Consider the following 46,617-nt stretch of genomic DNA (forward strand, 5'->3'; position numbering starts at 1 on the left):
GCTTTGTTAGCGATTTTCGATTTAGAGCCACTAGATCTTCAAATCACTGCCGCGCCTAGAAGCCAAGTAATTCTCGCTGAACACGCATCTTGAGGTTACTTGAGTATAACATTGTTTTCTTGAGCCATTAATAGAGGCGATCTGACTCATTGTCGACTTCTTTTTCTGTGTCAGCATCACTTAAATAGGGATCGTAGCAGCAGTCACCAATATCGTTTCTGGGACACACGTGTTCGGTGTTTCTTTCGATCATAGGGGTGTTACACATAGGGCAGGTCCGATCCATAATCTATCTCCTAGTTTCAACTGACGTGACGTATCAAAGAGCGTGCGTTGCCGTTGCATGTTGAGAGCGACAATGCCTAAAACCGGCTTTTTCCGGCTTTTTCAAGCGAATGATATTGGTATAGATAGCAATGTAGAACATTTCAATGGCAGTTTTGTGAATGCCCGGAAGAGTATGAATGTTTGCTTACAAACATAGGAGGACCGTCTCTGTTTGAGATTAGGGTAGTAATCTGAATATACGGGATATTTGTTGGTTTTTAGTTGAAAAACCTCAGAGACAGCGTTTATCCCGTAGACATACTTTCTTACAGATATTCACCTTAACTTCGAATTCATTCGTCGGGTTTATTGGTTTTGGAATCCACGTAAGGCCAATAGTGATGTCCTACACGAATCAGTAAGGTTGCTGCCGCAAGGATAAACGCCGCAACGGACAGCCAAACGACAGGTACAGCATCCAGTTCTTTCATGCCCAATGTGATGTAACGAGCGATGGCCATCATGGCGATGTAGATCGGGTACCGCACGGGGATCTTACCGTTCATGACAAATTGCTGAACCATAGCCAGTACTTCCAAATATATGAACATCAGAAGAATGTCAGTCAGTTGTACACGTCCTTCTGTAAACACGTGCATAAACTCTGCGAGCATAGCGAATAAAGTCGCAAGTGTGATGGCAACGAGCAATACGGCTTCGAGGATATGAAAGACTTTTAAAAAAGGTCTACTGAATGATTTTGGTAAATGAGAAGGCATGATTATTTGTAATTAATTGTGAATCCTATGCTTACCTTAGCATATACTCAAGTGACCTCAAGATAAAGGACTCAGAGCTTCATCAAGGTGTTCAGTTCAAGGAAAATAGTTGAAGGAATGGCTATTCCCTTTCGAAGCTATTTGACGCAGAAATGAGCACCTTGATGAGCTCCCAAAGGGCGAGTTTACTTGGCTTCTATGCTTTGTTAGCGATTTTCGATTTAGAGCCACTAGATCTTCAAATCACTGCCGCGCCTAGAAGCCAAGTAATTCTCGCTGAACAAGCATCTTGAGGTTACTTGAGTATACATCGATTGAACGTGCGCCTTCCTAACGTTCAGAATTACAAAGTAAAAAAGCCCGCCTTTTACAGCGGACTTGACCTACGATCAAAAACGGAGTCGTATAATCTTTATCTTAGAATTTGTTTCTCTGCGGTAGCTAGTGCGTCCTGTACGGTTTGTCGACCATTTAATGCATTTTCGATAGCCGCACCTTCAGAAATCCAGTAAGTCATCATTTGTGGAATAGCAGGCATGATTTCGCCATTTTCAGCGTTAACCATTGTCGACTTAATACGGGAGTCCGACTCAAGAGAGTTCTGGAACGTCTTCAATGTGACGGCGCCCAGAGGTTTGTCGTTGTTGATGGTTTCTAAGGCTTCGTCAGTAAACAGGTAGTTCTCGATAAACTCCACCGCCAGGTCTTCATTGGGGCTGGCAGAACTGATGCCCGCGCTCAGAATACCGACAAATGGGTTAGACTTCTCTCCGTTTAAGGTAGGGAAGGTGGCAACACCATAATTGAGACCTGCCTTGTCAAGGTTACCCCAAGACCAAGGGCCGTTGATGGTCATGGCGACATCACCTTTAGCAAATGCGGATTCTGCGTTTGCGTAATCCATCCCCGGATCGACAATTCCTTTGTTTTTCATATCTAACAAGAAGGCGAGGTTTTGTTGTGCGCGTTGGTTATTGATGCCAAGGTCAGTGGCATCGTGACCATCGTCAGTCTTTTTGAACGAGTAACTCCCTGCAGAGACAATAGGCCAGGTAAAGTAAGCGTTTTTCACATCCCACATGATTGTTTGTTTACCCTGAGCCGCCATTCTAGCCTGAATCGCTGGTAACTCTTCCCACGATTTTGGTGGTTCTGGTAACAGATCTTTGTTGTAAATCAGAGAGATGGCTTCAATAGCCAATGGGTAACCTATTAGTTTGCCCTGATAGTTTACCGCATCCCAACTGAAGCCAACCAATTTGTCCTGGAATTCTTTGCTTGGTTTCACTTCACGCAGCAGACCGGCTTCTGCGTAGCCACCAAAGCGGTCGTGTGCCCAAAAGATGATATCCGGGCCATCACCCGTTGCTGCGACCTGTTGAAAACGTGATTCAAGCGATTCTGGGAACTGAACACTGACTTTCACGCCGGTGTCTTGCTCGAATTGACGACCGACTTCTGCCAGACCTTCGTAACCTTTGTCACTATTGATCCAGATTAGAAGTTCCCCTTCTGTCACTGCGAGTGCGGGCGTAGCGGTTAACGTTGCAAGTGCTAAAGCCGTTAAGGATGATTTTAGTTTTTTCATTGTTACTATCCTGACTATTTGGAATGGACCCAGAATAAACCGCCCAGCGCAAGACGAAAAATAGACAATTTCGATTCTGCTATAGGTTTAATCTATTTCATATGGTCTTGATGTGATGTTGGTAGGTGCAAAATGACAAAGCCTCAGCGCAAAGGCTGAGGCCACTTGATGTTTTATCGGGATAGCTGAATTTAGCGCTGCGGCGCGACTTCAAAAATATGTGATGCGAGAGGTTTTAGCTGACAATCAATACTTCCCATTCCGGCTTCAATGATAAGGCTGACTTTGTATGCACTGTCTAAGGCATCGGTAATAAGGTAATGACCGTCCTTTAAGCCCATTACCTGAATAATGTCGGTAGTTAGTCGAATCGGTGAATGAGAGCTTTGGACGGTATCAAAGTTTACCAGTACCAGAACATTGTGTGCCTGATAGTGACGCAGGTACCCGTACAACTTACTTTGCAATTCACCTTGAGTGTGATCATTTTCCAGTCCCAGAGAGTGCATGCTGCCCTTCAGGGCAGGGCTTGTGAGTGAGTAGGTCATTAGCCTCTGATAGAAATTTCGCAGCTGTTGTTCGCTTTCTGTTGATTGGCCACCATCGAATGCACCATCGTTCATCCAGCGCTGGTGGCTTGGTACGCCAATATAATCAAAGATAGAGGTGCGTGTTGGCTGACCAAAACCTGCAATTTCAGCGCCCGCTTCACCGACTTCCTGGCCAAAGTACAGCATGGTTGGAGCGGAACTGATTGTTGCTGAAACAACCATCGCTGGAATAGCATGTTCAGCCCGACCAGCGAAATCTGGGCAAGGAATGCGCTGCTCGTCGTGGTTATCAAGGAAATGAAGCATATGTGATTCAATGTCGGCTAACTCCGACTGGATTCGGGTGATATTTTTAGTGTGTCCATGCCCACGAATGATGTCCTTAAGTGAGTCATACAAGTCAACTTTATCGTACAGTGCATCCATCTTTCCTAACTGTATATAATCCCGGTACAAATGTGGTTGATAGACTTCGGCAACTAAAAAAGCATCAGCATTTGTTCTTTTAATTGAAGTGTTTAAGAAGCTCCAGAATTCGACCGGTACCATTTCTGCCATGTCGTACCGGAAGCCGTCTACCCCCTGAGCGATCCAGTAAAGGGCGATATCACGGAATTTTATCCAGGAACTGGGTACCTCTTTGTCAGACCAGAAATCAAAGTGTGCGTCACAGTCTTTTTCTCGATAATGTTCTGGCAGTTCAGGGAAGTCTTTGCTGCCATCCGGGCGAACGCCATAATTCACTTTTACCGTTTCATACCAGTCGTCAGCATTGGGTTTGGCCTGCCTCGAGCCATTCCCCGTCCATTTGGCCGGAAATTCCCTGTACGGTTTGGCCAGTTGAGGGTGATTTTCACCCCCTAGTGGTGTAAGGCTGGCGGGGATGTCGGGTAGCTCAAAGGCCTCACCGGGAATGTAGTAAAAGTTATTCTCACGGGAGTACTCAACGCTGACATCATCGCTTGCTCCAAAATCAGACACACCATCAGGGTTGTTTAATCCTTCATATTGTCTTGCGACGTGATTGGGCACGATGTCAATAATGACTTTTAGCCCCGCATTATGCGTTCGCTCAATCAGTGCGTTGAACTCTTGGTTTCGTTTTGCTGGATCGTCAGCGAGATCCGGGTTAACAGAGTAGTAGTCTTTAACTGCGTAGGGTGAACCTGCCCTGCCTTTGACAACGGAAGGGTGGTCATTGCTAATGCCGAACTGGGTGTAATCTCTTACTAATGCATGATGAGGGATGCCGGTATACCAGATATGTGTCATGCCAAGTTCGCGTATCGATTGGAGTGCTTTATCTGTGATGTCGCTGAACTTTCCGACACCATTCTGTTCGATAGTGCCCCAAGGTTGGTTACGGCGGTTTTTGTTGCCATAGAGGCGAGTAAAAATTTGATACAGATGGATTCTTTGGTGGCGACTTATTGTTGGATTAATGTGCATAGTTGTCTCACGAAACTAATATGTAGGATATAGAAAAAATCTATCGTATGACTGCAGTGTAGATGAAGGGACAATGAAAAAACTCATCCTTTTAACCCAGAATTGGGGGCGTAGATGACACATAGATAACACATGCAGTACCAAGGGTGGGGGCTGCATGTGTATACTCAAGTGACCTCAAGATGCAGGACTCAGAGCTTCATCAAGGTGTTCAGTTTAGGGAAAATAGTTGAAGGAATGGCTATTTCCTTTCGAAGCTATTTGACGCAGAAATGGGCACCTTGATGAGCTCCCAAAGGGCGAGTTTACTTGGCTTATATGCTTTGTTAGCGATTTTCGATTTAGAGCCACTAGATCTTCAAATCACTGCCGCGCCTAGAAGCCAAGTAATTCTCGCTGAACAAGCATCTTGAGGTTACTTGAGTATATTCTAGTATTTTTGGGCTATTTGAGATACTTTACGTGAGCTTCCATTTCCTCACCGATTTGTTTACGCATGTTCATCAGCTTGATGGCGGAGTCACGAAGCTGAATATCTTCTGATGTCTCAGGAATCCACTCCGGCACCGTTGTGGGCTTGCCTTCCTCATCGACCGCCACCATGATGACGATACAGTGCGTGGTCAGTCGGTTCTTGAGTTCTTTCGGATCACTGGCTTGTACATCGATGGCAATATGCATCGAAGAGCGGCCGGTGTATATGACCTTGGCGCTGACCTCAACCAGATTTCCAACATGAATGGGTTGAACAAACCGGATTCCACCGGCGTATGCAGTGATGCAGTACTTGCCGCTCCAGGCAGCGGAACAAGCATAAGCGGCCAGATCGATCCATTTCATGACTGCGCCACCATGAACTTTTCCGCCAAAATTGACATCACCAGGTTCAGCAAGAAAACGGAGGGTAATATCTCTTTTGCCACTACTCATTGTAAACATCCTTTTATCATTCTTTGGGCACAAGCGAGTATGACAAAATTGTTAACAATGTGCTATCACCAAGATAATCATGTCATTCATAAACTGCGATGAGGGATTTAAGGCCTACTGTTTGTCAATGGTCAGATTCCGGTCCACCGGACGGATTGGTGTCTGACGGTTTCGAGTCTTAATTTGAGACAGAATAACACCGGAAATCACCATGAGCCCGCCAATGAAATGGTACTGAGTAATGGTTTCCCCCAGTAAGACTGCGGCTAACGCAACGGCAATAACAGGGAGGAGGTTCATAAACATAGCGCTATTGTCTGCCCCGATCACATCGATTGCCTTTACCCAACATAACGGAGCGATGAGCGAGGCAAGAAGCCCGGCATAGGCAATTAAAGGCAACGACGCCGAAGTCGGCAGTACCGCGTTGCTGGACAGTAATAGAGGGAATAACATGATGACCGCCAACATCCCCTGAGAATATATCAACATCCAGCTCGACAACTGCATCTTCCAACGTTTTAAAAGCACACAGTAAGTCGCATAGACAACTGCAGCGAGCACCATTAACGCGTCTCCCTGAGTGACATCCTGATGGAGGAAGAACAGTGCGTCACCCTGACCCAGCATAAATGCCAGTCCCGCCAGCGAAATGACGCCACCAGCAATGCTGAGCATCGAAATACGTTTGCCTAACAGTGGAACTGACAAAAAGACACTAATCAGAGGGACAAGTGACGTAATCAGTGCCATGTTCGAGGCTGAGGTCGTTAACGCAGCATAGTAGCCAAGGGATTGGTTGAGTACCATGCCAAGTAGTGCTAGAAATGCGAGCTTTGCACTGTTTCTTTTAATTTCGGGCCAGTATTTTTTGAGCTTCGGCAGGCAGAATGGTGTCATGACGGCCATTGCCAGAGCCCAGCGATAAAAACTCATCGCACTGGGTTCAATGGCATCGGCTGCGAGCTTATTCACAATAGAATTTCCGCCCCAGATAAGTACGGTCAGGAAGGGAAGTAAGTAAACCATTGTGAGCCTCGTCTCGATTTGTAAGAATATACCCAAGTGACCCCAACATACTGATACAGCGAGATTTTCTTGGCTTGCAGACACGGCGGCGGCTTGAATGCATAGTGGGCCTATGCAGAAAGTAGCCAACAAAGGCTGTGAGCAAAGCAAACTCGCCTGAAGGGAGCACTAGGCAGGGCATATCTCGGCGTCAAATGCCCTTGAAATGGACTGCCATTCCTACGGACATTTTCCTTGATATAAACCCTGTCTAGTGCTCTGAATCTGCATCTTGGGGTCACTTGGGTATACATAGTGTGACAGGTCGTTATAATTACAAATATCTCCATTAAGACATTGCGCGCGATAGGAAGACAATTTGAAAAAAAGTACTCGAAACCTCCATCCTTCTCTTTCTATTGATAAAATGCCGTCAGACGTTTTTATGAACTTCGACGCCTTTCTTTCAAATACCGAAACACGAGTTCACTGCCACCCATGGGGACAGGTACAGCTTATCAGTGGTGGAATTCTGGAAATGGAAGCGCAGGACACACGTTTTCTTGCACCGCCTCATCTGGCTATTTGGGTACCCGCTGGCGTGATGCACTGCAGTTTTAACCGCAAACCCCTGGAATACTGTTCACTTAATATTGCTCATGAATTGACGTCGACATTTCCAAAGAAAACCAGCCTTATTAAAGTGACACCGATTGTATCGTCGATTATCGAGGATTTTCGTCACCGTAGTATCAACGTAGCGGGATCAGAAAAGGACAAACGTCTGGTTCAAGTGCTCCTAGACCAACTCAGCGATCAGCAAGAGCAACATCATTTCTTACCTTCAAGCAACAATAAATACCTGGCACCGATACTTGCGGCGATTGAGGAAGAACCCACTAACGATATCAGCCTTAATGACTGGGCGAGCAAAGTGCATACTACAGAGCGTACATTAGCTCGTTATTGCCAGAGTGAGTTGGGGATGAGTTTCACCGAGTGGCGCTTGCGCGTCAGGTACCTCTACTCAATGGATTTACTAAGGGCGGGCCACTCAGTTAAAGAGGTTGCATTCACGCTTGGCTATAATCAAGCAAGCCCGTTTATTGCGATGTTTAAAAAGTACTCAGGGCAGACACCTGAGCAATATAAGAACAAGTTATTGCAAAACTAGCGTCGATTCGTCACGGACTCGCGAGTCACCAGGCGACCGGTAATAAGAGGCTTGTGGCTGGTGGGTCTGTCATCAAGAATGGCGTCAAGCTGTTCCATGGCAAAATCAACGATCTGCTGAGATGGATAGCTGATGCAGGTCAAAGGAGGATTTAACTGGCTGGCAAGTTGTGAGTCTTCTAAAGATACGATGGATACCTCTTGTGGGGTGGCCAAGTTGAAGTCGCGGAACAGGTTCATCGCAACTGCAGCCTGGCTATCGCGCATCACGACCAGTGCGGTAAACGGGTGGTAACTGTTCAGCAGCGACATGATCGCCTGTTCGCTGTTGCCGTTTGCAGTGACAATCAGTTGGCGATTCACAGGCATTGCTAAGTTTTGCAATGACGTTTTGTACCCCTCCAGCACCTGATTGGAAGCGTAGCTTTCATCATCAACAACAATCGCAATGCTAGTATGACCTTTGCTCGAAAGGAAACGACAGGCACTTTCAGCGGCAAATTTATAGTCGTAGCCGATGGCATGTTCGGCACTGGCTAAGCCGTCGATAGCGATGATGTTGTCGTTTTTAAGGGCTTCTGTCGTGCCGCCGAGCGAGATAATCGCATCACAATGCCTTTGGTTGAGCTCTTCAACCATTCGTATCTGTTCTTCTGGTGTTTCGGCAAACTGAACCAACATATGTTTGCCTTTTGCTTTTAGCGATTTAGCCAGAAGGGGAAGGTAGGTAGAGACCTGACCTGCATCGGTCGAAGAAAGAATCACGCCAATGTAATCTGAGCGCTGGTTAGCGAGTGTTTGCGCGGCAGCATTTGGTCGGTAATTTAATTCTTCAGCAGCTCTGAGTACGGCTTCACGGCTTTCTGGTTTTACACCACGGCTGCCACTCATTACCCGCGATACCGTGGCTTTAGACACGTTGGCCAATAATGAGACGTCAGTAATAGTAGCCATGAAAACAACCTTAATTCATTCAGAGAGTTTCTGCATATGGGAAACCGTTTCCCACAATTTCCGATATTGTACTCTTTTAGAGGTAGTGAGCCAAGTCGTCACAACAAGTGAATGAGGAAAATAGCAGCTCCGGAAGGAAGGGAGCACGGTAGAGCTGCTTCGACCAATAATCAAAAGGTGATCCTATGTAACACCTTTTCCCTGACTCGCTCCGTGTGGTCGATAAGTATGAAAAAAGTAATTAGCGTCGTGTCTGGATTACTTCGCGATACGTTTGTGAAGTTCTATCATCTCTGCAACTAGCTCTTTGGCGAGCATTGAAGTCATTAGGTGGTCTTGTGCGTGAACCATAACTAACGTCATTTTCATCTTGCCCGTCCCTTCGTCTGCCTCAATCAGTTGGGTTTGGACCAAGTGAGCCTGGTTAGCGAACTCTTGTGCTTCTTTCATCAGACCTTCTGCTTCTTCAAACTCGCCATTTTTGGCGTGGCGAAGTGCTTCATAACACAAGCTGCGTGACTGGCCTGCGTTAATGATGATGCCCATTACTTGTTCTTCTAGATCCGTATTATCCATTTTCGTGCCTCTTAAATATTGTGTACCCAAAGGTAGGAAGTGTCGCCCCGTGCTTACCCCAATTAAGACTAAGGGGCGACTTTTTAGTTATTTCTGGCGTTAGGTTGCAAGCTTCTGGCGATTACGCTGTGGCTGGCTGACCCATTGCTTCTTGTTGTTTTTTCTCGTCCGCAGCTTCTTGCTCAAGCAGTTGCTTCTCATAAGCTTTTAGGAACGGTAGGTACATCATTGCTGACATCGCCATGCAGATGAAGCACATGATGACAGGACTGAATGCCCAGTTCGCGGCCCAGGATGCACCGATAGGTCCTGGTGTTGTCCAAGGCGTGAGAGATACCACACGCTCAACCAGACCCCAGTCAAGAGCAAACCAGCCCAGAGTTGCATTCACCATAGGAACTAGAATGAATGGTAGGAAGAACACAGGGTTCATTATGATTGGTGCGCCGAATAGGATAGGTTCGTTGATGTTAAACAGACCCGGTACGGTACCCATCTTACCGATAGTGCGTAGGTGAGCCGCTTTGCTACGAAGCAGCAGGAATGCAAGTGGCAGTGTGGAACCTACGCCACCAATCAGTAGGTAGTGATCCCAAAAGCCTTGAACAAAGATGTGCGGAATGGCTTCACCAGCAGCAATAGCGGCTTGGTTTACAGAAAGGTTTGCCATCCAGAATGGGTTCATAATACCAGTAACGATCAGTGCACCGTGGATACCTGCAAACCAAAGGATTTGACAAACGAGAACCGCAAGCAGTACTGCTGGAAGTGTATCAGATGCTGAAACCAGTGGCTGTACCAGTGCCATAATCGCTTGTGGGATGATCATGCCAGTCTGAGCTTCAATGAACAGGTTCAGTGGGTGCAATGTCAGGATGATCGCGAGTACCGGAATAAGAATTTCGAATGAACGTGCAACACCGGTTGGTACTTCTGGTGGAAGCTTGATGGTAATGTTGTTACGTTTCAGAAATGCGTACACTTCGGTTGAATAAATAGCAGTAATAATTGCAGTAAAGATCCCTTGGCCAGAGAAGTACTGCATCGAAAGCATACCATCTTGAACGGGCGCTGCCACAAGCAAGAAGCTCATAAGCGACAGCAGTCCCGTCGTTACCGGGTCAAGATCATGGTGGCGAGCCAGGCTTGATGCGATCCCCACTGATATAAAGATCGTCATGATCCCCATGCTAAGGTTGAAGGGTAGTATCAATTGTTCGCGGTAAGTGTCAGAAAAGTCTAGCCATGCTCGTGCAAATCCCCATGTTGTCTCCGCTGAAAACGGGGGGAAGATAAACACCAGCATGAATGAACCAACAATCATAAAAGGGAGTGCGGCAATAAATCCGTCACGTATAGAAGTAATGTATTTTTGTTGGCCAATCTTACCGGCAATAGGGGTCACCTTTTGCTCGATAACATTGACCATTTTGTCGTACATAGCACCCATGTCGTTACTCTCGTTTGGATATTAAATTAAAAAGAACGCTCGGAGTCGAAATAGAAATAAGGGAGGATCACCGAGCGAAAGTCAGTTAGCCGATTAGCTCAATTGCAAAATCAAGCACCTTGTCACCTTTTTGCATGCCGTAATCCATCATGTTGATCGGCTCTACTTTGATGCCGTGTGCATCGGCTTTCTTTTGGAAGTCAGCTTGCATGTACTTAACTTGGGGGCCAAGTAGTACGACTTCGTAGTTCCCCACCTGAGCATCGAACTCGCTAGCACCAAAGGCTTTTATTTCAGCTTCGATACCACGCTCTTGCGCAGATGCTTCCATTTTTCTAACCAGTAGTGAGGTGGACATGCCGGCTGAGCAGCAAAGCATAATTTTTTTCATTTTTTCTTCTCCAGAACCTTGAATGTGTCTGTACTATGCCTTTGTGGAAATAATTTGGAAACCGGTTTCCAAATTATTTCCATTTAAGTGTGAAAGTGATCACTTGAAAATGATATTGAGGTCAATTTTCCGTGACGGAGTTAACGATGCTATTTCTGAATGGAAACTGAGTGGTGAAGACGTAAAAGTAACAAGAGGAGGGGTGGTTATTATATTTAATGCTGGTTTGTTGGGGATGGTCGGGGCTGTCATTCACTAAAATTAGCTGAAAAGTGTGGGGAAAGCATCAGATTTGGATGCGGCGTTTCCGTGCTGTTGATTAATCGGTTATTCTGACGCAGATCCAGACAATCGGTAGCCCAAATGAATCACTCTATTATGAGACTGTGTGCCAATCAGGTAGAGCAGTTCATGAATCCTATTGCAAAATTGTTGATGCGTAGCCAGCATTTGATGGCGATGCGAGATGGTTTCCAATTGGCGATGCCGTTTATCTTTGTAGGCTGTATGTTTGTGCCTGTCATTTTCCCACCCTTTGCTGATGCGCAGTCATGGATGTCAGTGGCTTGGCTGGATATGTCTTACGCTCTGAGGCCTATTTTGCTTCCGACCTATCAACTCACTTTGGGTGTTGTCGGACTTATTGTGTCGTTTGGTGTGTCTGCAAGTTTGGCCAAGAGTTATCAACTGCCGGAGAGATTGTCTGGATTGACGGGATGTATGGCATTCCTCATGTTGGCTGGTTTTTACCTAAACGGTCAGGAGGATGTTCGTTATCTGGGGGGAGCAGGGCTATTTACCGCACTGATTGCCAGCATCTACTCTATTGAGGTTGTTCGTGTATTCATACGGCAGGGGTGGTACATCAAAATGCCAGAAGACGTGCCCATTCTCACTATACAGAGCTTTAAGCTCATCATTCCCATATTTGTTGTGCTGATAACCATTTCTTCGTTCAACGTGTTCCTAGAAGCGCAGTTTGGTGTACATTTTCCCCAACTTATTGAGGCGATTTTTCGTCCCTTAGTCCTGGCATCAGACAGTCTGGTCGCGGTGTTGGTCTCAATACTTATTTGTCAGTTGCTCTGGTTTATGGGAATTCATGGTGCATTAATTATTACTGGGATCATGAACCCATTCTGGATGTCGAATCTGTTAGAAAACCAAACAGCGTTAGAAGCCGGAGAAGCGGTATTGCCACACATCTATCTACCGGGATTTTGGGACTTCTTTTTACTTATTGGTGGGGTCGGTTCCACCCTGCCACTGGTATACCTGGCAATAAGGAGCCGTTCGAATCAATTAAAGTCGGTTGGCAAGGTTGGAGCAATCCCTGCGATATTTAATATCAACGAACCGATTTTATTTGGCTTTCCAATCATCATGAATCCGCTGTTTCTCATACCGTTTGTGATGGTGCCCATGCTTAATGCAACATTAGCCTGGTTTCTGACGTCAGCTGAGATTTTAGACCGAGTCGTGTTGATGATTCCATGGTCCGTGCCTGCTCCAATTGGTGCGGCATGGGCGGCAAATGGTAGCTACATGAACGCCTTTATGGTGGGCTTTGCAATGATCAACTCTTATTTCATTTATCTGCCGTTTTTCAAAGCACATGAGAAGATACTGGTTGAACAGGAAGCTGAGAGAGCCGAGCGCATGCAGGGTAGAGAAATGGGTGTATCGTGAACTAAGCGGGATTGTCTCCTTCTCACCCAGATAGACGAGCTTTGGGCTTAGTTAATATGTGTGCAATTTCTCACAAGATAAGACTGGTGACTTCGTTATATTGAGTTGTGATAAAGAAACTGACACTTCTTGAGTGTTATGATTTTCTCTCTATTATTTCCGGTATTTATACATATATGGTCACCAGACGGACTTGGCAAAACCTATCACTGATTTTTCTGTACACACTACTGATAGGGTGCGTTTATCAAATGCTAACGTTTCGAGAGGAATTAAGCTCGGACGCCGAAACGATCATGCGTCGAATAGATGCGCAACTTTCAATAATCGAAGCTGACCTTCGCTCTCTTCCTATACCTGAAATCTGCAACGTACAAGAACAGACTGCGCTTGCCCATCACGTGTTCAAAAGCGTCGGAATACGGGGTTTGGTTATTGCAGACACAGCCAGTAGTGATCCTAAGTATTGCAGTAATTTCGGAACGCAAGAGCGCCTGATTGATGAAGCATTTTGGCAAGCGAAACAGGTTGAAGATGTCGTCTTTGCCAGGCTCCAAGTCACTGAGCATCGACGTGATCTCTCTTTTGCGTTGGCCGTTTATCGGGGGGACAAACTTGTCATCGGAACCATTAATCCAAGGGTAGTCTTGGGCTGGTGGATTGAACCTTATGACAATGATGCAAGAGTGACGATGTCTTTCCCTGACTCAGATATGCCTTTGCTTGATCGAAATCAAAGTGAATTCGCTGGTAAAGAGTTGTCGACTTCGTTGATGTCTTCTCGGTATCCAATTGAAATCAAAGTAACTAAAACCATGGGCCTGTTGACCGCTCGTATCGAAACCTTCTTTGTCAGGCTCTCAATTCTAGGTCTATTGGTTTTTGGGCTGGTCTTTGTCATTGATGTTTATACCAGATTAAACTCAGAGGAAGAATCTTATGAGCGCCTCTAAGTTGTCGTATGGGAAATGGCTACTAGCCTTGTTGTTGAGTCTATTTTTGAGTGCTTCCATTGCCTATCAGCATATATCCGGAGAAATACAGCGCAGTGCAAGCGGGTCGATACTGAAAATTGACAAGCGCATTGATGAAATCGTGACAGCCATTCGACAGTTTCCCTATGACGCCAGCTGCCCGGAATCTCTTATGGATGAATACGCCAATCTGGCGTACGAAAATGAACGTATTCGAGCGGTTGGGTTCATTAGTCCGAATGCCGATATATCTGAGGTCTGTAGCATGTTTGGTATCACTCAGTTAAGTGAACCCTACTGGGAGGGGAATTCGCGTTCCAATATATTTATCGGCTGGTCATTGCTTACCAACTACTTTCCTGAAACCTCATTGGTTGTGGCAGTCGATGACAAAGAAAAACGCCTGTTTGCTTATGTGAACCCGAGAAGGTTGGTGGGGTACTGGTTAGAGCCTGCTCTGGATTATGCCAATTACGCATTCTTTCTAACTGGTAAAGAGAGCCCTGTTTACAGGCGTGCTGATCCAGTTGGTTCAGACTATGTACTTGCAGCAGAGCATCACTCTGTGTCCTATCCGTATTCGATTTCCGTGACAGCAGATATGATGACGTTATTGACTCGAACGCTTGTCTACTGGCTTCGCGCATTGGTTGCCATGTCTATTCTCGGTTCGTCAGTCTGGTTGCTCAATCAGTCATTTAGGGATAATCGATTAAAGTCGGCACATGACGATACCAACTAACTTCTCGAGAGCAAAGGGAAACGAAGTCGTTTCCCAAATGCATTGATCAGCGCGCCTGCGACGATTAATGTCCCTCCTAAATATGTCCAAATTGATGGCATTTCTTGGAACAGAACCAATCCAAGAATGATAGAAAAGACAATTTGGATATAGGAGTACGCCGAGGCTTTGCCCGCCGCTTGAGTCTGCATTGCCTTGGTGAGACCCAGTTGACCAACCTGAGTAAATATCCCGATCAGCACGAGCACACCAGTAAGATAAAGATCCGGCATCACGAAATCATTGCTCATGAGGAGAATTGATAGCGGCAAAGCTACCAATGGGAAATAGAAAATGATGACTGAACTGTCTTCTGTTTGACTCAGTTTACGCACTACGACGTAGGAGACAGAGCTTCCAAATGCCCCCAGAAGCGCAATACCCACACTAAACAACGGCAATGTGTCTATGCCATGTGAACTGAGTGTTGGTGCAACCATAATGTATAGACCGAGCAAGCTAAGCAAAATGCAAATGAGAGTCGAGAACTGGATGCGCTCTCTCAGAAAGACAAACGCCAGTAATGCAGTAAACACTGGATGGATATATTGCAGAATCGTTGCCTCGGCTAAGGGTAGCGTAGTTACTGAATAGTAAACGCAGATAAGTGCCATTGTTCCCACAGTACCTCGAACAAGCAGCAGTTTTTTATTGTTGCCCCAAACGGAAATGCGTTTACGTTTTACATCTAAATAACTGAGAATCAGCGATACCAACGCACGGGCAGCAACGATTTCGAATACGGGAATACCATAGGTACTGACGTATTTGACGCAGGCAGACATAAGGGCGAAGCCAAGCGCTGACAGCATCATGTACCTGACACCAGTTGGAATGAGTGGGTCTAACGTTGTATTCATTTGAAGCTCTGACTGAAACCGAGAGAGAAATATACCGCCATCGTATTGTCAGGTCATTTCATTCTCTGATGTAATTATGAATCACAAATTTGATGTTTAGCGCTGTGCCTGTTTTGCTAAAAAGCGGGCTACCGATGCTTTAGGTTGCTTTGATAACTTTTGCATCAGCTCAAAAGTTGGGTGCTCAATATTATATTGCGATGTGAGAGACTGAACCAGTAGTAACCAAAGTGACGCCGTTACTTCTGCATCTGCAAGAGCACGGTGAAAGACGCCGTCATTTTCAATCTGATGATACTTGACCAGGTCACCAAGTTTGTGCGACTTGGTTTCCTGATTAAGTCGTCTTGATACCAGTAAGGAACAGGCAAACTCTCCTTGGTAATCTCGATCAATGAGCGCCAGTTCGGCATCGAGGAAGCGTTTGTCGAAGGAAGCATTGTGAGCAACCAGATTTGAGCCTGAGATAAATTGCGCAAAATCGGTCATGACGTCCTGACAGCTAGGCGCCTCAGCCAACATGGCATTATTAATGCCCGTATACCCCTCAATGAAACCGCTGACGCGAAATCCTGGATTCATCAATGATTGAAATCGGTCTACGACAGCACCATCTTCGAGTCTGACAGCACCAATTTCTATGGCTCTGTCTCCTTGGGTCGGAGAGAGTCCGGTAGTTTCAAAGTCGAGTACGACAACGGAGTTGGCTAGAGTGGACATCAGTTTTTCTCGTTCTAAACAGCGGGAAGCAAAGCATACCCTGAAGAGGAGAGCAGTGAAACTAGCTAGGGGATTAAAAACAATAAAAAAGAGGAATCAATAGATTCCTCTTTTTATGTTAATGATGACTTGCTAGTTACAGCTTCTTAGAGAAGATGCCTGTAAGTGCGATGATTGCGATACCCATCAGCATGATAGGTCCTTTACCGCTGTCGAAGCCACTTGAGATACCTGCGAATGCAACGATTGCTACAGCTACAGGGATAACAAATTTAACCAGGTTGTACCAAAGACCGAACAGTGGGAATTTCACTTCACCGTCGTTGGTGATCTCTTTCTCAAGTTCTTCACGGCTTAGTCTCCAACCGGCGAAGATACATACCAACATACCACCTACAGCCAGGAAGATCTTATCTGTCATTAGGTCGAAGATGTCGAACGCGCCAGTATCAAACAGAGTTGGACCAACACCGCCAAGAGACAGAGAAGCAAACACACATAGTACGGCCATTACAGCGGCTGAAGAAAGTACAGCAGTAGAACGCTTCATGCCTTTTTCGTCGATTAGGTAAGACACGACAACTTCAAGTAGTGATACAGAAGAAGTTAGTGCTGCAACCGTTAGACCAACGAAGAACAGCAGGGCAAAGACAAGACCAACGCCGCCCATTTCAGCGAATAGCTGAGGAACAACAACGAATACCAGACCAGGACCTGCAGCAGGCTCCATACCTAGAGCAAACATTGCAGGGAACATTGCGATACCAGCAAGGATTGCAACGCCTGTATCCATTGCTGTAACCATACCTGTAGTTTGAACCAGGTTCTCTTTCTTCTTCAGGTAGCTACCGTAAGTGATCATACAGCCCATACCCAGACTTAGAGAGAAGAATGCCTGACCAAGAGCCGCAAGCACTACGCCACTGTCTACTTTCGAGAAGTCAGGGCTGAATAGGAACTCGATACCTGCCATTGCACCCGGTAGAGACAGACCTTTCACTGAAACGATGATTAGAATCAGGAACAGGATTGGCATTAGGATCTTACCGGCTTTTTCGATACCGCCAGAAATACCACGGCTAACGATAACAACGTTCATTAGCAGGTAGATACCCATCCACATAAGAGGCTGAATTGGGTTGGTGATGAAACCACCGAAGCTATCACCGATGGCTTCAGGGTTACTTAGAAGACCGGTAGATACTTTTTGAACGTACGCCAGAGCCCAACCGCCTACTACTGGGTAGAAACCCATGATAAGCAGACCACTCAGTACGCCAATGACACCTACGAATGTCCAACGACCGTCTGTCGACTTAAACGCACCTACTGCTGCACGACCGGTCTTACGACCTACGGCAAATTCAGTCAGCATTACGCTAAAGCCAATAAAGATAACAAATGCAAGATAGATAACGATGAACGCGCCACCGCCGTTTTCACCTGCTGTGTATGGAAATTTCCAAATGTTACCAAGACCTACTGCAGAACCTGCAGCTGCCATTACGAAGCCTAGCTTCGAACCCCAATTGTCGCGGGGTGCTGTGTTTGTGTTGCTCGTTGCCACGATAACTCCAATAATCTGTTGTGTTTGTCCGTAACTTTGGCGCCGAAAAGTTGGTGTATTTATTTTTATACACTTTCTAAAGTTTTTAGAGGCGCTCTAACAGTGACAAGTAAACCAGTTTATGGTTGGAGTTGGAAGTCTAAAAAGTGTTTTTTTCTAACATTTGTCATCAAATTGTTGTCAACTGCTGATTTTTTAGACGTTTCTTGGTTTATTTTCTGGTTTTTCTTGACGTGCTGGTGCCAATTGCTGTGCTAGATTAATCACTCTATTGCATAATGTAGGCGATAATTCTGAAGTTGTCGATATAATTAGCATCTATTGGCGTAAGTATCCATTTTTGCCTTGCGAATATATTTGGCCAATGTCAGGCCCTCAAACGCTACATAACGGACGAAAATAAGAAACTTTTTGTGAGAAAACATCGAATATGGAGTAAGTTTAGTGCAAAAATAGCCTTGTCAATATAAGGGTTAACTCGGGCTTGCTAAGGTGCTGTACACTAGAGTTGTCAGCGTGGGTGGGTTAATAAATGGCCTTTTCTCGACAATCCAGATGATTGTAGCGCTTAGAGTGAATTAGACTAGTGGATTGGTTTGAGTGAGAGGTTCGGTTGGCATAGTGCAGCACCAAGTACGGTTTGCCACCTGGCTAGGTTCAGATTTGTGGTGTAATGAAGTCACATGACGTGAACGATTATTTATAGCATGAGAGTGTACCAACTGTGCTTAATTGAGAAAAAGGGCGCTTGATGCGCCCTTGATTAATTACACCTTGAAGCGATTCAGGATGGTTTCTTGCTGATGGACATTGCTCGACTGTTCAGTCATTGCGGAGCTTGCACCGTTTGCCGCATCGGCAACCTGCTCACTCAAATCCTTAATTTTAATGGTATTCGCATTGATTTCCTCTGCTACCAGGCTTTGTTCTTCGGCTGCCGCTGCGATCTGCATGTTCATGTCTGAGATTTGCGTTATGGATTGACGAATACGCTCCAGTGCGTTGTTCGCACTTTGAGCGCGTTCGACTGCCAGACTGGCATTTTCTTTACTCTGTGTCATAGCATGAGACACTGAATGAGCGCCCGACTGAAGTTGCTCAATCATATTACGAATTTCTGTTGTTGATTCTTGAGTTCGTTGTGCAAGGGTTCGTACTTCATCCGCGACAACTGCGAAACCACGGCCAGACTCACCAGCACGAGCAGCCTCAATAGCAGCATTTAGAGCTAGTAGGTTTGTTTGATCGGCAATATCGTTAATCACTTTTAGAATTGTTTCGATATTGTCTGTAGCTGTTTCAAGACCCTGGACTTCAATCACGGCGTCCTCGATGGACTGGGAAAGGTTTGTAATGGCACTGGTGGTATCTAGAACCACTTCTGAACCTTCTTGTGTAGCATTGTCTGCTGCCTGAGCAGCGCTTGCTGCACCTTGAGCATTGTTCGCTACTTCTGAAGATGTGCTGGCCATTTCATTCATGGCGGTTGCGAGTTGCTCTAGTTCTTGTAACTGAGTACTCATAGCTCCAGCAGATTGCTTCGCCCCCTGTGTTGTTTGTTGAGTAAGAGAGAGAATCTTAGTCGAAATCTCCTTTGACTCGATGATTTGCTGTTGCAGGTTGGAGGTAAAGGTATTGAATCCTTTTGCTAACTCTGCGAACTCTTCGTCTGTATTGGTTTCCAAACGATGCGTCAGGTCGCCATCACCGTTGGCAACGTCCTGAATGGCTGCATTGAGGTCATTGAGAGGACGCATTAGCACGCGAATCAATACGGTGAGAGCGAACACACTGACGATGAGGCCCGCTAAGGTAAAGAAGAGAGACTGATTACGCAGTTCGCCAATCGCAGAGAAGGCGATGTCTTTGTCGATGATGGCACCTACGTACCAGTTCTCTTTTGGAACCTGAATCAAGTTAACCTGATAGTCTTTGCCGTTTATTTGCAGTTGCTGCACACCGGCCGATAATTGGATTCCGGGTGCGAACTTTGTAACGGCCTGACCGTTCAAGCTACTGTCCGGGTGGGCAATGGTCATTCCTTGGTCCGTAACCACAAACAAGTAACCAGCGTTGAATAGATTCGTCTGGTTAACCAGATCTGCCAGGGTATTGAGGGTCACATCAAAGACCACACTGCCGAGAAAACGGCCGCTCTCGTCATTAATTGGCGAGCCCAAAGATATAATGACGCTCTTTGTTGAAGAGTCGACGTAAGGGTCGGTAATGATCGTACTTCCCGAAGACTTGGCCTCCTGATACCAGGGGCGAGAACGTGAGTCGTATGAGGCATCAGGTACCCAACCGTCATTGCTGACTAAAGAGCCATCCTTCTCATAACCGACACCTACTGCTTGAAAGCTGTTTTTAAGAGTAGGCGTGGTAATGACATCCACGATATATTGATTATTTGAGGGGTCAATCTCAATAGATTCGGTGACAGCGCTGGCAAGATCACGCTTGGAGTTTAAGTCGTAATTGATGGTGTTCTTAACCCCAGTGATGAGTTCATGGATACTGGCATCAATGTGGTTTTGAAGCTCACTGCGAACGGTAACTAGTTGGGTGATACCCAGTGTTGAGACGGTCACTAGCAACAAAGCTGCTGATGCCGAGACGATTTTGTGACTAAATTTCATACTACATCCTAGATTGGCTGAGGCCTCAGGCCGATAGGGCTAGCCAGTACTGCTTTGAATATTATCGTTATTTCTTAAGCTAATAAGAACAGTGTCTTGTATAACTAGTGTTATTATCGGAAGCAACACGGATTTCTTTAGCAGTTATATCGTTGAAGGCGACTGGTCTGCCCTCTGGCATAAATGATTGGTTTAGTTAGCGTAGGCTTTATGAATGGATAGCGTTGAAAAGGTGGTGTGTTCAATGCGTAAGTGACATTTTTACATTAACAAAATTCAAAATGGATTCGGACGGAACATCAAAAAGGAATGGTAATGAAAACAATAGGTCTCTTGGGCGGTATGAGTTGGGAGTCGACAGCGAATTATTATAAAGCCATTAATGAGGGCGTGAAAAGGCAACTCGGAGGGTTTCATTCGGCAAAGATTGCCCTAGTAAGCGTGGATTTTGCTGAAATTGAAAAGTATCAGAGCTTAGGGCACTGGGACAAAGCAGCGGAATGTCTTGTCATGGCGTCCAATGCCGTAGAGGCGGCCGGTGCAGATTGTCTGTTGATTTGTACAAATACCATGCACAAAGTCGCCGATGATATAGAACGATCACTTTCCATTCCTCTTATCCATATTGCCGATGCTACAGCTGAAACTCTAAAGCAAAATGGCGTATCCAAAGTAGGGCTGCTTGGCACTGCTTTTACCATGGAACAAGGCTTTTATAAGGATAGGTTAACAGAAAAGCATAATATCGATGTTGTTGTGCCTGAACCAGCACAACGAAAGTTGGTTCACGACGTGATTTATAAGGAATTAGTCAACGGTGTGGTTGAAGACGCGTCCAGAGAAGCGTACCTGGCCACGATCGATGACCTTAGTCGCAACGGTGCTCAGGCAGTCATTCTCGGGTGCACGGAGATAGCGATGCTGGTTCAACAAACGGATACCAAGATTCCACTGTATGACACTACTCAAATTCATAGTGATGCTGCGGTTTGTTTTGCACTCAAGACACCGGAGAGCGCGGAATAGCGATATGTCATCAGCACAATGAGTACACTCACATTTTGGGCTATTGATTGCATATATTTTTGCGACTTCGGTCTCGGTTTATTACTTTTTGCTAAAATAGCGTACTTCGGGATCCTATAACTATTATTGGGCGTTTCTGTTTATCTAAGAGGTATCTGTGCGTGTTCATAAGTTATTGCCTTTATTATTAATATTTGTAATTTGGTCTGGTTGCTCAACCGCGATGCAACCGGACAACTCAACGCTGGTAATATCAAACTCCAAAGCGTGGGCACCTTATTCCTATCTGGATCAAAACAATGAACCTGCCGGGGTGCTGGTTGATTTATGGCGAGCTTATGGTGAAGCCAATAATGTCGATATTCAGTTCCTTCTGGTTGACTGGCAAGAGTCTATTGACGCTGTGAAAGAGGGCAATGCGGATGCCCATGGGGGACTGATGTGGTCGAGTGACCGCTCTCAATATTTCGATTTTGGCACTGAACTGTTCGAAATCGATACTCAACTCTATCTTCATGAGACTCTTCGGGCATTAGGGGGAGAGGCGGTGTTAATGGGGGGATACGACTATGAGATTGGTGTGGTTCAGGGTGGATATGAAATGGAGTTTTTGCAGCGCAACTACCCTAGCGCCAAAATCGTCTCTTATGAAAATAATCAACGGTTGCTCGAGGCAGCGCTTTCCGGGCGAGTAAGTGCTTTTGTCACCGACTTGCATGTAGCAAACTATTATCTGTATAACTTTGGTCAGATGAACCCTTTTTATGCAGCAGAGCATCTGTATTCTGGAGCACTTTACTTCGCGGTGCCAAAAGCCAACAACCGGCTCTTAGAGGCATTGATTCCGGGATTCAATAATGTCACATCAGATGTGCGTCAACGGATTTTAAGCCGTTGGGTGCATATAGCTACGATATATCCGAGGTATATCGTTCCCTATACTCTGCTTGTGCTGACCGCTTTTGCTATTGTCTATTATGCAACGTGTGCCCATTCTGCGAGAGCAAAACGAGTTTTGGCTAATAGAGCTGTTAACAGTTCACCACTGCCATTGGATAAGGATGCCTTGACGGGACTGAGAAATGGCCGTTTCTTCCATCGGTATTTGGATCAGGTGAAGCACAATGACACCAGTTTGAGCATTATCGTCGTCGATATTGATAATTTAATGCTGATCAACACAGTACATGGGTATCTCAAAGGGGACTTGGTTATAGAGTCTATAGCCAGTGACATACGAGACCAAATTGCGGAAAACTGCATCTTTGCCCGAATCGGTGGAGGAACGTTTGCTCTGGCTTATGTTGATTGCGATCTTGAGTTTTCCTATCGGTTATCAGAGCGGTTGTGTCGTTCTGTGAGCGCGCTGTCAATTACCGGATTAGAGTTATTGTCTCTTTCTGTCAGTATCGGATGCGCGGTGTATGAAGATGCGCGTGATTTCAAATCACTGTCAGAGGCCGATAAACTCATGTATGCTGCAAAAAGAAAGGGTAAAAATCGAGCGGTAGTCCAGTTATTACCCTCTAGCACTCAAGTTTTTTCTCGAGCTAATTAGCGCTCAGAGAGAAGCTAACCACAAGTGACAATGCAGGTCATGACTCAGAAAATTAATCTCAATCTTCTTTATACGCTGGAAGTTCTTCTTACTGAGCGACATGTTAGCCGTGCGGCTGAACGACTGAATCTAACGCAATCTGCGGTAAGCCGGCAACTGAGCCAACTACGCGAAATCTACAATGACCCACTATTGGTCAGAAGTGGCAATCACTATTTACTCACACCGCGTGCGGAACAGATCAATGGGGAGTTGGAAAGGGTACTGAAGGAAATTACTCAGGTACTTGGAGAGTCACACTTTGATCCTATGGCTTATGCGAAGACAGTTACCTTCTCGTCTTCAGATTATGTGGCGCAGTATATTTTCCCTGAAATTGTAGCGCACTTATCAAAGCTTGCGCCTGCTATGACCTTCGCTTATCGCTTGTGGGAGCCAGAAAACCTGACACATCTCGGAGAGATAGACGTACAGCTTTCCTCCACTATGCTTCCGGAGGCTCCAAAGTCACTGAGCTCTCTGCAGATAGGAGAGGACAGGCCCGTTATTGTGATGCGTCGTCGTCATCCTTTAGCCAAACATTCGATTTTAAATGAACAGGATCTTGAAACGTTTTCTCATATTCGAATTTCGGGCGGCGGGGATAAAGACAGTTTCTTGAAGCAAAGTATGAAGGAGAGAGGACTGGAGCGCAGGATTTTAGCTTCGACCCCTTTCTTTTCTTCGGCATTTGCACTGCTCAATCAAAATGATGCACTGCTGACGTTACCGCTTCATATCGCCATTAACCTTAAAGATAAATTGGGCCTGCATGTTTCGGAGTTTCCCTTTTCGGTGCCAAGTTACAAGTATTGGCTTATCTGGCATCCCAAATATGATCGTGATCCCGCACATATTTGGCTCAGAGAGCATGTTCATTCGATTATGCGTACTTCTATGTACTCAGTTCACTGAACAGTTTATGATTTTTAATCATAGCCATAATGATAAATGGTGATTTCATGTAATAACCAAAGAGTGGTAGAGTTTCCTTGTGTTTGAAGGAGATATTATGACGTTCACTATTTGGTTATCTTTGCTGACGATCTGTCTATTAGGGGCTATGTCCCCCGGGCCCAGTCTGGCTATTGTTGCAAAACATAGTTTAGCCGGAGGCAGACAGCATGGGCTGGCCACTGCATGGGCTCATGCGTTTGGAATCGGAGTCTATGCACTTATTACTGTTTTGGGGCTTTCGGTGTTGCTCCATCAGTTTCCGCTATTGTTCAAAACCATTTCGTTATTAGGTGCGCTTTATCTTGCGTGGCTAGGTTTCAATGCGATCCGCTCAAAAGGGGGTATCGTTGAAAGACTGGAGTCAGGTAAGAAAGTGTCCGTCGCATCAGCGGCGAAAGAGGGGCTGTTCATTTCTCTTTTGAGCCCTAAAATTGCGTTGTTTTTTACAGCTCTGTTTAGTCAGTTTGTTGCGGTTGGTAGCGAACTGACCGACAAAGCGATTATTGTGACTACACCACTTATCATTGATGGCCTGTGGTATACGCTGATTACTTTCATGTTGTCATCTCCAAGGTTACTGAATGGATTAAAATCTAAGGCCAGGATTATCGACCAATTATCCGGTTTGGTTCTTATCCTGCTCGCTGCTCGCGTTATCTACACACTGTAATAATGATGTTTTTTGTCAACTTGAGAAACGGCATTAATGTTCATACACTTAGAGCATATTCATGTCTTTAGGGTGACGTTTTGAAAGCAAATCATCTCTTTGTTTCTCTGTTGGTGATATTGGGAATAGTAGGGTGTAAACACAACTATTCTTCTGAACCCCGTCCAGATCGCTTTACATTGGATAATGTAGAACGGTTGGTCATGGAAGATATTTTGGGCGCTGAAAAGCTTGATGGTTCAGAGAAAGAATACCGATATTCAGCGGGAGCCTCCGATCTTAATGGTGATGGTAGTGAAGAGATATTCGTACTGATGCAAGATAGTTACTTTTGTGGCTCTGGAGGATGCACTGGTTTCCTTTTTAGCGATAAAGGTGAGCTGATTAGCCGAATGTCGGTGACCAGAGAACCCGTGCTGGTGGCCAATCGCAAAACAAATGGCTGGAACGATCTTTATGTGTGGAGTAATGGTTCACTGCGTGTCATGAGTTTTGACGGTAAATCTTATCCTACTAACCCTTCTACGGAACGTGAATATAACCGCGACAGAGAACGAGACACGGCAAGACAAACGTTAGAGGTTCAGGAAGTTTACGTACAGGATGGGTATGATTTAAAAGAAATTACAGAACTACCTATCTTCTCACCGGCACATGTCTATCAATTCAGTTTTAAGCATCATGGAGATCCGCAGCACCTGTATATGTATGTCATTGATATGGTAACAGGACGTTCAGAGTTGGAACTTTTGCCAATCGTCAAAGAGAATGAAAAGTAACTGACATTTAACACAGACTAAAAAAGCCGAACATTTAGTTCGGCTTTTTGGTTATTAAGTGTTGGTGTATCTATACTAACTCAACAGTTCTTTCGCTGTGTTCACAACATTGTCAGTAGTGAAGCCAAACATCTTAAACAGTTCACCTGCCGGTGCCGATTCACCGAATGTGGTCATACCGATGATCTTGCCACCGAAACCAACATACTTGTACCAGAAGTCTGCAATACCGGCTTCGACTGCAATACGTGTAGTCACATCTGATGGCAGAACCGATTCACGATATGCTTCATCCTGCTTATCGAACACATCTGTTGCAGGCATAGAAACAACGCGAACCTTTTTGCCAGCTTGTGTAAGCTCTGCTGCGGCATTAACAGTAAGTTCGACTTCCGAACCGGTTGCAATCAGGATTAGCTCAGGTTTGCCTTCACAGTCTTTCAGAACGTATGCGCCTTTTGCGATGTCCGCTACTTGTTGCTCGCTACGAGCCTGTTGAGCTAGATTCTGACGAGAGAAAATCAACGAAGTTGGGCCATCCTTGCGCTCAATGGCAAATTTCCAGGCTACTGCGGACTCTACCTGGTCACACGGACGCCATGTGCTCATGTTCGGCGTCAAGCGAAGTGATGCCATCTGCTCTACCGGCTGGTGAGTAGGACCGTCTTCACCAAGACCAATGGAGTCGTGGGTGTACACTTGAATGTTTTGTACCTTCATCAGCGCAGCCATTCGCATAGCATTACGGGCATATTCCATAAACATCAGGAAGGTTGCACCGTAAGGTACGAAGCCGCCGTGTAGTGCGATGCCGTTCATAATAGCAGTCATACCAAACTCGCGAACACCGTAGTGAATGTAATTACCTGATGCATCGTCAGCGGTTAGTGACTTGGAGCCGGACCACATGGTCAGGTTAGAAGGTGCCAGGTCAGCTGAGCCACCTAGGAATTCTGGCAGCATCGCGCCGAAAGCCTCGAGTGCGTTTTGAGACGCTTTACGAGAGGCAATGTTAGCCGGGTTAGCTTGAAGGTCAGCGATGATTTGAGCGGTTTTTTGCTCCCACTCAGCAGGGAGTTCGCCATTTACACGACGTTTGAACTCAGCCGCGAGCTCTGGGTATGCTGCTTCATAAGCTGCAAGTTTCTCGTTCCACGCAGCTTCCTTAGTCGCGCCCGCTTCTTTCGCATCCCATTCTGCATAAATTTCTGACGGAATTTCAAATGGACCGTGCTCCCAACCTAATTGCTTACGTGTTTCAGCGATTTCTTCAGCGCCTAGTGGTGCACCGTGGCAGTCGTGAGAGCCTGACTTATTTGGAGAGCCGAAGCCGATGATGGTTTTGGTACAAATAAGAGTAGGGCGAGGGTCTGCTTTTGCCGCTACAATCGCCGCGTTGATGGCCTCTGAGTCGTGGCCGTCCACAGCAGGAATAACATGCCAACCATATGCTTCGAAACGTTTAGGGGTGTCGTCTGAGAACCAGCCTTCGACTTCACCATCGATGGATATGCCATTGTCATCCCAGAATGCAATGAGTTTACCTAGGCCAAGTGTGCCAGCAAGAGAACACGCTTCGTGAGAGATACCTTCCATCAGGCAGCCGTCACCCATAAATGCGTAAGTGTAGTGGTCAACGATCTCGTGACCATCTTTGTTGAACTGTGCAGCAAGCGTCTTCTCCGCCAGAGCCATGCCAACAGCGTTAGTAATGCCCTGACCTAGAGGGCCAGTAGTGGTTTCAATGCCTGGCGCATAACCATACTCTGGGTGACCTGGTGTTTTGGAATGTAACTGACGGAAGTTCTTGAGCTCCTCAATAGGAAGTGCATAACCCGTAAGGTGTAATAGTGAATAGATCAGCATTGAGCCGTGACCATTTGAAAGAACGAAGCGGTCACGGTCTGCCCACTCTGGGTTTTCTGGGTTGTGGTTTAGGTGAGAGCGCCAAAGCACTTCAGCGATGTCAGCCATACCCATAGGTGCACCCGGGTGGCCAGAGTTAGCTTGTTGAACGCCATCCATGCTTAGAGCACGAATAGCATTTGCTAGAATTTTACGGTCCATATTAATACCAAATAGTTACAATTCAGGAGAGGGGAAATTAGAGGGGGGAACGCAAACGTTCCCCCCTTAAGATTTTGTTAGGATTAAAGCTTAGCTTCAATCATCGCTTCGAGTTTGCCTTGGTCGATGGCGAAGTTACGAATACCTTCAGCAAGTTTTTCGACCGCCATTGCGTCTTGGTTGTGCTCCCAAAGGAACTCTGCGTGAGTCATCGCAGTCGGACGATCTTTTGCACCTTTAGAATCGACCAATTTAGCCACAACTTCACCTTCAGCCGCTTCAAGTTCAGCTAATAGTTGCGGGCTGATAGTCAGACGATCACAGCCTGCAAGTTCCAGGATTTCACCCGTGTTACGGAAGCTTGCACCCATTACAACGGTGTTGTAGCCGTGTTCTTTGTAGTAGTTATAGATGGTAGACACTGAAATCACACCTGGGTCTTCTGCTGCTTCAAAGTCACGACCTTCTTTGGCCTTGTACCAGTCCATAATGCGACCAACGAATGGAGAAATTAGGTATACGCCGGCTTCAGCACATGCACGAGCTTGAGCAAAAGAGAAAAGAAGCGTCAGGTTACAGTTGATGCCTTCTTTCTCGAGAACTTCAGCGGCACGGATGCCTTCCCAAGTCGATGCAAGCTTAATAAGGATGCGATCGTTAGCAATACCGGCATCGTTATACATTTTGATCAGTTGACGAGCTTTGGCGACGCTGCCCTCAGTGTCATAAGAAAGACGTGCATCTACTTCAGTTGAAATACGGCCCGGGATAGTTTGCAGGATTTCTTTACCGATGTTTACAGCAAGCATGTCGCAAGTGTCCTGAACTTGCTGTGATTTATCATCGCTTTGTGTTTTTGCGTACTCAATCGCTTGATCGATAAGTGGTGCATAGTCAGCGATTTGTGCTGCTTTCAAAATCAGAGATGGGTTCGTTGTCGCGTCTTCTGGCTGGTATTTACGAATGGCTTCGATGTCTCCAGTATCTGCGACTACTGTGGTAAGTTTGCGAAGTTGCTCTAATTTATTGCTCATCGGTATGTTCCTATTCTTGGGGCATAGATTTTTGAGGGGAAAGAGCCTCATACTACAAATGCTAAGTCATGAGCCAAACACTCACATTAAGTTTGGTTTAGCTCATAAAGCTTTTCCGTGTCTGTGAGCCATTATGCCTGAGCATATGTATCACATCTGAGTAAATGTTGAATCCATATTTACCTCATGCAGAAATAAAGTCAACGAAATACTGGTACGAAAACTGGTATTCATTGGCTTGCTTTTGGTTTTTGATAACGCAAGCGTAGTTTTGGCGCAAATCAAGGACTGCCAGGCTTTGTGGGGCCAATTATTGGTCTAAAGTTTGACCTGAGAAAATGTAATGGTATTGAGCGAATGTTAGGTTGTGTATATGATTGAGCATATGATGATGCACTGAGCCAATGAGCAACATGAACACACAGGCAGATTTTGACTATGAAAAGCGATAATAATGAAACAAGTAATGACTTGCTGACCGAGATTGCGGTTGCCTATTATCAGGATGGGGCAACACAGGAAGAAATCTCAAAAAAGTTTGGCGTCTCCAGAGCCAAAATAGGCCGGCTTCTCAAACAAGCCAGAGACGAAGGGATTGTTGAAATCACGGTTAAGTATCATCCGGTATACAGTGCCAAGATTGAACAGCGACTGATAGAACGTTTTGGCGTGAAGAGAGCTCTGATTGCTCTGGACCAGCCTGACGAAGAGGCGCAACGAATGCAAGTTGGAGGACTGGTCTCCAATTATCTGGCACAAACCTTAAAAGGGGGCACTGTGGTGACAGTCGGGCAGGGTCGTAATGTGTCGGCGGTCGCCCACCACATGGGCGTCATTACTCCGAGGGATTGTAAGTTTGTTTGTGGAATTGGTGGCATTCACCCTCGTGGCGGTCGTTTCAACGCGGATCATATTTGTCGTCAGTTAGCGAAAAAGTACGGTGGAACGTCCGAGACGTTGTACGCACCAGCTTATGCGGAAAACAAGGCTCAGAAGCTGGCATTTATGCAGAATGCGACTGTAAAACAAACCCTCGACCTTGCACGCAAGGCAGATATGGCTGTGGTGGGCGTCGGAGACATGAGTGAAAACAGCTATATGGTTGATCTGGGGTGGTTTACTACGGATGAAGTGGTTCAGTCTCGTTTAAATCAGGGCGTTGTTGGCGATTTTGCTGGCTACGATTTTTTCGATATACAGGGCCGCGCAGCAGACACTGTGATGAGTGACCGTGTTATAGGATTAGGCTTAGAAGAATTTCGAATGATCTCTGAGGTGATAGCGATAGCCTCAGAAAACAGTAAGCCAATGGCTTTACTGGGGGCGTTGCGAACGGGTGTTATTGATGTGGTCGCAACCAGTGTTAGCAACGCCTTAACGGTTTTAAACCTTGATGAGCAGATGTTGAGTTTGCCCAAAACGTAATATTGCCGCCTATGAAAACTTGGTAGCTTTGATGACATCCAACAGAAATGAGTATCGAGCGGGTAGCTTGCGACGTTTTTTCTGCACAAAATAGAGCGGTTCACTGACCAATTGCTTAGTAGGCCAAACATCGACATTGTTACTGTATTCTGAATAATCAATGGCCACTTTGGGCAGGACGGTCACACCGATGCCCAAAGAAACTGGCTGTAGGATCTGGCTGTGCTGATTGATATAGCTGACCTTGTGAAAGTCCTTCCAGTCAGCTTGTTTCAGTTCTTCTATCCCACTGTCGTCGAATATCTTTTGCAGGTAGTACTGAGCATCCGGGTGATTAATGATGCCTTGTTGTCTGATCGCCTCGTATGCTGACATGTTGCTAACCATTTCTTTTTCACCTATCAGGCAAAGCTCTAGTTGTCCCAGATACTCGGTGGACAACTCAGGGTGCTGAGTACTGGCGGTTACGATTCCCGAGTCAATCGTGCCGTCGGCCACACTTTCCAAAATGCGTTTATTGGGCGCCGCTTCAACATTGACTCTCAGACCGGAGTATTGCTTCTGAAGGCTAAGCAGACTGGGGTAGAGCGCGGTGACAATGGCACCCGAGGCAGAGAAGCTAAGGTGACCTGATTCAGGATCATCAAACGTCAGGTTTTCAATCAGTGCCTTTTCACGCGTCGCCAGATCACATGCATAGTCGTAAACTAATCGTCCCTGTTCAGTCAGCTCGAACGCTTTGCCTTCCCTGATGATGAGATCGACACTAAGGCTGGCCTCGAGTTTTTTGATATGTTGACTGACGCCAGGTTGAGTCATATACAGTTTTTCAGCCGTGTGCGTAAAGTGGCCAACTTCAACCAGAGTTTTGAAGGTGTTTAGCCAGGTGGTATTGATCATAGTCCTACTGCCGATAATAAAACGTTATTGACAGTAGGTTATATGAGAGAGTTTTATTTATCTACCACCGTTGTACTCTTTGACAGAGGCGTTGGCTAGACTTCAATAGGCAGATCGTGTCTTTGACCCCACTCAGACCATGACCCGTCGTAGACAGAAATATTTTCATAACCACAGATATGAGCTCCAAGAGCGAGGATACATGCGGTGATACCTGAACCACAACTAAACACTAACGGTTGTTGTTTGTCTTCTGTGATGTCTGCAAACAGTGGTAACAGTGTTTCGACGGGCTTGAGCTTACCATCCTCGATCAATTCAGCAAATGGCAGGCATACCGCTTTTGGAATATGCCCGCTGCGCAGACCCTCTCTAGGCTCTTTGGCTTCCCCTTTGTATCTTGCTAATGAACGCGCATCAACAATACAAGCACTGTCATTATTGGAGTGTGACAGGACAGTTTCTGCTGAAATAAAGTGAGAGGCGCTGAGCGGCTGGGACAAATTAGAGCACTCTTGCGAGCAGAAGGAGTCGACAGTGCCGTAACCTGCTTCTTTCCATTCGGGCAACCCTCCAGAAAGAATGTAGACTTCATCGAGCCCAAGTGCTTTGAGCATCCACCAGGCTCGGGGTGCGGCATAAGTGCCGGAGTTATCGTAGACCACGACTTTACGCTGCGGCGTGATGCCTAATTGGGCTGCGAGTTCGTTGAAGCGTGATTCAGATGGCATCATATGAGACAAAGGGGAGTCTGGATCGCAAAACACCGTGTCGTAATCAAAGCGCTGGGCACCTGGGATCACACCACTCTTATCTTTTTCGCGTTCTAGGGGGATTTGAAACTCAATACTGGCGTCAAGCACGACAGGTTTGTTAGCGGACTCCAGCTGTTGCTTGAGCCATTGGGGAGTGACGAGAGGGCTTGCCATGAGCAATCTCCTTATTGGTTGAGACAGCGGTCAAGGCGATAGGTTTTGCTGTCAGAGAATGTCGAAGATAACACCTGAATCTTCACCTTTGAGCCCACTGGACACGAAGTACTTTTATCTGCAGGGACTCTGTGTGTGGAGCCGTCTGTTAACTCAATGACCAGATAATGACGGTTGCCATCCAGTGATTGAGTTAGAATCTGACTCAGTACGGTTGCTTCAGTAGTCTCTTCCGAACCGGAAAGTGGGGAAAAGATAAGAAGCAGCAAAAGACCAACGCCAGAGCTAAGCAAGATGAAGGCGATGGTCAGTTGTTTCATACCGTTATCTCTAAGTTTATATGCTTTTAACCGCACACACTGCATTGACGGGACTTAGGTAAGCCCATTTCTCGCCAAGTAAGTGACAGACCGTCAAAAATCAGCAATTTACCGACCTTGGGTTGACCGTAGTTGGCGATGACTTTTATGGCTTCAAGGGCTTGTGTGGCACCAATGATACCGACGATAGGTGACATAACGCCTGCTTCGACGCAGCTTAATGTAGTATCGCCGAACAATACGCTTAAACAGGCGTAGCATGGTAGCGTGTCATCCTGGTAGGTGAAGACAGTAATCTGTCCTTCCATTCTAATGGCTGCTCCACAAACTAAAGGCTTTTTATGTTTGAAGCAAAGGCGGTTAAGCTGGTTACGGGTATCGACATTGTCGGTCGCATCTAACACCAGTGTATGTTGAGTGATTACCGATTCCAACTCCGCGTCATCTAGGCGTCGATTAATCGTGCTGACATTCAGGTGGGGGTTGAGCTTGACGAGTGCTTGTTTTGCCGAATCGACCTTGTCTAAACCCACCGAAGCATCAGTGTGCAGTACCTGGCGTTGCAAGTTGGACAATTCCACCTGATCGTCATCGACCAGCGTCAATGTGCCTACACCTGCAGTTGCGAGGTACTGACTGGCAGCACAGCCTAAGCCGCCAGCGCCGATAATGATAATAGAGGATTGCTTCAGCGCTTCCTGACCATCGAAATCGAAGTTTTTGAGTATGATTTGACGGTTGTAGCGCAGCATTTCTTCGTCAGACAGTATCTCCACAACAGCCTCGTTAGAATAAAGTTGGATTAAACAACTGGATCTGAACGGTTTCACCCGCTTCGACTGAACCTCGATCACGCTCCAGCACCACAAAGCAGTTGGCCAGACTCATTGAGCGGAATGCCCCGGAGCTTTGGTTGCCGGTGGTTTCCACAACAAACTGCCCATCTTCTAGAGTATAGATGCCGCGTTGATAGTCGGTTCTTCCTGGTGCCTTTTTGAAAGCACTACGCGTGATGGCCGGAATAGACTCAGGCGCTTTCCATTCACTGTGACCCGACAGTTTTGCGATAAGAGGCTGAACCAGCACATACATGGTTAACACGGCTGACACCGGGTTGCCAGGTAAGCCACAAAACCAGGCATGGTCGAGCTCACCAAACGCGAACGGCTTGCCTGGTTTGATGGCGAGCTTCCAAAAGCCAATTTGCCCCAATTCTTCAAGAATATCTTTGGTGTAATCCGCTTCGCCGACACTGACACCACCAGAAGTAATGACGACATCTGCTTGTAGCTGAGCATCTTCAAAGGTGGCTTTTAATGTCTCTTGGCAATCAGGAATAATTCCAAGGTCGATGGCTTCGCAGCCAAAGTTCTCGATAAGGGGTTTGATGCCATAACGGTTACTGTCGTAGATCTGACCATCGCTCAATGTGGTACCTAATGGGCGCAACTCATCACCGGTAGAGAAGAAGGCGACTTTAGGTTTGCGGTAAACAGTAAGGTGACTGATTCCCAGTGTTGCGATCATCGGTATATCTCGGGCAGTCAGACGAGCGCCTTTTCTGAGTACCACATCGCCTTGGCGAATATCGTCACCAGTAGGGCGGATATTCATGTTTGCTTTTGGTGAGCATTGGTTGAATGTAATGCTATTGCCTTCTACAGACGTATTTTCCTGCATGATGACCGCATCACAACCCTCAGGGATTTTTGCTCCCGTCATAATTCTGATGGTGGTCATTTCTGGCCACTCACCTTCAAACGGAGCCCCGGCAAATGACTTACCTACCATAGTGAGGGTGGTACTCTTTTCAAGATCGCGTAGGCGAATGGCGTAACCATCCATTGCGGAATTATCAAATGGCGGAACATTAATCGGGGATAGAATGTCTTCTGCTAACACGAACCCTAGTGCTTCGGGAAGAGGAAGTTGAAGAGTTTCAGAAACAGGAGTAATTGGAGTGAGCATTTTGTCTAATGCTTCTTCTATAGGCATTAAGCCCGGTGCGTCACAGCAACCCATATGATAATTTGTCCTAATTGATTGGATGAAACAAGTAAACTGTTTGGAATGTATCATACTTTCTTTTGATAGAGGCTTATCCCAAGGGATAAAATCACTGAAAATATGCTGCAAATCATAGTGCATAGATAGCAATACAGAAATTGTGGGTGTAATTGGTGCCAATTCCGAGTATCCTTGTGGCCCCTTACGGGAGTTAGTGCGAGGTAGTAAAATGTCAGGATTAAGTGAATCAGCAAAATTGGTGAAAGCGGCGTTGGCCGAACGCGGCCTGGAAACGCCAATGTTGCCAAATCAAGTGAGTAGAGAAGAGAAGAAAGAGCGAATCGAGCATCATATGCGCGAAATCCTTTCATTGCTTCAACTTGATCTTGCTGACGACAGCCTGATGGAAACCCCTCATCGTATTGCTAAAATGTATGTCGATGAAATTTTCTCGGGACTGGATTACGAAAACTTCCCAAAGATTACTGTCATCGAGAATAAGATGAACGTCAGTGAAATGGTGCGCGTAAAAGACATTACAGTCACTAGTACATGTGAGCATCATTTGGTGACCATCGATGGCAAAGCGGCGGTTGCCTATATTCCTCGTGGCAAGATTATTGGTCTCTCTAAAATCAACCGAATTGTCAGATTTTTTGCTCAGCGTCCTCAAGTTCAGGAGCGTATGACTCAGCAAATTCTTGTTGCACTACAAACTTTGTTAGAAAGTGAAGACGTCGCGGTGACGATGGACGCAGTACATTATTGTGTCAAGTCACGTGGTGTTATGGATGCGACAAGCGAGACCACAACAACCGCATTGGGCGGGATTTTTAAGTCAAATCCTGCAACCCGTCACGAATTCTTACACGGGCTTCGCTAGTCAAGGGTCTTTTTTTGAATCAGTTTCTCAATCAACGCCTTCTATTTCGGAAGGCGTTGTTGTATTTGCGGCAGTTTTTCGTTCATACTGTTGATTAATGGAAAAAAATTAAAGAAAGAGCTGGCGCGCCTCTTTTGTGAATGACTCTACAACTACACTTTATGTCAATTCTTGAGCCAGTCATCTTTCCCGTTGGACTAGGTGGATGAACAGACTTCAGAAAATCTACAGCTACGCTGAGCCGAATACGACCTTGGTTGTCATAATGGCGGGATTTGGCTACCCGATATACTACTGGATATGGCAATACCTCTTTCCACAGCCATATGAGAACTTCTGGTTAAGAATGGTATGCTCACTGGTCGTGATGGTATTAGCTTTTCGGGGAGTAATGTCCAATAAGTTGAAAAGATACCTGCCGTATTACTACCTGTTCGCCATAGGACTGTGTTTACCTTTCTTCTTTTCTTACATGATGTTCATGAATAATTGGTCTAACGTATGGGTTCTATCCTTTATGTCGTCAATATTCCTGCATATCTTGCTGGTATACGATACACGTGTGATGATTTTACAGGCGGTTGCTTGCGTGACGGCTGCGGGCTTTTTTGCATCCCTCGATCTAGAGGAAGGGTTGCATCTGTCAGAACATGCCATCTATTTACCGATATTTGCTTTTACCTATTTATTTGGCAACCTTTTTTACTTTCGTAACCAAACCGAGCATGAGGCAAAGTTTTCAATCGCGAAATCATTTGGTGCAGGGATTGCTCATGAAATGAGAAACCCACTCAGTGCGTTGCTCTCTTCTTTTGAGGTCATTCGTTCTATTGTGCCAAATGGTAGTTCATCGTACAGAAGTTCCTATCATCTGAATGCTCAGGAGGTTCAGACGCTAAACGACATCGTCGAAGATTCGATGAAAGTCATCTGGGCCGGAAATGAAACCATTGATCTTTTGTTGACATCCATAGACCAAAACAGGGTGTCTACTTCGACCTTTTGTAAACACCGAGCAAAACAAGTGGTCGAGAATGCAGTGAAAAGCTTTAGTTATAAAAATGCATCAGAGATAAGGCTTGTCCAGTTAGAGATGGACAATGATTTTGATTACCTAGGAAGTGATACACTGCTTAAGTATCTGATTTATAACTTGTTAAAAAATGCTTTTCGTCATCGCGGTATGGGTAAGTTCACTATTTCGATTAAGTCTAAAAAAACAGCAGATGGCCACAGTATTTTGATACGAGATAGTGGTAAAGGTATAGAACCTGATCTAATCAAAAACATATTTGAAGACTTTTATACAACCGGAAAAAACGGCACCTTTGGTTTGGGGTTGTCTTTTTGTCGCAAAGTTATGCTTTCTTTTGGCGGTAGCATTGAATGTCGTTCTGTTCACGGTGAATGGACAGAGTTTGAGCTGAAGTTTCCAGAATATCACTCTAGTAAAATCAATAACATTAAGTTTGAGTTAATGAAAGCCAAAACAGTACTCTTCATCGGTGAGGAAGAATCAGAAATTGCCAAAGAGTTGAAGAAAATTGGCGAAGATTGTGAGTTAAATATTACGTTTGTCACTCTTCCCGAAGCGGCTACCTTGGAAGAGCACCAGTTTGAATACAGTCTTATAGTGATCGATGGTAGCCTAGACCGAAATGGGTGGTCCTTGATGACCCGCCTCGAAGGTAAACTGAGTTTCACGGAAGCACGCATAGCATTTGTCTATGATGAAGAAGCGAAGAGAAACTTGTACTTTCAGCGCTATGTGGATATTGAGTTGTTTAGCCGACAAGAATTTCTATATTCTCCAACTATTGCGTTGGACTACCTTTTATTTGATGAACTTAAAATTGACCAGCCAATTCAACCCTACAACGAGATAGCGACAAAACGGACGGTTATGATTGTAGACGATAACCATTCTCTTCGCTCTATCACTAGCATCATGTTAGAAAAGCAAGGTTTACATGTCGTACAGGCTGAAAATGGCGAAATAGCACTTAAATTGTTGGAGCAAGAAGATATCGATCTGATTTTGATGGATATAGAAATGCCAGTGCTTGATGGCTTATCAGCAACCAAACTTATTCGAGAATCTAACGCGTCGTATGCTTCCATCCCGATTGTTGGTTATACCGGGGACAAGAGTGAAGAAACGGTTGGTAAGATCAGCGAGTATGGTATGAATGACTTCATCGTTAAACCTACTCCGAAAGATGAGCTTATCGACAAAGTAGCGGTCTGGATATAAAAGAACGCCCGAGAATCGGGCGTTCTTTTATGCCTAAATTATCTGAAGGTTATTTCAGGATTATCCCATGCTTTCTGACATACATTTACGACCCTTGCCAGCTCCTCTATTGTATGGTCCGAGTTGATGGACAGACGTAGCAGGTGCCGACCATTTGGCGTCGCTGGAGGGCAGAATACAGAACCAAAGATGCCGTTATTTTCGAAAAAGTTTCGCGCCTTAATGGTGTTTTCAACGTCACCGGTATCAATACCAATAATTTGTGACTCGCTCTGTATGTCATAACCTATTTCGCGCAGTTTCTTATTCAGGTATTCTGCGTTTCGGCTAAGCGCCTTTCTTCTTTCATCGGAACGAACGATAACATCAAATGTTTTGCTAAGCCTTTTCAGCTCATAGGGCAGTACAGTCGAGCTGAATATGGCTGGAAAAGCTACCATTGGCACACAGTAGTTGGTCTTTTCATTAGCCAAAATTGCGCCCGCTCGGTATGCGAAGGTTTTCGCCAGGCTGGCAGTAATAAAATCAACATGCTCTGTTAGGCCTAGTTCTGCAACAATTCCCGCCCCATTTGGACCATGAGTACCAAGTGAGTGCGATTCATCGACAACCAAGGCGCAGTCGTACTCGTAGGCTAACGACACCAAATCTACCAACGGAGCTATCGTGCCAATCGTACTGTACACCGAATCAACAAGTATAATGCCGCTACCATTCTTTTCTAATTGACGCTTTAGATGGCGCATATTGTTGTGCATGAACATATGAACTTTTGCGCCAGCGATCCTTGCTCCTTCCCAGAGAGATGCGTGAGCGAAAAAATCTACATAAACGTTGGTATCTTTGTCACAAATAGTTTGAAGCAGATTGACGTTTGCCGTCCAGCCTGACTGCGTAACCACACAACTGTCAAAACCAGTTAGATTAGCGAGTTTGGTTTCAAAATCAGTCTCTTTCTCTGCACCTAGGAGATAGACGCCTGACATCAGCAAACTTTCTTCGTTGTCGCGAATGCCCTGAATGTGAGCTTCCTTAATCTCTTCATTACTGTTTAAGCTCAAATAATCGTTTGTTTGCATAACAACGTCCCCAAGTTGAGGTCGCTGACCACAAATTGCGGGCTTCTTATCTGAGTTCGAGCTGATTCTATCTGCGATAAAATAGTCGTGCTTTTGTGTTATAAATTCTGGAAGAGCCTTTTTGATTTGTGTTAAGTGCATAACAGTTATTCTCTATGTAAATGAAATCATATGTCGGCCGATGCACTTATTTATTGCCGAACTAAGAAGAACTGTCACTATGGAATATTTATTTCTTTGGTATTGCCTGCAAAATGAACTATAGTCTCTTTTGATTAATTTGTTTTGTTTATACCTGTAGGGGGTCTAAGCAACATACTTTCGCTCGCATCCCTTCCTTTATTGATATTTATATCACAAAATTCTTATTAATGTGATATTAGTTCAGGCCAGTACATTTTTATAAAACCTGCACTCACCCAAATAACCGCTAAAGTCGCGACAGATAGTTCCAGGAACCCGAAATTGTGGAGCCAATGCCAGTGAGGATACTCCTCAGCAAAAAAGGTTGTTAGTCTGTGCATTGCGATTGAGCTGATCACCGACGGGAAGGTAATTGCGGCAATCGAAGGCTGAAACTTAAGTTTAAGCAATCGGAAATAACACAGGTAAATCAGCAGGGTCATGGTGATGGCAATCCCCGCAAGAGCACCCGTGAGTATAGGATCAGGTTCTGGGAAGTTCACTAAGTATGCCGATAATGTGAGGTTGATCGGTGCTGCCATGATGGCAATCGTGGGTCTGGCACGCTTTCTCAACATACCCTCAAATACTAGCCTGTAAAGAACCAGTGGAAGCATGAAAAAATAGATAGCGATACAAAAACTGGCAATAGTCTCGGAATATACGGTATGACCAAATTGCGTACCGGCAAGTGAACTACTGATAAGTCCCACCGGATATAAAAACCAACTGGGAACAATATTGGCAATCTTGAAATTTCGTATTTGGTAATAGAAGAATAATACTGCCATTAAAATGTGCAACGTGAGGGCTGCGAACCATAGCGGGTAGGCAATAACTGGTAGAATGACGGCAAGATAATCGCAGAGAATTAACAGTGCCATGCTCATAGGTGCCATTAGGCTGCCGGTCAGTGGGTTTTTTATATCGGCTGAAAATATATGGCCGTTTAGCAAATATTTTAGCAGAACTGGTAGCAGAAGTACTGCGCCGATTGATGCTAAGATGGGATGAATATTTTTGCCAAGGCCAGGAGCGTAGAGTGCCCAGGCGTGTCCCAGGCCAATCATCCCCAGAGCTAATGAAGCTTGGGAGGTCGGTACATTGTGAAACTGAGTCAGTCTTTTTAGGGCGGCAAAGCTAATGGTCACGAAGAGAGCTCTCTGTAATATCCTTATTATTATAACCCAGCTCGGTTTTTAACCGCTCTGGAAGTCTAGCCGTCTAATTATTGCATAGAATCAGCAATAATGCCCTCAGTTTTCTTTACGCGGTAGATCTTGTTGGCGAAGTTTCTCATTTTTGATAGTGCGGTGTAGCAGTTGACTGTATATAGGCTGACCTCCAAGAGACTGGGCGATGATTGTCGCTCCGACGGCGGTAATAATGAGAGGCAGGATCAGGTGATAGTTGTTTGTCATTTCAATCACCAGAAGAATGCCTGTAATAGGGGCTCGCACTGTAGCCGAAAATAGTGCTCCCATACCCGCAATGGCGAAAACACCGGGTTCTATGGGTAAATCAGGGAAAATGGCCTTCGCTGTAAGTCCGAAGGCGTAACCAAATGAGGTTCCCAACGCCAACATCGGCGCAAAGATCCCGCCAGGAGCACCGGAACCAAAGCAGATCAAAGTCGTCATTACACGGCCAATAAACAGTAACACCAGAACAGAGGCACTGAAGCTACCGTTGGTGATCTCTGGAATCAATCCAATACCGCCACCCGTCAATTCTGGAACATAAAGTAGGAGTAACCCAAAGGTACCGCCAATCATGGATCCGGTGATTAAAAAGCGTTTCAGGTCGTTTTTGTGGATGTGCACAAACAGATCTTGAAATACGGTGACCAGTTTATTGAAAGCAACACCAAAAACGCCAAACAGAGCTCCTAAAAGCAAAAATAACCACAGAACATTCAGGTCCGGTGAACCATACTGTGGCATGGTGATGACGGCGCTCTGTCCATTGATATAACGAAACACAATTGTCGCCGTCACTGCTGAGATCAGGACTGCTTTTATGGAAATCAGTGAATAGCGAAAATGTGGCCGCATTTCTTCAAAGACAAACATGATACCTGCGAGCGGAGCGTTGAACGCCGCCGCGAGCCCGCCTGCGGCGCCGGACGCCAATAGGGTGTGACGGCTATCGTCGTTCTTAACACGAAAGATATCGGTGACCATTCGGGCGATGTTACCTCCCATTTGCACTGTCGGGCCTTCACGTCCCAGAACCATCCCCGAGCCAAGTGCTCCTAGTCCACCAAAAAACTTAACCGGCAGTACTCGCCACCAACGAACAGGTCGGATGTTATCCATAGCACCTTCAATCTCAGGTATCCCTGAACCTGCAGCCTCAGGAGCGAACTTGTGAACCAGAAAATAACCTATGAAGGCAAGTAATGCACTAATGAGAAATGCGGATAACCAAAGCGGTAACACGGAGCCAATTTCGTCACGTAACCAGTCGGTACGGGTTTCAGTAACGAAATGTACCCCCAGTTCAAACAAGGTTCCTACTAACCCAGCCAGAACACCTACCACACAAGAAAGCAAAAGGACAGAAATGGGGGTTGTGTCTCTGGAGAGAAATTGGTTAATCGTGCCTTTTGGGACATGAGCGAGCAACGATTGTTTGATTCTTTCTCTCTTTGTCATTGGATTATTGGACCTTAATTGCGCCGAATGGAATTGAATGCATAGCTAAAATTATACGGCTTCCCGAATTCGGCGACAGTGGCAAGAATGAAAAGTAGTATTTCAATATTAGCTATGGGCGATACGAGGATGGTTTGTGAGTCAGATCATTGTATTTATCTTGTAAAACTGGAATTTTGTACCATATTTAGAGTGTAGGGTATGTATTCTACAAGCACGGAGGATTTGAAAACCCTGCATACAATTTGGATGTGCTACAAACAGATACTACAGCCTCGTAAATTATCTCAACCACGACAACAGGTTTAGAGATTCGCGAACTCACGATTGAGTAACGAGGGATAAAGGCGCGCGCAAGGTGCGCCTTTTGTCTTTTCGAATTCAGCTACATATTTTGCCACTTCTAGTTCATTTTTAATCCCAGCCGTCTTAAAACATCACTTTAGACTCATTTCGACGGCAAGACTCACGCTGCCTGGATACCGAAGGAGCTAGAACCTCAAAGTCACTTAGGTATATACTTCATTTATGACATGATACAGAGTGAGCACTATGCAAAATCAAGTACCTACAAACATAATCACCGGTTTCCTGGGCGTTGGAAAAACGACCGCTATTCTGAACTTACTTAAGGCAAAATCCGATGATGAGAACTGGGCAGTGTTGGTGAATGAGTTTGGAGAAGTAGGGATCGATGGTGCCATGATGGCGGAAGGTGGCGCTCTCATCAAAGAAGTGCCAGGAGGGTGCATGTGCTGTACTGCTGGCGTTCCTATGTCAGTCGGTATCAACGCTCTGCTGAGACAGAAACCCGACCGACTGATTATTGAACCCACAGGACTCGGGCATCCAAAACAGGTAATGAAAACATTGACGTCAGAGCAATATGAGAACTACATCGATCTAAAAGCAACCATCGCTTTGGTTGATCCGAGAAATTTGTCTGATGATAGGTACCTGTCCAATGCCAACTTCAATGATCAACTCGGTGTTGCGGATGTCATCATTGGTAATAAGATCGACCAGTGTAGTGCTGAAGATATCGATGTGTTTAATGACTGGGTAACAGATCAGGAGCCAGCCAAGATTTTCCACAAGCTGGTTAAGAACGGTGCTTTACCGCTTGAGATACTTGATATTGAACGTCGACTTGCCACTGAAAGGAGCGGGACAAATCACCAACAGGAACTGCACGATCATAGTGATTTGGAACCGGTGTTTGAGCTACCTCCGGAAAAACCTTTTATACGCCGAGAAAACCAAGGTCAGGGTTATTTTAGTTGTGGCTGGATAGTCGGGGCGGAACATAAGTTTGATTTTGAGCAGTTATTTTCTATGTTTAGCGACTTACAGGCGGAGCGTGTGAAAGCTGTGGTCAACACAGACAAGGGTTGTTTTGCTTTTAATGTCGCCAATCGTGTTGTTTCGGTCAATCAAATGTCATTGGAAGGATACGAGTCACGTATTGAGGTTATCGATACCGAATTGCTTCCGTGGGAGCAGTTAGAGACTATTTTGCTTCGTTTGTGCGGTCTAGCTTAATCTCAGGCTCTTTTGAACTATGCAGAGCTCTGAGGTTTTGGAAGCCGCTTCGGCAAGGCAGATCATCGACGTACACTGGTTGCGCTCGCTTGATGGTGCCGCCAAGTGCTATGGACTGAATATTGCTGATGGGATTCACCAGTGGCCAGAGCAATTGGCACGTACCAAAGTGTCACTAGACATGCTGGAGGCGGCAATAGAAGTCGTCGCGAAGCATCCAAGAGCGTTTGATATTGTTATCGATGCCGGGACCAGCATTACCGCCATGTGCTCTGGCGTATTAGGGGCGTTTCTTTACAGTGCCCCCAGTGTCGATGCAATGCTAAAGTACTTTGAACAGTTTTCTTTCGTGTTTTGTCCGGCCGTCAAGTTGGTTTTTATCCATAGGCAAAACGAAAAATCTGAGCTTTGGATGCTAAGGCATGATGACGATAAAGGCGTGCCGACGTTCTCTAATCTTGGCTTCAGTTACTATTGTATCGCCCTTATTACCTTCATTCGCTCTACCCAAAAGGAAAGCTGCACGGTTGAGTTCTTCTTTGAAAGCGATCCTTTAGACGAGGATGTACTGGCGGATCTTGAGCAACGTTTTGATTGCCGAATATTTTATGGACATAAGATCCGTCGAATCGCTTTACCGAGTTGGTATGTGAATAAAGTCAGCTCTTACGCAAATCCGGAGCTGAATGCGACGTTGGTCGCGCCAATGCACTTCAGTGCAAAGAGCGCATTGAATTCCAGTTTGGCTGAACAGGTATTTGCGGTGTTTAAGCAGTATGCTATGGATGATTTAACTCTAGATACGGTGGCAGCACATTTTCATATGAGCAGTCGCACGCTAATGAGAAAACTGGGTGCCCAGTCGCTCTCATTTCGTAGCTTGTTAGACAGCTATAAGCTGGAAAAAGCGATATCGTTGTCAGCCAATCCGAACACAAATCTGACTCAAATTGCTCTGGAGTTGGGATTTAGAGATTTGAGTTCCTTTTCCAGAGCGTTTAAGCGCTGGACGGGGGAAACGCCAAAGTCTCTGTTTAAGGGAAGGTAGTCTCGAACGACATCTCTCATGAAGTGATTTGGAAAAGGTAGCTGGCAAGCCAGACGATTCAGACGCTGGCGTCTGAAAAAAGATTGTCATTGGCCTGGCACTGTCTCAAGGTTCGTAAAGAGTGAGCGAACCACTGTGCGTAGCAAAGGCTGAAAAGATGACGATAATTTGTGCATGACGATTAAGGTTCAAATGAAAAACACCGAGCTAAATCTGATACCTGTTTTTGTGGCTATTTATGAGGAACAGAGTCTCTCTGGAGCTGCTTCCCGATTAGGGATAAGCCAACCTGCGGTGAGTAAAGCGCTAAAACGCTTACGTGAAATCTATGATGATTCATTGTTTCACCGAAATGCCAGTGGAGTGGAACCAACAACGTTTGCCAACGACGTTTATCCGGCGTTGGCTACCTCGTTGAAGAACTTCAACTCCACGCTTGAGGCTTCGAGGGACTTCAATCCCAAAACGTCGACAAAGACTTTTTCCATTGCATCAGTTTCTGCAGCTAACTGCGCTGCTATACCTGAGTTATTGGTGCGTTTGGCCAAAATCGCGCCCAAAATTTCGTTGGAAGTACACCCATTGTTCACTGAAGATCATGAATCTGACCTCCGTTTACAGCGTTATGATTTGGTGATTGATCGAAGTCGCAAGGAGATAACAACGCTTAAGTCTCAGGAAATTTTTAAAGATAAGTTGTACGTTGTCGCCGCAAAAGACCATCCCCGCCTAACTGGTGACTGTCTGACTACAGAGCAATATCTGGCAGAGCAACACGTTGTTATGGCTCGCTGGCATACCAGGAAAAGCTTCTTTGATGAAACGGACCTACCGGAGTTCGGCAAACGTAAGATTATATATCGAGCCGCTGGAGAAGTGGACATGTTGCCAGTGATCAGTCGTACTGAGGCGATTGGAATGGTAACACACTCTACTTATAGTCAGTTTTCCTTAGGATTAGGTGTTAAAGCCTTTCCAATGCCTTTTGGTCCTTCTGAATATGGATTGAGCATGCTTTGGCATCCAAGTCGAAACTCCGATTCCGCTCATCAGTGGCTGAGGCAGCAGATCGTGAAGATCGCCAGTAAGTTGCCGCAGTAACCCTGTTGCAATGGAAAGGAGAAATCCCGGCAGCGTGTGGAAATGTGCAGTTCGTGATCACCTAGACAGGTACATTTTGTCGTAGTTTGGAATGTAGCTTTCCCATATCGCAGGGTCACCAATGTGGGCTTTCAATTCATTGATGAACTCTGTGACCAGAAGAGTTTGCTTTCGATGTGGGTAGATTGCATAAATGCCAGTATCCATTGTTGAAAGATGATAGTCAGTAAGTAGCGGTACTAACCCAAGCTCATCAATGGGTTTTTCCAGATTGAATAGATCAATAACCGAGAAGCCAAGCCCATCCTGCACTGCCGCCATCATAGTTCGAACATCGCTGACTTTGTAGTTACCCTGCATTTTAAACGACCTTAGTGTCGTTCCGTTGGGCTTGTCACTCATTTTAAAAGTATCAAGGCAGACATTGCCATTGTTATATATAACCGCTGGCAGGGCAATCAAAGCTTCCGGTGACTCAGGAACACCGTATTTTTTGACAAAACAGCGCGAGGCAACGACGGCAAAGTTGGTGTTGGCAATTTTTCTGGCTATAAGATTAGAATCGGTAAGCGTACCCATACGTATCGCGAGGTCGTAGTGGTTCGCTATAATATCTGTCCGACGATCATCGAGATGTAAAACTACCTGAACGTCGGGGTATTTCTTGATAAAGCGGCTAATAACAGGTTGCAGGTATTGCTGGCCGAGAAATACCGCTGAGACGATACGAATGATTCCCTTGGGTTCAGACTGATAAGAATCGGCGATACTCTTAATGTTGGTCAAAGACTCAAGAAACACATGTGTTTCAGCGAGTATGTCTTCACCAGCAGACGTCAGTGAAAACGATCGCGTCGAACGATTGAGCAGTTGTACGCCAAGTGATTCTTCAAGTTTCTTTATCTGTTTTGACAAGGCTGAACTGTCCATATTGTTGAGTAATGCGGCCTTGGCAAAAGAGCCTTGCTGGACGACATCGACAAACAAACTGAGCTGTTGGGTGATAGACATTAAAGTAATCCCGACTGGAATAGAGATCTAACCATAATAGTGAAGTGAGTAAGGGAAAGAAAGAGCACTGTATTCCAGAGTTTTCAGTGGCAGACTGAAGAAATAGTCGTCGCTGGGGTAGTGTCGTACACCATATTGCAACATACTTCGAGCTGCACGAGATTAATGAGCTACGCATCAAGAACTGATGTTAAAAACTGGCATGGCAGCAAAAGTTGGCTACGGTTAGAGTGACATCTCTAACGATAAGGAGGATCCGATGGACTGTAGCTCGCTTGCGATATGTATGAACATTAATGGTTCCAACATTACTCTTGCGTGGGGGCCAAATAAGTCTAAGCAGCAGTGTTTGGACGAATACCACAGCATCGCTGCCGATCTGAACGCAAAGAGTTATGTTCTTATGCTTAAAGATCACCGTGACTCGTCATTGGAAAAACCCATTTCTAGTCGGCAGGCTCGAGAACTAATAGACGAGTGGCAGGATATCCAAAACGGCTTAAATCAGGATCTGGATATCCACTGGTAGTCATTTTAGGTGTACGGGCTCGTATTCGATTTGATAAGCCTGCTGATAAGTCACGACCAACTCGTACAGACGACCTGTTGCTATCGTTACTCAGAACTGGACAAAAACAATCGAGTTTCCTCTGATTCTAACCTATGCCAGACAGCCATCACTCTCACGAAAGTGAGGATCGCCTAAAGCGCGTAGCTAACTGAAAATAAAGATTTATACTCAAGTAACCTCAAGATGCTTGTTCAGCGAGAATTACTTGGCTTCTAGGCGCGGCAGTGATTT

General features: G+C 45.6%; 41 protein-coding genes. 16 read left to right on the forward strand and 25 right to left on the reverse strand.

Annotated features, from left to right (window positions below; translation table 11 throughout):
• Positions 1-127 precede the first annotated feature (127 nt).
• From C4S60_RS23590 to C4S60_RS20855, 6 genes are all read right to left on the reverse strand, one after another.
• Complete coding sequence (locus C4S60_RS23590) at positions 128-286, reverse strand: hypothetical protein (RefSeq protein WP_160111393.1); 159 nt, start codon at positions 284-286, stop codon at positions 128-130.
• A 334-nt stretch (positions 287-620) separates the two neighbouring features.
• Positions 621-1,046, reverse strand: coding sequence for a phosphate-starvation-inducible protein PsiE (locus C4S60_RS20835; RefSeq protein ID WP_167391008.1), 426 nt, complete (start codon positions 1,044-1,046; stop codon positions 621-623).
• A gap of 412 nt (positions 1,047-1,458) precedes the next feature.
• Positions 1,459-2,634 carry a maltose/maltodextrin ABC transporter substrate-binding protein MalE gene (gene malE / locus C4S60_RS20840; protein WP_103882226.1) on the reverse strand — a complete coding sequence of 392 codons (1,176 nt, stop codon included), beginning with the start codon at positions 2,632-2,634 and terminating at the stop codon, positions 1,459-1,461.
• Between the two features lie 191 nt (positions 2,635-2,825).
• On the reverse strand, positions 2,826-4,634 hold the full coding sequence (locus tag C4S60_RS20845; protein ID WP_103882227.1) for an alpha-amylase family protein: 1,809 nt from the start codon (positions 4,632-4,634) through the stop codon (positions 2,826-2,828).
• A gap of 444 nt (positions 4,635-5,078) precedes the next feature.
• The gene (locus C4S60_RS20850; protein ID WP_103882228.1) at positions 5,079-5,564 is read right to left on the reverse strand and encodes an acyl-CoA thioesterase; all 486 of its coding nucleotides are present in this window, start codon (positions 5,562-5,564) and stop codon (positions 5,079-5,081) included.
• A 114-nt stretch (positions 5,565-5,678) separates the two neighbouring features.
• Positions 5,679-6,593 (reverse strand): DMT family transporter, encoded by a 915-nt coding sequence (locus C4S60_RS20855; RefSeq protein ID WP_103882229.1) that lies wholly within the window; start codon positions 6,591-6,593, stop codon positions 5,679-5,681.
• 358 nt (positions 6,594-6,951) lie between these two features.
• On the opposite strand from C4S60_RS20855, the gene C4S60_RS20865 reads away from it, so the two are divergent.
• Positions 6,952-7,746 (forward strand): AraC family transcriptional regulator, encoded by a 795-nt coding sequence (locus C4S60_RS20865; RefSeq protein WP_103882231.1) that lies wholly within the window; start codon positions 6,952-6,954, stop codon positions 7,744-7,746.
• On the opposite strand, the gene C4S60_RS20870 is transcribed toward C4S60_RS20865, so the two are convergent.
• From C4S60_RS20870 to C4S60_RS20885, 4 genes are all read right to left on the reverse strand, one after another.
• A complete protein-coding gene (locus tag C4S60_RS20870) occupies positions 7,743-8,699 on the reverse strand; it encodes a LacI family DNA-binding transcriptional regulator (RefSeq protein ID WP_103882232.1) in 957 nt (318 codons plus the stop codon). The two genes, C4S60_RS20865 and C4S60_RS20870, sit on opposite strands and share 4 nt — an antisense overlap.
• A gap of 258 nt (positions 8,700-8,957) precedes the next feature.
• On the reverse strand, positions 8,958-9,275 hold the full coding sequence (gene chbA, locus C4S60_RS20875) for a PTS N,N'-diacetylchitobiose transporter subunit IIA (RefSeq protein ID WP_103882233.1): 318 nt from the start codon (positions 9,273-9,275) through the stop codon (positions 8,958-8,960).
• A gap of 121 nt (positions 9,276-9,396) precedes the next feature.
• Positions 9,397-10,725, reverse strand: a complete 1,329-nt coding sequence (locus tag C4S60_RS20880; RefSeq protein ID WP_103882234.1) for a PTS sugar transporter subunit IIC — start codon at positions 10,723-10,725, stop codon at positions 9,397-9,399.
• A gap of 85 nt (positions 10,726-10,810) precedes the next feature.
• On the reverse strand, positions 10,811-11,116 hold the full coding sequence (locus tag C4S60_RS20885; protein ID WP_103882235.1) for a PTS sugar transporter subunit IIB: 306 nt from the start codon (positions 11,114-11,116) through the stop codon (positions 10,811-10,813).
• A 363-nt stretch (positions 11,117-11,479) separates the two neighbouring features.
• On the opposite strand from C4S60_RS20885, the gene C4S60_RS20895 reads away from it, so the two are divergent.
• The 3 genes from C4S60_RS20895 (at position 11,480) to C4S60_RS20905 (ending at position 14,521) form a co-directional block, all read left to right on the forward strand.
• A complete protein-coding gene (locus C4S60_RS20895; protein ID WP_167391009.1) occupies positions 11,480-12,805 on the forward strand; it encodes a PTS sugar transporter subunit IIC in 1,326 nt (441 codons plus the stop codon).
• A 251-nt stretch (positions 12,806-13,056) separates the two neighbouring features.
• Positions 13,057-13,758 carry a hypothetical protein gene (locus C4S60_RS20900; RefSeq protein ID WP_103882238.1) on the forward strand — a complete coding sequence of 234 codons (702 nt, stop codon included), beginning with the start codon at positions 13,057-13,059 and terminating at the stop codon, positions 13,756-13,758.
• Positions 13,745-14,521 carry a hypothetical protein gene (locus C4S60_RS20905; protein WP_103882239.1) on the forward strand — a complete coding sequence of 259 codons (777 nt, stop codon included), beginning with the start codon at positions 13,745-13,747 and terminating at the stop codon, positions 14,519-14,521. Before C4S60_RS20900 ends, C4S60_RS20905 begins: the two co-directional genes overlap by 14 nt.
• Here C4S60_RS20905 and C4S60_RS20910 read toward each other — a convergent pair.
• The 4 genes from C4S60_RS20910 to C4S60_RS20925 form a co-directional block, all read right to left on the reverse strand.
• Complete coding sequence (locus C4S60_RS20910) at positions 14,518-15,420, reverse strand: DMT family transporter (RefSeq protein WP_103882240.1); 903 nt, start codon at positions 15,418-15,420, stop codon at positions 14,518-14,520. The genes C4S60_RS20905 and C4S60_RS20910 overlap by 4 nt on opposite strands.
• 96 nt (positions 15,421-15,516) lie before the next feature.
• A complete protein-coding gene (locus tag C4S60_RS20915; RefSeq protein WP_103882241.1) occupies positions 15,517-16,140 on the reverse strand; it encodes a 3'-5' exonuclease in 624 nt (207 codons plus the stop codon).
• Positions 16,141-16,276: 136 nt separating this feature from the next.
• Positions 16,277-17,707 (reverse strand): sodium-dependent transporter, encoded by a 1,431-nt coding sequence (locus C4S60_RS20920; protein WP_103882242.1) that lies wholly within the window; start codon positions 17,705-17,707, stop codon positions 16,277-16,279.
• A 767-nt stretch (positions 17,708-18,474) separates the two neighbouring features.
• The gene (locus tag C4S60_RS20925; protein ID WP_103882243.1) at positions 18,475-20,346 is read right to left on the reverse strand and encodes a methyl-accepting chemotaxis protein; all 1,872 of its coding nucleotides are present in this window, start codon (positions 20,344-20,346) and stop codon (positions 18,475-18,477) included.
• A 315-nt stretch (positions 20,347-20,661) separates the two neighbouring features.
• On the opposite strand from C4S60_RS20925, the gene C4S60_RS20930 reads away from it, so the two are divergent.
• From C4S60_RS20930 to C4S60_RS20950, 5 genes are all read left to right on the forward strand, one after another.
• Positions 20,662-21,372, forward strand: coding sequence for an aspartate/glutamate racemase family protein (locus tag C4S60_RS20930; protein WP_103882244.1), 711 nt, complete (start codon positions 20,662-20,664; stop codon positions 21,370-21,372).
• A 223-nt stretch (positions 21,373-21,595) separates the two neighbouring features.
• Positions 21,596-22,930 (forward strand): sensor domain-containing diguanylate cyclase, encoded by a 1,335-nt coding sequence (locus C4S60_RS20935; RefSeq protein ID WP_146060887.1) that lies wholly within the window; start codon positions 21,596-21,598, stop codon positions 22,928-22,930.
• Positions 22,931-22,969: 39 nt separating this feature from the next.
• On the forward strand, positions 22,970-23,884 hold the full coding sequence (locus C4S60_RS20940; protein ID WP_103882264.1) for a LysR family transcriptional regulator: 915 nt from the start codon (positions 22,970-22,972) through the stop codon (positions 23,882-23,884).
• Positions 23,885-23,981: 97 nt separating this feature from the next.
• Positions 23,982-24,596 (forward strand): LysE family translocator, encoded by a 615-nt coding sequence (locus C4S60_RS20945; protein WP_103882246.1) that lies wholly within the window; start codon positions 23,982-23,984, stop codon positions 24,594-24,596.
• 203 nt (positions 24,597-24,799) lie between these two features.
• Entirely contained in the window at positions 24,800-25,375 is a 576-nt protein-coding gene (locus C4S60_RS20950; RefSeq protein ID WP_103882247.1) for a hypothetical protein, read from the forward strand.
• A 75-nt stretch (positions 25,376-25,450) separates the two neighbouring features.
• Here the strand turns inward: C4S60_RS20950 and tkt are convergent, their stop codons facing one another.
• Both tkt and tal read right to left on the reverse strand, forming a co-directional pair.
• The gene (gene tkt / locus C4S60_RS20955; protein WP_103882248.1) at positions 25,451-27,442 is read right to left on the reverse strand and encodes a transketolase; all 1,992 of its coding nucleotides are present in this window, start codon (positions 27,440-27,442) and stop codon (positions 25,451-25,453) included.
• Between the two features lie 83 nt (positions 27,443-27,525).
• Entirely contained in the window at positions 27,526-28,476 is a 951-nt protein-coding gene (tal, locus tag C4S60_RS20960) for a transaldolase (protein WP_103882249.1), read from the reverse strand.
• Between the two features lie 438 nt (positions 28,477-28,914).
• Between tal and C4S60_RS20965 the strand changes: the two genes are divergently transcribed.
• Positions 28,915-29,901, forward strand: a complete 987-nt coding sequence (locus tag C4S60_RS20965) for a sugar-binding transcriptional regulator (protein ID WP_103882250.1) — start codon at positions 28,915-28,917, stop codon at positions 29,899-29,901.
• 9 nt (positions 29,902-29,910) lie between these two features.
• Here the strand turns inward: C4S60_RS20965 and C4S60_RS20970 are convergent, their stop codons facing one another.
• The 5 genes from C4S60_RS20970 to moeA all read right to left on the reverse strand — a co-directional run bounded on the left by C4S60_RS20970 (position 29,911) and on the right by moeA (position 34,072).
• Positions 29,911-30,801 carry a LysR family transcriptional regulator gene (locus C4S60_RS20970; RefSeq protein ID WP_103882251.1) on the reverse strand — a complete coding sequence of 297 codons (891 nt, stop codon included), beginning with the start codon at positions 30,799-30,801 and terminating at the stop codon, positions 29,911-29,913.
• A 95-nt stretch (positions 30,802-30,896) separates the two neighbouring features.
• Positions 30,897-31,730 (reverse strand): sulfurtransferase, encoded by an 834-nt coding sequence (locus tag C4S60_RS20975; protein ID WP_103882252.1) that lies wholly within the window; start codon positions 31,728-31,730, stop codon positions 30,897-30,899.
• Between the two features lie 11 nt (positions 31,731-31,741).
• A complete protein-coding gene (locus tag C4S60_RS20980) occupies positions 31,742-32,050 on the reverse strand; it encodes a hypothetical protein (protein ID WP_103882253.1) in 309 nt (102 codons plus the stop codon).
• 26 nt (positions 32,051-32,076) lie between these two features.
• A complete protein-coding gene (moeB, locus tag C4S60_RS20985) occupies positions 32,077-32,826 on the reverse strand; it encodes a molybdopterin-synthase adenylyltransferase MoeB (protein WP_103882254.1) in 750 nt (249 codons plus the stop codon).
• Between the two features lie 10 nt (positions 32,827-32,836).
• Entirely contained in the window at positions 32,837-34,072 is a 1,236-nt protein-coding gene (gene moeA, locus C4S60_RS20990; RefSeq protein WP_103882255.1) for a molybdopterin molybdotransferase MoeA, read from the reverse strand.
• Positions 34,073-34,286: 214 nt separating this feature from the next.
• On the opposite strand from moeA, the gene folE reads away from it, so the two are divergent.
• Both folE and C4S60_RS21000 read left to right on the forward strand, forming a co-directional pair.
• On the forward strand, positions 34,287-34,940 hold the full coding sequence (gene folE, locus C4S60_RS20995) for a GTP cyclohydrolase I FolE (RefSeq protein ID WP_103882256.1): 654 nt from the start codon (positions 34,287-34,289) through the stop codon (positions 34,938-34,940).
• Positions 34,941-35,145: 205 nt separating this feature from the next.
• Positions 35,146-37,194: a hybrid sensor histidine kinase/response regulator gene (locus C4S60_RS21000; RefSeq protein ID WP_103882257.1), complete on the forward strand. Its 2,049-nt coding sequence runs from the start codon at positions 35,146-35,148 to the stop codon at positions 37,192-37,194.
• Between the two features lie 38 nt (positions 37,195-37,232).
• Here C4S60_RS21000 and cqsA read toward each other — a convergent pair whose 3' ends face one another.
• From cqsA to clcA, 3 genes are all read right to left on the reverse strand, one after another.
• Positions 37,233-38,414, reverse strand: a complete 1,182-nt coding sequence (gene cqsA / locus C4S60_RS21005) for an alpha-hydroxyketone-type quorum-sensing autoinducer synthase (RefSeq protein ID WP_103882258.1) — start codon at positions 38,412-38,414, stop codon at positions 37,233-37,235.
• Between the two features lie 227 nt (positions 38,415-38,641).
• Positions 38,642-39,607, reverse strand: a complete 966-nt coding sequence (locus C4S60_RS21010; RefSeq protein WP_279626962.1) for a TDT family transporter — start codon at positions 39,605-39,607, stop codon at positions 38,642-38,644.
• Between the two features lie 105 nt (positions 39,608-39,712).
• Positions 39,713-41,113, reverse strand: coding sequence for a H(+)/Cl(-) exchange transporter ClcA (clcA, locus tag C4S60_RS21015; RefSeq protein WP_103882259.1), 1,401 nt, complete (start codon positions 41,111-41,113; stop codon positions 39,713-39,715).
• A gap of 552 nt (positions 41,114-41,665) precedes the next feature.
• Between clcA and C4S60_RS21020 the strand changes: the two genes are divergently transcribed.
• From C4S60_RS21020 to C4S60_RS21030, 3 genes are all read left to right on the forward strand, one after another.
• Positions 41,666-42,655 carry a CobW family GTP-binding protein gene (locus C4S60_RS21020; protein WP_103882260.1) on the forward strand — a complete coding sequence of 330 codons (990 nt, stop codon included), beginning with the start codon at positions 41,666-41,668 and terminating at the stop codon, positions 42,653-42,655.
• Positions 42,656-42,674: 19 nt separating this feature from the next.
• A complete protein-coding gene (locus C4S60_RS21025; protein ID WP_103882261.1) occupies positions 42,675-43,703 on the forward strand; it encodes a helix-turn-helix transcriptional regulator in 1,029 nt (342 codons plus the stop codon).
• Between the two features lie 192 nt (positions 43,704-43,895).
• Positions 43,896-44,804 carry a LysR family transcriptional regulator gene (locus C4S60_RS21030; protein ID WP_103882266.1) on the forward strand — a complete coding sequence of 303 codons (909 nt, stop codon included), beginning with the start codon at positions 43,896-43,898 and terminating at the stop codon, positions 44,802-44,804.
• A 57-nt stretch (positions 44,805-44,861) separates the two neighbouring features.
• Here C4S60_RS21030 and C4S60_RS21035 read toward each other — a convergent pair whose 3' ends face one another.
• Positions 44,862-45,815 carry a LysR family transcriptional regulator gene (locus C4S60_RS21035; RefSeq protein WP_103882262.1) on the reverse strand — a complete coding sequence of 318 codons (954 nt, stop codon included), beginning with the start codon at positions 45,813-45,815 and terminating at the stop codon, positions 44,862-44,864.
• Positions 45,816-46,074: 259 nt separating this feature from the next.
• Between C4S60_RS21035 and C4S60_RS21040 the strand changes: the two genes are divergently transcribed.
• Complete coding sequence (locus C4S60_RS21040; RefSeq protein WP_103882263.1) at positions 46,075-46,344, forward strand: hypothetical protein; 270 nt, start codon at positions 46,075-46,077, stop codon at positions 46,342-46,344.
• The last annotated feature ends 273 nt before the right edge of the window (positions 46,345-46,617 follow it).

The organism is Vibrio hangzhouensis (assembly GCF_900107935.1).
Taxonomy (GTDB): Bacteria; Pseudomonadota; Gammaproteobacteria; order Enterobacterales; family Vibrionaceae; genus Vibrio; species Vibrio hangzhouensis.

What these genes read in the sequence shown, in the direction of transcription:
- cqsA (WP_103882258.1), bottom strand. Translation starts at nt 38,414, where the DNA reads ATGCACTTAACACAAATCAAAAAGGCTCTTCCAGAATTTATAACACAA.
- C4S60_RS20895 (WP_167391009.1), top strand. Translation starts at nt 11,480, where the DNA reads ATGAATCACTCTATTATGAGACTGTGTGCCAATCAGGTAGAGCAGTTC.
- C4S60_RS20900 (WP_103882238.1), top strand. Translation starts at nt 13,057, where the DNA reads ATGCTAACGTTTCGAGAGGAATTAAGCTCGGACGCCGAAACGATCATG.
- C4S60_RS21035 (WP_103882262.1), bottom strand. Translation starts at nt 45,815, where the DNA reads ATGTCTATCACCCAACAGCTCAGTTTGTTTGTCGATGTCGTCCAGCAA.
- C4S60_RS20975 (WP_103882252.1), bottom strand. Translation starts at nt 31,730, where the DNA reads ATGGCAAGCCCTCTCGTCACTCCCCAATGGCTCAAGCAACAGCTGGAG.
- C4S60_RS20925 (WP_103882243.1), bottom strand. Translation starts at nt 20,346, where the DNA reads ATGAAATTTAGTCACAAAATCGTCTCGGCATCAGCAGCTTTGTTGCTA.
- C4S60_RS20965 (WP_103882250.1), top strand. Translation starts at nt 28,915, where the DNA reads ATGAAAAGCGATAATAATGAAACAAGTAATGACTTGCTGACCGAGATT.
- C4S60_RS20845 (WP_103882227.1), bottom strand. Translation starts at nt 4,634, where the DNA reads ATGCACATTAATCCAACAATAAGTCGCCACCAAAGAATCCATCTGTAT.
- C4S60_RS20935 (WP_146060887.1), top strand. Translation starts at nt 21,596, where the DNA reads ATGCAACCGGACAACTCAACGCTGGTAATATCAAACTCCAAAGCGTGG.
- C4S60_RS20855 (WP_103882229.1), bottom strand. Translation starts at nt 6,593, where the DNA reads ATGGTTTACTTACTTCCCTTCCTGACCGTACTTATCTGGGGCGGAAAT.
- C4S60_RS20905 (WP_103882239.1), top strand. Translation starts at nt 13,745, where the DNA reads ATGAGCGCCTCTAAGTTGTCGTATGGGAAATGGCTACTAGCCTTGTTG.
- C4S60_RS20930 (WP_103882244.1), top strand. Translation starts at nt 20,662, where the DNA reads ATGAAAACAATAGGTCTCTTGGGCGGTATGAGTTGGGAGTCGACAGCG.
- C4S60_RS23590 (WP_160111393.1), bottom strand. Translation starts at nt 286, where the DNA reads ATGGATCGGACCTGCCCTATGTGTAACACCCCTATGATCGAAAGAAAC.
- C4S60_RS20940 (WP_103882264.1), top strand. Translation starts at nt 22,970, where the DNA reads ATGACTCAGAAAATTAATCTCAATCTTCTTTATACGCTGGAAGTTCTT.
- C4S60_RS20915 (WP_103882241.1), bottom strand. Translation starts at nt 16,140, where the DNA reads ATGTCCACTCTAGCCAACTCCGTTGTCGTACTCGACTTTGAAACTACC.
- moeA (WP_103882255.1), bottom strand. Translation starts at nt 34,072, where the DNA reads ATGGGTTGCTGTGACGCACCGGGCTTAATGCCTATAGAAGAAGCATTA.
- C4S60_RS20980 (WP_103882253.1), bottom strand. Translation starts at nt 32,050, where the DNA reads ATGAAACAACTGACCATCGCCTTCATCTTGCTTAGCTCTGGCGTTGGT.
- C4S60_RS20870 (WP_103882232.1), bottom strand. Translation starts at nt 8,699, where the DNA reads ATGGCTACTATTACTGACGTCTCATTATTGGCCAACGTGTCTAAAGCC.
- C4S60_RS21030 (WP_103882266.1), top strand. Translation starts at nt 43,896, where the DNA reads ATGAAAAACACCGAGCTAAATCTGATACCTGTTTTTGTGGCTATTTAT.
- C4S60_RS21020 (WP_103882260.1), top strand. Translation starts at nt 41,666, where the DNA reads ATGCAAAATCAAGTACCTACAAACATAATCACCGGTTTCCTGGGCGTT.
- tkt (WP_103882248.1), bottom strand. Translation starts at nt 27,442, where the DNA reads ATGGACCGTAAAATTCTAGCAAATGCTATTCGTGCTCTAAGCATGGAT.
- C4S60_RS21040 (WP_103882263.1), top strand. Translation starts at nt 46,075, where the DNA reads ATGGACTGTAGCTCGCTTGCGATATGTATGAACATTAATGGTTCCAAC.
- C4S60_RS20910 (WP_103882240.1), bottom strand. Translation starts at nt 15,420, where the DNA reads ATGAATACAACGTTAGACCCACTCATTCCAACTGGTGTCAGGTACATG.
- C4S60_RS20945 (WP_103882246.1), top strand. Translation starts at nt 23,982, where the DNA reads ATGACGTTCACTATTTGGTTATCTTTGCTGACGATCTGTCTATTAGGG.
- folE (WP_103882256.1), top strand. Translation starts at nt 34,287, where the DNA reads ATGTCAGGATTAAGTGAATCAGCAAAATTGGTGAAAGCGGCGTTGGCC.
- tal (WP_103882249.1), bottom strand. Translation starts at nt 28,476, where the DNA reads ATGAGCAATAAATTAGAGCAACTTCGCAAACTTACCACAGTAGTCGCA.
- C4S60_RS21025 (WP_103882261.1), top strand. Translation starts at nt 42,675, where the DNA reads ATGCAGAGCTCTGAGGTTTTGGAAGCCGCTTCGGCAAGGCAGATCATC.
- C4S60_RS20835 (WP_167391008.1), bottom strand. Translation starts at nt 1,046, where the DNA reads ATGCCTTCTCATTTACCAAAATCATTCAGTAGACCTTTTTTAAAAGTC.
- C4S60_RS20950 (WP_103882247.1), top strand. Translation starts at nt 24,800, where the DNA reads ATGGAAGATATTTTGGGCGCTGAAAAGCTTGATGGTTCAGAGAAAGAA.
- C4S60_RS20970 (WP_103882251.1), bottom strand. Translation starts at nt 30,801, where the DNA reads ATGATCAATACCACCTGGCTAAACACCTTCAAAACTCTGGTTGAAGTT.
- clcA (WP_103882259.1), bottom strand. Translation starts at nt 41,113, where the DNA reads ATGACAAAGAGAGAAAGAATCAAACAATCGTTGCTCGCTCATGTCCCA.
- C4S60_RS20850 (WP_103882228.1), bottom strand. Translation starts at nt 5,564, where the DNA reads ATGAGTAGTGGCAAAAGAGATATTACCCTCCGTTTTCTTGCTGAACCT.
- C4S60_RS20885 (WP_103882235.1), bottom strand. Translation starts at nt 11,116, where the DNA reads ATGAAAAAAATTATGCTTTGCTGCTCAGCCGGCATGTCCACCTCACTA.
- C4S60_RS20880 (WP_103882234.1), bottom strand. Translation starts at nt 10,725, where the DNA reads ATGGGTGCTATGTACGACAAAATGGTCAATGTTATCGAGCAAAAGGTG.
- C4S60_RS21000 (WP_103882257.1), top strand. Translation starts at nt 35,146, where the DNA reads ATGAACAGACTTCAGAAAATCTACAGCTACGCTGAGCCGAATACGACC.
- chbA (WP_103882233.1), bottom strand. Translation starts at nt 9,275, where the DNA reads ATGGATAATACGGATCTAGAAGAACAAGTAATGGGCATCATCATTAAC.
- malE (WP_103882226.1), bottom strand. Translation starts at nt 2,634, where the DNA reads ATGAAAAAACTAAAATCATCCTTAACGGCTTTAGCACTTGCAACGTTA.